Here is a 57,671-nt window from a genome sequence, read left to right on the forward strand (position 1 = left end):
ACGCGGCCGACCTGCGCGAGGAAGTGAAGGGCATCGCGTTGCCGGTGCTCGTCGTGACCGGCGCGAAGGACATGTCGACGCCGCCCGACCAGGGCCGCGCGCTTGCCGCCGCGATTCCCGGTGCGCTGCACGTCGAATTCGACGCCGCGCACATTTCGAACATCGAGTGCACCAGCGGTTTCAACCGCGCGTTGCTCGATTTCCTGACTGCGTGAGGCACCGGCGATGGACGACCAGGAACGTTATGAAGCAGGAATGAAGGTGCGCCGCGCGGTGCTCGGCGACGCGCACGTCGACCGTTCGATCGAGAACCGCACCGAGGTGACCGACGAATTCCAGAATCTGATCACGCGCTATGCATGGGGCGAGATCTGGACCCGCGACGGGCTGCCGCGTCATACGCGCAGCCTGCTGACCATCGCGATGATGGTGGCGCTGAACCGCGGCGAGGAATTGGCGCTGCACCTGCGCGCCGCGCGCAACAATGGCGTGACGCGCGACGAGATCAAGGAAGTGCTGCTGCAGACCGCAATCTATTGCGGCGTGCCGGCCGCGAATTCCGCGTTCCATCTCGCGGACAAGATCTTCAAGGAACAGGATGGCGCTGCTGGTTAAGCGCCGGCAGTGATCCGATCGCGCGGCCCGCTGATGCTGGCGAGCCGTGACGATCAGCGAGCGCACCGGCAGCGAATCGGTGTGTGAACGAAGGAAAGGCGCGGCCATGAGGCCGCGCTTCTTGCATATATCAATGTTGGATGCGACCGATCGAGCGCTGACGCGCCCACTTCGGCCGACAAGGAGACTAGCGATGAATCGCACACCCGTGGTCGATGTCCAGACCTTCATCAACGAGCAGCCGTTCGGCGGCTTTCAGTGGCTCGTGTTCCTCATGTGTTTCGTGATCGTGCTGCTCGACGGCTTCGATACGGCCGCGATCGGCTTCATCGCACCGTCGTTGCTGGGCGAATGGAACCTCACCAAGCCCGATCTCGCGCCCGTGTTGAGCGCCGCGCTGTTCGGCCTCGCGTGCGGCGCGCTCGTGTCGGGCCCGCTGTCCGACCGCCTCGGCCGCCGCTCGCTGCTGCTCGGCTCGGTGTTCCTGTTCGGCGTCGCGTGCCTGATGTCGGCGTTCTCGAACACGATCGGACACCTGACCATCCTGCGCTTCATCACGGGCGTCGGGCTCGGCGCGGCGATGCCGAACGCGGTCACGATGATGGGCGAATTCTGCCCGGACAAGCGTCGCGCGACCGTGATCAACCTGATGTTCTGCGGCTTCCCGCTGGGCGCCGCGTTCGGCGGTTTCCTCGCTGCGTGGATGATTCCGCATTTCGGCTGGCGCAGCGTGCTGATGCTGGGCGGCGTGACGCCGCTGCTGCTCGGCGTGTTGTTGCTGCTGAAGATGCCGGAATCGGTGCGCTTCATGGTCGCGAGCGGCCAGTCCATCGACAAGATCCGCGCCACGCTCGCGCGCATCTCGCGCGACGCGCTGAACGCCGGCTCGTTCGCATTGACCGAAGCCGCGCCGCAGACGGGCGGCAAGGGCCTCGGCGTCGTGCTGTCGCGTTCGTACATCGTCGGCTCGGTGATGCTGTGGCTCGCGTACTTCATGGGCCTCGTGATCTTCTACGCGTCGATCAACTGGATGCCGATTCTGCTGAAAGATGCGGGGCTGACGCCGAAGAGCGCGACGCTGATCTCCGCGCTGTTCCCGCTCGGCGGCGTGGGCGCCGTGCTGTGCGGCGTGCTGATGGACCGCTTCAACGCGAACCGCGTGATCGCCGTGTGCTATGCATTGACGGCGGTGAGCGTGTATGCGATCGGGCAGGCGGCCGGCAACGTCGGCTTGCTGGTGCTGGTCGTGTTCGTGGCCGGCGTGCTGATGAATACCGCGCAATCGTCGATGCCGGCGCTGGCCGCCGCGTTCTATCCGACCGAAGGGCGCGGCACGGGTGTCGCGTGGATGCTCGGCGTCGGCCGTTTCGGCGGGATCGCCGGGTCGTTCCTCGTCGCCGAACTGACGCGCCGGCACTTCTCGTTTGCGGGTGTGTTCGCGACGATTGCCGTCGCGGGCGTGCTCGCGTGTGTCGCGCTGTTGATCAAACAAATGGCGCGGCCGCATGGCGTGGCGCACCCGGCAGGCAAGATCGAGTCGCTCGGGCATTGAGCGACGGGCGGGCCGGTGCGTGGCGCCGGCCCTGTGCAGGATCGATTCAGGCCGGTCGCGAGCGGAGCGACCGGCGCACGACAGCAGACCGGGCCGCTTTCGCGGCCCGTCGACATTTCGGCCGTCGTACCGTTATTCCTCCGCGTCGTGTTCCTTGACGAAGTTGCGCAGATACGCGCGCAGCGCGGCTTCCCGGCCGCGATGATCGTCGTGGTTCGCGGCGCCCATGCCTTCCTCGTCGCCGAACAGCGTCGGCGGCGCGCAGTAAGTGCCGACTTCGATGTTCTCGCGCAGCACGCGGATATCGTGCGTGAGCGGGTGATATTCGGCGATCCAGTGCATGCCTTCGATGTGCTCGCCCGCTCTCAGCATTGGCTTCATCAGCAATCTCCATGCAGAGCAGCGGTGCAACCGCCGAAGCGGCTGCACGCGCCCGTATCGAAAGGGTACGCCTGCATCACGTGAAGCTCAACGGGCACTTGTGAGCGCTCACTGCGGCAGCAAATGGGCGACGAGCGGATACAGCGACAGGATCAGCAGCACGGCCATCGTCACGTTGAAGACGCGCAGCGCGCGGGGATTCGACAGGAAGCGGCGCAGGCCGAGGCCGAACGCGGCCCACAGGCAGATGCACGGGAAGCCGATCAGGACGAACACGACGGACATCCATGCGGCGTTCATCCCGTAATCGGCGGACAGCCGGATCGTCGTCGCGGCGGTCAACACCATCATCCACGCCTTCGGATTGACCCACTGAAACGCGGCGGCCTCGATGAACGTCATCGGCCGCGGCTTGGCGCCGTGCGCCTTCACTTCGCCCGACGTGCCGATGCGCCACGCGAGGTACAACAGGTACGCGACGCTCGCGGCTTCGAGGATCGTGTACAGCAGCGGCAGGCGCTTGAACGCTTCGCCGAGGCCGAAGCCGACGCACAGCATCAGGATCGCGACGCCGATGCTGATGCCGAACAGGTGCGGCATCGTGCGGCGGAAACCGAAGTTGACACCTGAGGCGAGCAACATCGTGTTGTTCGGGCCGGGCGTGATCGACGTGACGAGCGCGAACAGCATGCCGGCGGGCAGCGCGCTGAGGGTGAGGAATTCCATCGCGGATTCTCCATTCGGTTCGAGGCTGGGATGGAGATCAGTGTAGCGACGGTTTTCTGTACAGTACCGGTACAGTTGTGTTGTCGATTGCCGGTACGGGGATGTTGAATCCCTTTGTGTGTACGAAAGGGGGGCGCGCAGCAGGGATACTTCCTCTTCATTTGGGACGGACATCTCTACATTTTCGGCGCGTTGCGACACGCGTCCGGCCTATCCACGCACACCCGCATTCAGAAAGGTGGGCAATTTGCCTATCAAATTGTAAGAAATGATGCCCGGATGAGCTCGATATTGGGCTTATTCAAAGCCGCATCGACGAGGGGTATTTTCAAAATTTGGGAGAAGCTGAATATTCTATTTTCTAGGCGGGCGTTAAACCTGATGTTTTTACGAGGTGCGCAATTCCTTGAGTATCGAATGATGTCGATTGGTAATTGTAAAAATGCGAGCTGTATGTGCGTTTCCAAATTGAAAGCACGACAGAGGCGTCCGGCAAAGTAGACGTATGGGAAGGGACTGTTATGGATGGCTAGTGAAATTCTTCTTGCGCTACTTAAATTTGTTAACTTAGGATTGAGACTCGTCGAATCAGGAATGCTTATATCCAGAACGGGAAATCTTTCAAATTCCTTTGGCTTGGCCGCCGCGAGAAATGGTCTTGCACGGACGTAATAGCTCGCATGAATCACGATCGGACGGGGAGCGGGAACTGTCGTTTTCGCATGCTGAAGCGAAAGCCAATAAATTTCTGCGAAATATTTAATCGATGCCTCTCCATGTTCGTGAGTAGGCTGAGCAGAGTTGCGTCCATATTTCTTTGTTGGGCGGTACTGTGGCTTAGGCTTTCTGCATCGCGTAACTATATCGACGATATGGCTCGATGGGATATTTCAGATGTCAGTTTGTGTATGTCCCGTGATCGATGCTTTCATGGTTTGATGGATTTGCAGTTTGCAGTGTTGTATGGGCCGTATTCCGGTTGAGTGTAGTGTCGATGGTTTTCTATCCGGCGCTCGGATCATGGGTCGTGTTGAATTCATGAGCGTAACGATACGTTGATCGCATTTCGTTGGTCTAGAGAGGGCTGAATAAAATGTTGATTGGAAATTCTGATGGCAAAAAAAAATATTCGGACAACTATCGGATTTTTGATGTCGCGTCGGCCGAATGGCGCGACTGGCGCTGGCAGCAACGGAACACCATCCGGGAAGAAGCATCGCTACGCGAGGCCTGCGGGGGCTGGTCCGACGAACTGAGTTCGCACATTCAAAGCAATCTGAACGGCCGCAAGCTACAGATCACACCCTATTACCTCCGCTTGATTCGCGAATCGCAGGGCGACACCGACGCCGACATCGTCCGGAATCCGCTATGGCGTCAGGTCGTTCCGTTCTGGAGTGACGAAATCGTCGGAGGATACGATGGCGAATCGGAAAACTGGGAACTGGCGCATGAAATGAAGACGCCGATTTGTCAGCACAAGTACGACAATCGCGTCATTTTGCGCATGGTAAACACGTGCAATTCGTATTGCCAGTTCTGCTTCGAGGCGCTCCGCACGCTTGAAGTCAATAGCGAAAAGACCAACGCCAGCCGGGACACGTTCGGCGAAAGCGTGGCCTATATCAAGCAGAATCCGGCAATCGAGGAAGTTATTCTGAGCGGCGGCGACCCGTTGATGCTCTCCGACGCCAAGCTCGACGAGCATCTGTCCGCCCTGCGCGACGTCGGACGCGATCTCCTGATCCGAATTCACTCCAGATCGCTCACCTTCAATCCGTACAGGGTCACCGATCAGTTGGTCGCAATGCTCGATCGGCATCGGGTGAACGCATTCGGCGTTCACGTTTGCCATCCGGACGAACTCAGTCCGGCCTTCACGGACGCAGTGAAGCGGATTCGGTCGGCGGTGCCGATCGTATTTTCCAACATGCCATTCCTGCGCGGCATCAACGACGACGAGGAGACGCTGCATCGGCTCTTCATCGAACTGTATCGCCGCGGCGTCAAACCGTACTACCTGTATCACTTCATGCCGTTTTCGCCGGGCGCGTCGGTCTACAAGGCCTCGATCCGCGACGCCATCCGCATCATGAACCGACTGAAGCGGCGCGTTTCGAACGTTGCGATGCCCGAGTATGTGCTGCCTCATGCGAAAGGAAAGTTTACGGTGCCGCTGTTCGAAGGCCAGGGCGACATCCCGCAGTTTGTAGAAACCGGCGAACAACGCATCTACCGGTTCGTCAACTGGCAGGGCGAAACGTGCGACTGGATCGACAACTGAACGGGCGCTGAGCGGTGTGCGGACTGATTTCTCATCCAGGTGAAAACATGCGACAAGACGCGGTTTTGTTTGTGCAAATCGAGGGCTCCTTGCTGTCGTTGACCAGCTATCGTGATTATCACTTCGAGGTCGCTCGCAAGATGGGTCTCGCGTGCCTGACGGCCGTCGTGCGCCGGCACGTGCCGACGGACGGCGATGCACGCGCGGCGCGCGACGACACATGGTGGCTCGATTCGCTTTCCGTCGAGTCGCTGCTGAGATTGCTCGAGCGTCTGGACGCGCACTATGACGTGGAGGCCGTCTTTTGCTATGCGGGGCAGGCGTCGGCCTATGGGGAGGTGGGCGCGGTGGTTGCCGAGGTTTGCCGGATGACCGGCCGAGTCCATTCTCCGTCGGCGGCCGTCGCCGCCTGCAACAACAAATTCCTGATGCGTGCGGCGCTGGAGGAACGGGGAGTACGGTCGATTCGACACGCAATGTGCAGCGATGTCGACGCGTTGCGAGAAGCCGCCGACACTGTGGGCTATCCGCTGATCGCGAAACCGCCTTACGGCGCGGGCTCGGCCTTTACCGCCAAGTGTCGCGACTGGAACGAATTGCGCGATCACTATCAGCGATTCACCGCGCAACATGGTCAGGCAGTGGTTTCGGACTACTACGGCATGCCGCACGACGTCCACGCCCGTGACGGCGCCCCGGTTCACTATGAGCCGGGCAAGAGCATTCTGCTTGAACAGTACATCGACGGCGTCGAAGGCAGCGTCGAATGCGTGATCGTCGACGATCAGGTTTATCCGGTGCTGATCAACGAAAAGCTGATCCTGACGGAGAAGCGCGGCACGGTGCTGGAAAACCTGCTGATCTCGCCACCGGTGTCTTTTCCGGCGCCCGCGATTGTCGAGATCAATCGGTATGCGATCGATTGTCTCAAAGCGATCGGCCTGCGCAACGCGATCGTCCACCTCGAATTCCGTCTGTCGCAGACCGGCCCGATCGTCATCGAGATCAATCCTCGGCTCGGCGGCCTTTATGTGAACGCGGCGCTCAAGGACATCGCGGGCCTCGACCCGTACGAGCTCTATCTGCGGATGCTGACACGGGCTTCCGGGCTGCACGAACGCATGCGAAGCGCCTGTGAACGCGCGGCGGACGGGCGCCAGCATTACTCGATGTTCGCGTTGTTTCCAGAGGCGAGCGGAACATTCAACGGAATCCGCGGGCTCGATTCCGTCATCGGCGATCCGGCGATCATCGAATGCAAGGTCGCCTGCCCGGTCGGTAGCGAGGTCCGGGCGGACATCGAGGAAAATTATCTGCTGAAGGGCTGGGCGGCAGTGAATGGGCGCGATCATGCGATCGATCTCTATGACCGGATCGTTCGCGATCTCGAGCCGGAAATCGTTTCCTGAACGAATGGCCCGACTCACGGGAGACACGATGTCCATCGATACCGTCATTGACGAGTTGAATCGCAACGGCTATTGCCATGCACCACGCTTCCACGGCGTGATCCGCTGCGATGGCGACGAGGTCGTTGCGTTCAAGCGCCACTGGGAACGCCTTGTCGTCGACGAGAACTATAAGCGCTACACGCGACGCGAACGGCGCTTCCTGCTGTATCGCTTCAAGCCGGGCCAACCGTTGGAAATTGACCGGAACACGAATTTCGAGCCAACCGCGACCTACGATGTGGACTACGTGCCGGGCGTCAATCGCTTGACCTATGCCGAGGACTCCTTCATAGAAAGTGCGATTCTCCGCCAGTTGCTGGACGTCGACATCGCTATCCTGGGGGAGCGGCTGGTTGCGGGGTGGGAGTACAAGATCGATGTCCATCTGTTCCGGATCATTGCGGAACAAGGTGAGGTCAGTCCGACCACATCGGGGATTCACCAGGACGGGTTGGAATGGGTCTTCATGCATTTCATCGACAGTCGCAATATCCGGCCGGTCGTATCGGAGATCCACGCGTCGAAAGTTTCCACCGTTCCCTTGTTCGCACGGCCGCTGACGGATTTCCTCGATACCGTGATCGTGAACGATGCCGTGCTGTACCACAGTGCCAATGCCGTTCAGCAAGCCAACCCGGACGAACTCGCGTTCCGGGACATGTTGCTGATTTCCTTTTCCTCAGCGAGATGAGCTGCCATGAAATCCGAGCTGGTTCTAGAAAAACGCGCTTCGTCTTCGTTGGCGCAGTTGTACGTCTGGTTGTCGTTCAAGACGATCTCGGACATCAGTTCGACGATGATCAGCATCGTTCTGGCGACCTATGCGCTCGAGGTCACGGGCTCCGCCGCGCTGCTGGGCTTGACGATGGCGTCGCGCCTGCTGGGTGCGGTGGCGGGCGGCGCCGCGGTGCCGCGGCTGAGCCGGTTCTCCCGCCGTACCCTGATCTTCGCCGCGGAAGCGGGCAGTGCACTGGCGATCGGCGTGCTGGCCACGTCGTCGCGTGCCGCCGACGCGTCGCTCATCTATTTCGTGCCGTTCTTCATCGGCCTTTTCCAGGGGATCTACCGGGTGTCCATCATGTCCGAGGTGCCGGAAATGGTGGGGCAGGAGGGCCGGCATCGTTTCAATGCGGTCCTCAGTGCGACCGATGGGGTGTCGGTGGTCGGCGGTAGCCTGCTCGCATCTGTGATTACGCAGTACCTGGCCTACAAGAGCGTATTCCTGATCGATTCGATCACGTTCGCGATCTCCGCCATCGCATTTCTGATGCTGGTGGGCAACATGCCGCGCCGGCATCGACCGGCCGAGGAGACGCACGCTGCGGCCGAGGCCGGCGCACTGCCGCGCGGGGCGCGTTATCTGTCGGTCATCGTGATGCTGGTGATCTGCGCGCGCTTCGTCGAAGCGTTCGGCTCGGGTACGCACAATGTCGGCTTCCCGATCAGGTCGCAGCTGTTCGACCCGAATCAGCCCGCGTTTCTGTATGGCTGGCTGATGGCTGTGTGGGGCGTCGGACGGCTCGTTTCCGCGGCAGTGACGCCGCGCTTGCTGGAGCGTCTCGAATCGCGTCACCAGCCACTCGAGCCGTATTTCATCGCGTTGCTGATCCTGACCTTCGCGTGCTTCCTCGGCGTCTTCGAGGTGCGTGGCATGTCGGGGATGTTGGGCTTCGTCTTGCTGGCGGGCATTTTCGACGCCGCCACGGAGACGATCTACTATTCGCTCCTGCAGTCGACGCCGGCCGCGTCGCGCGATCGCGTGATCGGTATCTCGTACGTTGCCGAGCGCACCGGCCTCGGATTGGGCATGCTGGCGGTCGGGTTCGTGTTCTCCCGGCTCGGAACGGACGTGACGGCACTGCTGTTCTACGGTGGCTCCATCGCGCTGGCCGGCGTGGCGTTCGTGGGCGTCAAAAGACGGCTGGCGCAGGGGGCAGCGGTCGGGCAGGTCGACTGATTCCGGATGTGTTCCCTGGTTCGTCAAGGCGACCCGAGACATCTTCTCCGAGCGCCCGCAACGGGCGGACGAGCGTCAAACAATCAAAGAGGCTTCCGCCGCTGCCCTGCCGTCGGCGAGGTCATGAGCCTGCATGCCCCCGCGCTGCGCAGCCGGCACAGGGTGACGACGGCCGTCAGCGCTACGCAGGTACCCGGCAGGGTTCTACCTATCCCAGACGAACGATAGATCGCTAGCGCTCCGGCGACTCCTCGGGCGCAGACGTCACGGCGGGCGGCAACGGGCGATTCGCAATCTCTGTCGCTTCAGTTCGCGGCACACCCAGCGTCTGCAAAAGGGATGAAGCTGCCCGCTCGGCAAAGCCGTTCTGACTGTACCCGATCATGTTCAACATGTCGGTAACCGGCTTCTCGTCCGCATCGAATCGGAGCTCGATCGCAATGGCGGTCAGTACCGCGCCCCCGACCGTGATCACGCTCATCAGCGGGTCGCTTGCCGAGAATCTCCCCGCGAGGATGCCTTTCTGAATATCCCTCAACAACCGCGGTCCGAGGCCGCGGCTGAGCGCTCGCATGGACAACCCTTCGCGCAGGAGAAATTGTCCCCAGACCGGCTCGCTTCTGGCTCGCAGCAATGTATGGCGCAGCGACACGGAAATGATCTCGGCCGGGTCGGTGAGGCTGCCTGCGATACGGTCCAGGGTATCCGCGAACTCCTCGAACACGATTTCCAGAACCGCGGCATGAATCGCTTCTTTCGATTCGAAGTGGTTATAGAACGACCCGAAGCCCACGTCCGCGGCTTCCGTGATTTCATTGATCGCGACACCTTCCATCCCCTTTTGCGCCATGAGTACGAAGGCGGCGTCCAGCAGGCGCGCCCGCGTCTCGCGCTTTCGGCGCGCGCCTCGCGGCTCACGAACCTCGGGGCTCGACGGCGCTTGCCCGTTCGGGGCGGCCGGCGACGGTGTTCTGGTGCGACGGGAGGTAGTGTTGGGCATCGGCATGCGCATGGGTTCGATGTTCGAGTATACGTTCGAACGTCAAAATTGACAAAGTTATCAGTTATGACTCTAATGTCATCGAGACGGCCTGCAGCGGCCAGTCCGAAGAATTGGAGGCAGAACGGTGGTGGAGACAAAACTGACGTGCGAGCCGGGCGTCCATGAAGGCAACGACGACGCGAGCGCTTCCGGCGGCCGCGACTTGCCATCGGATGTAGACGTGCTTGTGGTGGGCTGCGGCCCCGTCGGCGCGGCGATCGGCGCGCTTCTTGGCCGGGATGGCGTGCGTGTGCTTGTCGTCGACCGGGCGGCGGAGATCTTCATGGCGCCGCGTGCGATCGCGCTCGACAACGACGCGCTTCGCATCCTGCAGTACATCGGGGTGAGCGAAGCCGACCTCGATACGGTGGCGATCCCGTACGTCCGGATGCGCTCTCCCTGGTTCGGCGAGTTCGGTCGCATCAATACGCTGGGGAGCGTGGATGGCCATCCGAAGCTCGTGACGTTCTATCAACCGGACCTGGAGCGATGCTTGCGTGCCCGACTGGCCGCGCACCGCACCGCCCGAATGGCGCTGGGTGTGACGCTCGTCTCGCTCGACGAGCACGCCGATCACCTCGCCGCCACGCTCGACGGCGGGCAGGGCGCGCGGCACGTCGTGCGCGCTCGCTACGTCGTCGGTGCCGATGGTGCCAGCTCGATCGTGCGCCAGTTGATCGGACAGGATTTCAAGGGCAAGACGTTCGCGGAAGACTGGTTGATCGTCGACGCGCGAAACGTGCGCCGACCCATCGACCATGTCGAGTTCATCTGTGACCACCGGCGGCCGACGCCTCATATGACCGCTCCCGGTGGGCGTGAGCGTTGGGAATTCATGCTCCATCCCGGCGAGACGCGAGAGGAAATGGAATCCGACGAACGCATCCGCGAACTGCTCGCGCCGTGGGGCGGCATCGAGGACATCGTGATCGAACGCAAGGCCGTGTACCGCTTTCATGCCCGAACCGTCAGGGCCTTCAGCAAAGGACGCGTTTTTCTTGCAGGCGACGCCGCCCATATCACTCCGCCGTTCGCTGGCCAGGGGCTCGTCGCCGGTCTGCGCGATGCCGCAAATCTCGGCTGGAAACTGGCGTGGGTCGTCAAAGGCCACGCAACCCAGAAAATTCTGGACTCCTACGATCGGGAACGCCGGCCGCACGCGAAGGCGATGATCGGCGTCGCGAAATTCATGGGCAAGCTCGTGATGCCGCGAAATGCCGGGATCGCGTTGTTCACGCATGGTCTGATGCGATTGACACGGCTCGTTCCGCCGCTGCGGAATCACTTCGACGAGCTCGGAATCAAGCCGAAGAATGCGTTCCGGAGCGGTCTGTTCGTCCCCGGCCATTCATCCACGCGGCTCGTACGCGGCGCGGCGCTGCCGCAGGGATGGCTGCGCAAGCACGATGGCGCGATCCGCCTGAGCGACGACGTGTTCGGTAGCGGTCTCGCGTTGATCGGATTCGGACGGGACCCAGGCGTCGAACTCGACGCCGGCGCGCGAGCCGCGTTCATTGCGGCGGGGGGCGTCGTGGTGCGGGTCGTGCACCGCGGGCAACGCCTTCATCGCATCGACAACGACGGATGGGAAGACCTGGACGGTACGTTCATGCCGGGTGTCGTGCGGTTTGGCTGGGCGGCCGTGATTCGGCCGGACAAAACGGTCCTGCACGAAGGCCCGGTAGCCGACTCGACCCGTCTCGTTCTCGAATCCCTGCGATTGCTTGGTGCGCGCACGTCGTTGTCGTCGCTGACTGATCACGTTGCCCAGCCGATTTCCTGAGGCCCCCATGAAGCTCACTACTGCACAACCCGCACGGAGCCCCAGCCGACGACGAAGGCCCGGGCGCTTTCCTATCTGATGTTCGAGCGTCCCGATCTCGAACGGGCCGAACGATTTCTCAACGATTTCGGCCTGCGGACGGTATCCCGTGACGGCGATCAACTGTTCCTTCGGGGCACGGCCGCCACACCGTTCTGCTACGTCGTCCGGCGGGCTGAAAAAAACCGCTTCGTCGGCTTCGGGCTCGAAGTCGACGGCATCGACGCACTGCGAAAGCTTGCCGACGTGCCGGGCGCGTCGGACGTGGAGCCGTCGCCGTGGCCCGGTGGCGGGCATCGCGTCACGCTCGTCGATCCGTCGGGTTTTCGTGTCGACGCAGTCGCGGGACAAGCGCGGGCCGGCGCCCTGCCGCACCGGTCGGCGTTACCGTTCAACTCGCCCGATTCCATCGTTCGCGTGAACGATACCCAGCGTCCGCCGCTGGAAGTGCCGGAAGTGATTCGCCTCGGTCATGTCGTGCTCGAACTCGCCGATTTCCAGGCGACCTGCGCGTGGTACACGTCTCACTTCGGCTTCATCCCGAGCGACGTTCAGGTGTTGCCGGATGGCTCGCCCGCCGTCGCGTTCCTGCGACTCGATCGCGGGGCGACACCCGCCGATCACCATACCCTGGCATTGGCACAGGGATTCGCAGCGCTGTACAGCCACTCGGCATTCGAGCTGGTTGACGCGGATGCCGTGGGGGTCGGGCAGCGTGTGCTGAGCGAAAGAGGATGGACGCACGCATGGGGAATGGGGCGCCACATTCTCGGAAGCCAGGTCTTCGACTATTGGCAGGACCCGTGGGGCGACAAGCACGAACACTATTGCGATGGGGACATGTTCACGGCGGACGTGGCGACGGGCATCCACGAAGTCAGCCGTGAAGCGATGTCGCAGTGGGGCCCGCGGATGCCGCGCAGCTTCACCAAACCGAAGATCACCGCGGCGAGCATCGCATCGCTCATCCGAAACCTCCGGACCAGTCCGGACGTCACGTTCGCGAAGCTGCGCACGCTCGCGAAGCTGTTTGCGTGACCTTCATCTTCACTCAGACCTGTTCGAGGCATCTTCATGGCATTGCACGTCTTGCACTACCGGCATCAGGGGCGCGCCCAATGGGGCGTGGTGAGGCATCACCGGATCACACCGATACCGGGCGACTACTCGACCACTGGCGAATTCGTGCGAGCCCATCGGATCGATGAACTCGCCGCGCTCGGTGGAGAAACGATTTCCGAGTCGGACGTCGAGTGGCTGTCGCCGGTCACGCGCAATCAACGGTTCGTTTGCCAGGGCGCGAACTATCGTCAGCACATGATCGAGTCCGGCATGAACCCGGATGCGAAGTCATTCAACATGATCTTCACGAAGGCGACGAGCTGCATCGTCGCCGCCGATTCCGACGTCATCCGGCCGCAACATGTGCGGTTTCTGGACTACGAGATCGAACTGGGGCTCGTGCTTCGCCGCGATATCACGTCCCGGCAAGCCATCACGGACAAGAACCTGCACGAGTACGTGGCCGGCCTCGTGATCGTCAACGACTATTCCGCACGCGATATCCAGATTCCCCAAATGCAGTTTTACAAGGGAAAAAGCTATCGGACGTTCGGGCCGGTCGGGCCGTATCTGTGCCTGCTGGAGGCCAGCGATATCGCGCGGCTGCGCGCGCTGACACTGACACTGACCGTGAACGGGGAAGTGAGGCAGAGCGATTCGACCGGGAACCTCGTATACGGTCCGGCCGAAACGCTCACGGAGCTTTCGGGTGTTCAGGATCTGAACGCCGGTGACTTGCTTGCAACGGGCACGCCGTCCGGATGCGCGCTCAGCATTCCGTCGCCGGCGAAGCAACGGATTGCCGCGTTGCTGCCGGAGCACATGAAGTGGCGGATGTTCACGAAGGTTCAGGCCGCTCGCCCGCAGTACCTGAAGGCCGGGGATCTGGTCGAAGCACGGATCCGGAGCAGGGACGGGGCGATCGACCTCGGTGTGCAACGCAACCGAATCGTGGACGAGCGCGCATGAACGCCATCGCAACCGAAGCGGACGTGCTTCGGATCGAAAACCAGGGGCCGCCCGACGACCTCCCGGCCAGCACTTACGAGATGATCGGCCGCGGTGCGGCGATCGACCCGAGCGCGCCGGCCTTGTCGTTTTTCCTGCGCGCGGACGATCATCGCAAGCCATTGCGCTGGACCTATTCGGCGCTTCTGCGGGATATCACCCGCGCCGCGAACCTGTTTTCGCGCCTGGGCATCGATCGCCACTCGGTGGTCGCCTACGTGCTGCCGAACTTGCCGGAGACGCATTTCGTCATCTGGGGCGGCGAAGCGGCCGGGATCGTATGCGCAATCAATCCGTTGCTGGAGGGACCGGCGATCGCATCGCTGCTCAAGGCCGCAAACGCAAAAGTGCTGGTGACGCTGGCACCCTTTCCGGGAACGGATATCTGGTCGAAGATCCATCCCGTCCTGAGCCAGGTGCCGTCGCTGCAAAGCCTCGTCCTGGTCGATCTGGCCGAGCGAGTGCAGGGGTGGCGCCGAATGGCCGCACGCGCGATGCAGCGTCGCGAATGCAAGCGGTTGCACGGGTGCGCGGGCGTGCGCGGCGCCGTTCCGCGCCACATCGAGATCCACGATTTCGACCGTGCGATGTCGCGTGAATCCGGCGATTCGCTGCTGATCCCCCGGCGTTTCGAAGCCGACGACATATCGTCCTACTTCTGCACGGGCGGCACGACGGGATTGCCGAAAATCGCGATTCGCCGGCACGGCAACGAGGTGGCCAATGCGTGGAGCGTCGGGCAGGTCGTCGGCGCCGGGATGGGCCCGGGGAAGACCGTTTTCTGCGGACTGCCGCTGTTCCATGTCAATGCCGTGCTGGCAACGGGCCTGGTGCCGTTCTCGCGTGGCGCACATGTGGTGCTGGGCACGCCACAGGGCTATCGCGGCGACGGCGTCGTCAAACGATTCTGGGAAATCGTCGAGCACCACAGGATCAACTTCTTCAGCGCGGTGCCGACCTTGTATTCGGCATTGCTCGACGTGCCCGTCGACGGTCGGAATATCGACTCGCTCGAGTATGGGCTCTGCGGCGCCGCGCCGATGCCCGTGGAAGTATTCCGCACGTTCCAGGATCGCACCGGGGTCCGGATTCTCGAAGGTTACGGGCTCACCGAGGGCGCATGCGTGAGCAGCGTCAATCCGCCAGGCGGCGAACGGCGTCTCGGTTCGATCGGTTTGCGCATCCCTGGCCAGATGATGAAGGCGGTGATGCTCGACGACGCCGGCCGCTACGTGCGCGATTGCGTCGAGAACGAAGTCGGTGTGCTGACGATTTCCGGGCCGAACGTGTTCGCGGGCTATCTTCAGGAAGATCAGAACAAGAGCCTGTGGCTCGATCTCGGCGACGGCCGGCAGTGGCTCAACACCGGGGATCTCGCGCGGCGCGATGCGCAGGGCTACTTCTGGCTCACGGGGCGCCGCAAGGAGCTCATCATCCGGGGCGGGCACAACATCGATCCGGCGACGATCGAAGAACCGCTGCACCGCCACCCGGCAGTGCAGATCGCCGCGGCAGTCGGACGTCCCGACGTGCATGCAGGCGAGCTGCCGGTCGCCTACGTGCAGTTGAAAGCCGGCGCAACGGCAACCGAGACGGAGCTCGACACGTTCATACGCAGCTCGATCGGCGAGCGTGCCGCGATTCCGAAGCGGATTCATATCGTCGATGCGATGCCGCTCACGGCGGTCGGCAAGATCTTCAAGCCCGAACTCAAACGATGGGAGACGTTCGACGCACTGATTTCCGCGCTGAAGGATGCCGGCGTCGAGGGTGCGCGGGTGAGCATGGTGGACGATCCGGCGCGCGGGCTCGCGTTGCATGTGGCGCTGAGCGATCGCGCGCAGATAGCGAAGACCAATACGGTGCTGGGGCGCTTCCCGTTTGCCTTTTCGACTTCTGTCGAACCCGAACATCACTGATTGTCGATGCTCGGAGCGTTTGGGGTTGAAGTAAGCAAGTAACTTTGGAATCCGAAGTGACTGAAAAATGGAATCTTGATTGACGAAGCAGCGCCCGATGCTTTTGGCGTCGCGCGTCATAAGCGCAGGACCGGCCCGCAAGTCATGCCCGGCGCACGGGAATGAAGACAGGTTTCACGATTCTTGAACACCAACACCAAAATCTGGAGACAATCATGAAGCGAATCAGCGCAGGAACCGTCGTACTGGTCGCGGCCATCTCTGGCGCGCATGCTCAATCAGCCGGTCAGTGGGTAGTCAATGCCGGCTGGTCCCATTTCGCGCCGCAGGGGTCGGCTGATCCGCTGACCGTCAATGCGCTCGGCCAGTCACAAGTGATGACCGGCAGCGGTGGGGAGATCGCAAGCGGCGATACGTTCGGACTGACCGCGACGTACTTCCTGACCGACCATATCGCGGCGACGACGGTCATGGGTTTTCCGCCGACATGGCACTTGAACGGCGCAGGTACGCTCAGCGGTTTCGGCGAGCTGGGGACCGCGCGGGCCTGGAGTCCGGCGATCATCTTCAACTACTACTTCGGCCAGCCGAATGCACGGTTCAGGCCGTATCTGGGCGCCGGCGTCACCTACACGTGGTTCAGCAACATCAAGCTCAGCAACCCCGTTTCCACCGGCCAGATCTATTTCTCGCCGACCGTCGGGACAGCGCTCGAGGGGCCGACATCCGTGTCACTCAGCAATTCCTTCGCGCCCGTCGTCAACGGCGGCCTGACGTACAACATCGATTCTCACTGGTCGATCAACGCGTCGGTGGCGTATTCGTGGGTATCGACGCGCGCCACGCTCACTACCCGGTCATCCGTCGGCACGGTCACGAGCACCAGCAAATTCCGCGTCAATCCGATCGTGACGTTCCTGTCGGTCGGATACCGCTTCTGAACCGCATCGGCCAGGACACGCCGCACGCGTGCTGCAGTCGCCGCCTTGCGCGGCGACGTGACGATCGCCGTCGAGTTTCAGCGGCGCATGGCCTGACCGCGGACGTCTCGTGATCGTTGCTCGCGAGATGCGTCGAGTGCGGCCGGAACATTGAGGAGGACTAACCCGAACGATGGATATGACCCACGTGGTGCCGATGATGAATGTGACACCGACGTTAGGAATGTTCGAGCACGCGCTCTATCGGCATAAGTGACAAAAATATCAGTATTGAGTTTAATGTCACCAAATGTTGTGGCCGGCCCCCACGGGGCGTGGTTACCGCTCTCGGCGACGACGGCGTTGGGGGTGACTTGATCCCAAGGGAGCGAACTCGCAGCGGGGGCGCCCCGAACCGTCTTACGCGGGTGTTACCCGGGGAGGGAGAGGTGAGGTCGATTAACTGTGTTTACGCCGCCGCGCTCATCGCGGGATGGGCAGCGCCCCATGCGCATGCCGAACTGGGCGGCGCACCGATATCGCTGTCCGCCGCCGATCATGCGGCGAAAGTGCGTGTGATGCGGCCTGCGAATCGGGCGGCCGATGGCCTGACGGCGAGTCCAGCCGTGTACATCGTCCGTGAATCCACGCTCGAATCTGGAACCGTGATCCGCGAATACACATCGGGCGACGGAATCGTCTTCGGCGTCGCGTGGCAAGGGCCGACGGTTCCCGATCTCGCGTCGGTGTTCGGCAATTATCTTCGCGATTACAGGGCGGGCGTGGAAGCCGCGCATGCAAGTCGTGGCTGGCGTACGCCGGTATCTGTTTCGACGCGCAATCTCGTGATCAAGACAGGAGGGCACATGGGCGCATTTTCCGGGCAAGCCTGGTTGCCGCCCGCGCTTCCGTCCGGCCTGACCGGTAACGATATCCTGTAACTCCGATGAAAATGATCATGAGCATTTTTCGTACGGTCGTCCGGTGGTTCGGCATATTCAGCTTGATGATCGTTTCGACAGCTTTCCTGGTCGCGTGCGGCGGCGGCGATTCCGGTTCCGGCGAAACGGGCGCCAGTAGTTCTGGCACATCGGACGGCAACACCGGGAATACCGCCATCATTACGGTTGCGCGAGGCGTTGCACGCGTCGTCAACATTCCGACCGTCAACATCAAGATTTGTGCGCCCGGAACGTCAAGTTGCCAGGTGGTGTCCAATGTGCTCGTCGACACGGCATCGTATGGCTTGCGGATCGTACGTGATGCCATTCCGAGCGTTATCGACAGTCTGCCTAAAACAACCACGAGCGACGGAGCGACGCTTTCCGAGTGCGGCAAGTTCGTTTCGAGTTATACGTGGGGCACGGTTCGAACGATCGACCTTGCCATTGGCGATGAACGTGCGCGTTCCTTGCCGGTGCAGATCATCGGCGATCTCGGAACGGATAACGTGCCAAGTTCCTGTACAAACGGGAATGAATCGGCGAACTCGGCCACGGCGCTTGGTGCAAACGGCATTCTTGGAATTGGCCCGGCGCCGTATGATTGCGGCGCACCCTGTGTGAAGGTCGCGTCGTTGAGCAACTACTACGCGTGCGCGGACGGAAACTCGAGTTGCGAACAAGTCACCGTGCCGCTATCGCAACAGATCAGCAATCCTGTCGGTCAATTTGCCGTAGACAACAACGGCGTGATTGTACAAATGCCGCAGATTTCAGAAGACGGTCGGGAAAGCGCGACGGGCTCGTTGATTTTTGGCATCGGCACGCAAAGCAACAATGCATTCGGTGCCACCACGAAGCTGATGTCGACGACGACGGGTGATGTGCCGGGAGCATTCCTTTCCAGAAAGGTCACCGCGTTCTTCGATACCGGATCAAATGCGAATTTCTTCGATGACTCGTCGCAGATTACGTGTACCAGAAACACGCGATTCTATTGCCCGTCAACGACGACCACTTATGCCGCGACCCTGGTTGGGCTCGACGGCACGGTGAGCATGATTTCCCTGTCCGTGGCAAACGCAGATACGTTGTTCTCGAGGAGTTCGACATATGCATTCAATGACGTCGCCGGTCACTTCGGATCGTCCTCCTGGCTAGATCTCGGGCTGCCCTATTTTTACGGTCGGACAATCTATTTTGGTCTGGATCGTTCGGCGGAAGGCGGGTCTGCGCCTTACGTCGCATACTGATGCCTCGAGCAGGGCCGGATACTTGTCATTGATCTTCAATCGGTCGGAAATTGCGTCACCGAAGGCGATGGGTATTGGATCGGGGTGAGACCGGCCCGTCCAGTCGGTCTGCTCAAGCGCTTATCGGCACGCGGCCATTCGCCCCTTCATGCACTTGAACCACAGCCTCACGGCCCCGACCCCGCCCGCCACCGGGATGCGCGGCAACAGAAACGGATCGTCGGTCGCACCGGCGCATCCGCGCCGGGTCGTCGTCGCGTTGCCGTAACCGGCAGCGATGACTTGATTGCGCACGCGCGCGTCGAGATCACCGTACGGATAGCAGAACGATTCGACGCATTGCCCGCTCAGCATTTCGAGTTGCCGCTTCGATTCGGTAAGCTGAAAGTCCGAAACAGGCGCCGGCACATACGACAGCGCGACGTGATCGAGCGTATGCGAGCCGATTTCATGGCCGTGATCGCGCCACGCTAGCATGTCCTCGCAGGTCATCAGCGGCGAGCGCGTGGTCGGCGCGCCAGCATCCCAGTCGTTCGCGCCGCCGAACCGTCCGGCGACGAAGTAGCAGGTCGCGGTGAATCCGAGTGCGTCCAGCACGGGCATCGCATGCGTCAGCACGTTGAGAAAGCCGTCGTCGAACGAAATACCGAAGACCTTGCCCTGCCGCTCCCCGCGCAGGTACGGCTGCAGTTCGCGCACGCTCACGCCGCGGTAGCCGAGCTGCCGGAACAGCGTCATCTGGCGGCGGAACGCGTTGGGGGCGACGCTCAGGCTGCGCAGCCGGTCGGTCGGCGGCGGCAGCGGGCGGATCTGGTGATACATCAGGATCGGATAGCGTGGAGTGCGCGCAAGCATCGGGCGGATCGCAGGAAAGCGGGATTACGCGGCCTTGCGGAAAATCCGCAGGGTCTTGAAGTCGCCGACCTCGGCGAAATCGGCACGAGCGGCCCATTGCGCGATGATCGGCTCGGCCTTCCGGTAGGCCGACGAGCCCTTGTAGAACAGTAGATGGCCATTGGGTGCGGTATGGCGCGCGAACAGGTCGAGTACCGCTTCGTCGGTCTTCGCGCCATAGCGGCTGTTCGCTTCGTCGCGGAATTCGCACAGATGAAACAGCGTGACGACGTCGAACGTCGGCAGCAGGTTCGAATGGCTCGTATAGATGTCGCCGAAATACGCGAGGTAGGTCTTGCTCACCTCGGGCTGCCGCGTGACGAGATCGACGTACGACTTGTATTCCTTCGGCGATGCCGTCACGCCGAAGACGGTGTTGTTCAGATGCGGCCGTGCGCATTCGACGCCGACATGGTGATGCCCGCCGGTACCGAAGTGATAGATGCGGATGCCCTTGAGGCGCACGGATTCCAGCCATTCGACGAAGTGCACGTCGCACGGACATTCCTGCGTGCGCAGGTCCCAGTACTTCTTCCAGATATTCATTGCCATTTCGTGGATCTCAAGGAGGTCACCCAGCGATAGGGGTTGTGTCGAATCGATTTGTGATAGACGGACAAGGTCGCGTCGACGAACGCGTCGAACGAGAATTCGCGCTTGCCTTTCAGCCGCGCGCTGCGCCCCATCGCACGGATGCAGCCGGGCTCCTGCACGATCGCGCGCAGGATCGCTTCGATTGCCGCGGGCTCGCGCGGCGGGACGACCCAGCCGTCCACGCCCGGTTCGACGTTTTCGGGCAGCCCGCCCACGCGCGTCACGATCGCGGGGCAGCCGAGCGACATCGCTTCGCGGCACGCATACGACAGGCTCTCGTGGTACGACAGCACGAACGACACGTCGATGATCGAGAACGGCGCCCGCACATCGTCGAGGCGCCCGGTGAACGCGGTGCGCGACGCCATGCCATGCCGCGCGAGTTGCGCGCGCTGCTCGCCGGACGGCTCCGCGCCGACCAGCAGCACGCGAAACCGCTCGCGCTCGGTTTCGGGCAGGCGGCCGAGCGCGGCGATCAGGTCCATCCAGCCTTTTTCGGGCGCGGTGCCGGCGCTGCTGCCCAGCACGATCGCATCCGCGCCGGACGTGCCGAACAGCGCGATCTTGCGGCGGCGGATCTCGTCGGCCGCGAGTCGTTCGGCAGCGGGCCGGCGCACGCCGTGCTTGACGACCGTGACGTTGCCGTACGGCGAGCGCAGCGCGAGCATGCTGGCGACGTAGTCGCTGACCGCGATCGTGTGGTCGGTGGCCAGCCGGGCGCGCAGCAGGTTGCCGAAGCTGTCGGCGCGATAGGTGTTGTGCTTGGTCAGCACGACCGCCGGCCGATACCGGCAGCCGAGCAGCGCCAGCATCACCTGCCGATGATCGGCGGACCCGTTCACGTGGATCACATCGAAGCGCTCGGCGGCGATCCGCTGGCGCAGCCTGAGAATCTCCCGGCACAGCTGGTTCCAGCGCGGCTTGAATTCCATGTCGAAGATCGCCACGCGGGGACTGTCCTTCAGCAGTCGCGACAGGCGGCTGCCTTCCGGCGACGCCACGGTCACGCGGTGATGGCGGCTCATCGCGACGGCGAGATCGCGGACGTAGGTGTCCTGGCCGCCGCCGTAATCGCCGTGGAAGTTGGTGTACAGAATGTTCATCACGATGCCGCTTTTTTATCGATCCGTCATTTAAGAGGAATACTGATGAAATGCCGGACTCGATCTGATGGAAGCCATGGCGCGAACGCGGTGCCGCGTTTCCGGCCCGGGATTGCGCGTTGACGTCGGCGCACGGCGTCAATGCGAATCATTTCCAAATATTACAGATCGTTTACGTGCCGTAGTGTCGAGGTCTGCGCATCTTTGTGAGAATGTGTCGCGATCGCTGAATCGTGTCGCCCCGGGCGTGACGATCTCTCGCGGGACCGCTACCTGCAACGGCGGCGCCGGATTTGATCCCGACAGGTACCTTCCCTATAATGCGACGATTTAGTCCGGTTATTTCGGGAAGCATGGCGCGCACACGAAACGAAAACCTTCACCAGCAACGCCGCGAGCAGATCCTCACCGCGGCCGCCCGGGTCTTCAAGGCCAAGGGGTTCCACGGCGCGCGTACGGAAGATATCTGTGCGGCGGCCGACATGAGCGCGGGCGCGGTGTTCCGGTATTTCGCCGACAAGCGCGAGATGATCGACGCGATCATCGCGGTCGAGGTCGAGCGTTATACGCAGGACTTCGATCGCATCCTCAGCAAGGACGGGTTGCGTTGGCTGGCCAACATCACGGCCGACGAACTGACCGGGATGCTGGCGCAGGGCGATGACGGCCTAGGTGTCGACAGCTGGCTCGAACTCGCGCGCGATGCCGAGCGCCGCCCCGATATCGTCGGGCTCGACCGGAAGATGCGCGCGGATCTCGCGGGCTTGCTGGCGAGCGGCCAGGCCGAAGGCTGGGTCCGGCCATCGCTGAATCCGGCAGGCACGACGAACATCGTCTTCGCGATGTTCAACGGCCTGTGGCTCGACCGCAGCCTCGGCACGTCCGTCGACATGGCACGGACGGCCGCCGCGCTCGGCGATTTCTTCCGCACCTACGTACTGGTTGCCTGACGCCCGACATGGCCGGCGCGCCGCGTTGACGCATTCGCCCGCCCGCCGTGCCTTTCCGGGCAAGCTGCGTCCTACCTGATCCGCTGACATTCCCCGGCATCCGGCCGCACCGGAAGCCGGCCGGACCGCGACACCGGCCGTTTCCCGACGACATCAGGACGCAAATCAACTCGCGGGGCTTTCAGATTTGAAAGCCGGTGCACCATTTGCGTTAGAATGCCCCCCCTTGTCCGTCCTGGCGACCGCCCGACGCGGACAGGTACCCGCATGGAGACACAGGTTTCGATTCGCAGCCGGACGCGAATGATCGACCCGCCGTCAGCAACATACGCCTTGTAATTTGGACCACTAATGAAGAAGAAGCACAACATTACCAAGTACATCGTTGTCGCGATGATGCTTGGTATCGCCGTGGGTTACGCCTGCCATAGCGCGTTTCCCGACCCGAAGATGGCGAAGGAAGTCGCCGGCTACGTGTCGTTGCTGTCCGATGTATTCCTGCGCTTGATCAAGATGATCATCGCGCCGCTGGTGTTCGCGACGCTGACCGTCGGCATCGCGCAGATGGGCGACGGCGGCGCGGTGGGCCGCGTGGGCGTCAAGGCGTTCGGCTGGTTCTTCATCGCGTCGTTCACGTCGCTGCTGCTCGGTCTGCTGACCGCGACGCTCCTGCAGCCTGGCAGCCACCTGAGCCTGCCGCTGCCGCCGTCCGATGCGGCGCTCAACCTGAAGACGGGCGCGTTCACGCTGAAGGATTTCGTGGTGCACCTGGTGCCGAAGTCGATCGCCGAGGCGATGGCGAACAACGAAATCCTGCAGATCGTCGTGTTCTCGATCTTCTTCGGCACCGCGCTGTCCGCGCTCGGCGAATCGGGCAAACGCCTGACCGGCGTGATCGACGATCTCGCGCAGGTGATGCTGAAGGTCACGGGGGCGGTGATGGGGTTCGCGCCGGTCGCGGTGTTCGCGGCACTCGCGTCGACGATCACGACCGAAGGGCTCGGCATCCTGCTCACGTTCGCGAAGTTCATGGCGAGCTTCTATCTGGCGCTCGCGCTGCTGTGGGCCGTGCTGACGCTGGCCGGCGTGACGTTCCTCGGCAAGCGCGCGTTCACGCTGATCCGGCTGATCCGCGAGCCGTTCCTGCTGTCGTTCGCGACGGCCAGCTCCGAGGCCGCGTATCCGAAGCTGCTGGACGCGCTCGATCGCTTCGGCGTGAACCGCAAGATCTCGAGCTTCGTGCTGCCGATCGGCTATTCGTTCAACCTCGACGGCTCGATGATGTACTGCACGTTCGCGGTGCTGTTCATCGCGCAGGTATACGGCATCCATCTGCCGCTCGGCACGCAGATCACGATGCTGCTGATGCTGATGGTGACGTCGAAGGGAATGGCCGGCGTGCCGCGCGCGTCGCTGGTCGTGATCGCGGCGACGCTCAACCAGTTCAACCTGCCCGAAGCCGGCTTGCTGCTGATCATGGGCGTCGACATGTTCCTCGACATGGGGCGCTCGGCCACCAATGCCGTCGGCAACTCGATCGCCGCGGCCGTGGTCGCGAAGTGGGAAGGGCAGCTCGACGCGCCGCGCGACGACGACGATTCGGACGGTGCGCGCGTCGCCGAGGTGAAGGTGCGGGAAACGTCGGCATGATGCGTGGCAAATGCGGCAGTGCAACGCCGCGTTGCCCGACCCGCGGCAAATGACATTCGCCGGCCTGGATTCGATACGGATTCAGGCCGGCGACGTGTTTTGGGGCAGTGGCTTTTCCCGATGTTTCCGAAATGGCATTCGCCGTTTCAATTGATCGCCGTCGAATCGGCGGCGATATTCCGGCAGGCGCTTGCCTGATTTTCCCGATTCCCGGTTCGGCGCGTAAGTGACCATTCACTGACGCGCGGCGGGCGCTCGCCAAAAGCGCGGGCGATTCGCAATTTTTTTCGATTTATATAACGCTATTCTCGCCCTGCGCATTATCGAATGCATGCCGTATGTCATACCGACTGCGCCGGATGATTCGGGGAAGAATTGACATCTCGCGGGCTTCAAGCCATCTGGCCGGCCGATCCCTCATGTGAATGACTACCCTGTTCAGGAGAGCATCCGTCATGGTCGCCAGAAAACGCATCCACGCCGCGCTCGTTGCCGCGGCGATCGCCGCATTTGCGCCCGCCACTCATTCAGCCAACACCACCGACTGGATCGCGAACACGTACGGCACGCTCGGCGCGCACGTCGGCAACGTCGCGCGCGCGATGTGGGTTGCGCCCGAAGGCGTGATCTACACGGCGTCGATGTGGGACGAGGATGAAGGCGGCGTCGCGATTTACCAGAACGGCAAGAGCATCGGCTCGATCGGCGCGCATTCGGAATTCCAGGGCAGCGCGATCACGGGCAACGCGACGTCGCTGTTCGTCGCGCTGCAGCCCGGCAAGACGTACGGCAGCGGCGCGGTGGGGCGCTACAACCGCGCGACAAAGGTTCGCGACCGCGTGATCCAGATCAGCGCGGCGACCAACCAGCCGCGCATCGACGTCGTCACCGGGCTCGCGACGGCCGGCTCGCTGCTCTATGCGAGCGACTTCTACGGCAATCGCGTGCGCGTGTTCACGACCGATGGCGTGTGGCAACGGGATATCGCCGTGTCGGCGCCGGGCGCACTCGCGGTGGACGGTGCGGGCAACGTGTGGGTCGCGCAGAAAAGCGCCGGCTCGATCGTCGGCTTCAACCCGGCCGGCGCGCTGCTCGATACGATCCGGATGCCGACCGGCTCGCATCCGTCGGCGCTGTATGTCGATGCGGCGGCCGGGCAACTACTGGTGGGCGACGAAGGGCCCGACCAGAACATCAAGCGCTATTCGATCTCGGGCCGGCCGGCACTGGCCGGCACGTTCGGCGTGCGCGGCGGTTATCTCGACACGACGACGGGCATCAAGGGGCAGGTCGGCCCGCAACGCTTCACGCGCATCGTCGGGATCGGCAAGGACAGCGGCGGCAATCTCTATGTGCTCAACAACCCGTGGGGCGGCAGCTGGGATCTCGGCCGCAACGGCGCGACCGACATTCATGCGTACGGCAGCAACGGCAACCTGCGCTGGACGCTGCAGTCACTGAACTTCGAGGGCATCGCCGCGCCGGACCCGGTCACGGACGGCGCGCTGTTCTATGGCGCCACGCATATCTACAGCGGCAGCGCGGGCGGCAAGTTCGTCGCGAACACCGTCGATCCGTTCACGTATCCGTCGGACCCGCGGATCAACATGAACGATACGCAGCGCGACGAACACTTCGGGCTGCTCACGTCGGTCGGCGCGAACCGGATTCTCGTCGCGGCCGGCCAGAACCCGCCGGTCTTCTACTTCTATCACTTCAACGCGGCGAACGGTTACGTCGCGATTCCGGACGGCTCGATTCCGGGCCCCGCGTTCAATACCACGCAGCGCGTGACGGGCGGCTTCAGCCTCGACAGCCAGGGCGGCGTATGGGCCGGGCTCGACAAGACGGGGGCGATCACGCATTACCCGCTGACCGGCTTCGACGCGAACGGCAAGCCGTCGTGGGGGCCGGGTGTCGCGACCCGCATTCCGGCCAGCGTCGTGCCGCTGACGCGCATCGTCTATCTCGCGGACAGCGACACGATGGTGCTCGCGCAGGGCGCGATCGGCAGCAACGACTGGACGTCGATCGGCACGCGCATCGAGGTATATCACGGCTGGCGCGCGGGCAATACGACGAAGCCGGACCCGGTGATCACGCTGCCGCACAGCGGCGCGAAATCGATCGACGCGGCGGGTAACCATCTGTTCGTCGGCTACTGGTTCAGCAGCAGCGGGCCGCTGTGGCCGAACGTCGACGCGTTCAACCTCACCACCGGCAATCTCGACACGACGCTGGTCAATGCGAGCCCCGCGACGGTCGACACCAGCAGCGCGATCGACGCGATGTACAGCATCCGCGCGTACCGCCGGTCGAACGGCGAGTACGTGGTGATGAAGAACAACGTGAAGGGGAACAGCATTACCGTGTACCGGTGGACGCCCTGACGGGCTGAAGGTGCCGAACGTGCGGCCGCGTCGGGCAGCGGCCGTACTCGCGAAGTCGTGAAAGCAATCGTGAGCATTTTCGCGGGATTGTTGCGCAATGCGCATGCAATGCACCGCGGGCACCCTGCGCGCCGCGCCGTGCCGGACCCGCTTCCCGAACCTCCCGACGTGGAAATGCGGTTCCGTGCACAATGGCGGCGGCTCCCGCAGACGTTGTGCGGGCGTGCACGATGAACGAGCGCGGCGGTCCCTGCCGCGTTTCTTATGCTTGAAGCGACCCAACGATGAAGAAGAAAACGATCCCGAATCGCCTGTTGACGATCGTCGCGCTGGCCGGCGCACTGAGCGGCCCGGTCCATGCGCAGACGGCGGAGACGGTCGCGACCGTCAACGGCACGCCGATCACGCAGGCCGACGTCGATACGCTGCTGCGCGCGTCCGGGCAGCCCGATTCGCCGCAGATCCGCCAGGCGATCAAGAACCAGCTGATCACGCGCGTGCTGGTTCAGCAGGCAGCCGAGAAGGCGAACTATGCGGACAAGCCCGAGGTCAAGGCGGCGATGCAGCAGGCGAAGGTGACGGCCGAGGTGCAACTGTACCTGCGCGACCACGTGAAGCCGGAGCCGGTGACCGACGAGCAGGTCAAGGCGCGCTACGACGAACTGGTCGCCGCGCTCGGCAAGAACGAATACAAGCCGCGCGTGATCGTCGTCAAGGACCCGGTCGCGGCGGCGACCGTGCTGAGCGAGCTGAAGGCGGGCAAGTCGTTCGACGGGCTGGCACGCCAGTACAGCCTGGCGCCGAGCCGCGATACCGGCGGCGAGCTGCCGTGGGTGAGCTTCAACACGCCGGCGGCGGAAGGCAAGACGGCCGGGTTGCCGCTGCCGGTTGCGCAGGCGCTCGAGAAGCTGACGGTCGGCGCGACGACGAAGGATTCGATTCCGGTCGATGGCGTGCGGGCGATCGTGAAGCTGGATGCGAAGCGGCCGACGCAGGTGCCGGGTTTCGAAACCGCGAAGCCGACGCTTCAGCAGCAACTGCAGGCGATCGCGGCCGAGAAGGCGAGCGCGCAGATGATCGGCAATCTGCTGAAGGACGCGAAGATCACGCAGTAAGGGCCACGCGATGGCGTCGACATGACGCGCGTCACGCGTGCCAGACCATGCTCGCGCTCGTGTCGGTTGCCGACGCGACGCGAAAGCCGAGCCGTTCGTAGAGCCGCCGCGCCGGGTTGCCGTGCAGCACGCTGAGCGACACGGGCACGCGCGCGTGCGCCGCATCGGTCAGCAATGCGTGCAGCACGGCTTCGCCGATTCCCTGGCCCTGGCGCGCGGGGAGAATCTGGATCTGATGGACGTGCCATTCGCTGGCGGCGCGTGTCACCTTCAGCAGGCCAATGGCATCGGCGCCTTCACAGACGATCATCGCGTCGTCGAAGTTCGCGCGGATGCGGCGGTCGTGCGCTTCATCGTCGGTCGGCGCGCCGACGCGCTGCAGATGCTCGGTCATCGTGAGTCGACGGAGCGTCAGCAGGAACGGGAGATCTTCCTGAGACGCAGCACGCAGATGGATCGCGGGTTTCATCAGTGATGAGAGGTTGCGTCGGGCGCGACGCTTCGGTGCGGATCACATGCCCGGCAACCGAATTTGCAGGCCGGCCGGGCGATGTTCGAGGACATCCGTGACCTCGTATTCGGTTTTTGCCCCGTCCGAAGTTTGCCACTGCTGCATACGGACATTGCACAAGAGCACGTCTCCCTTGCTGAAACTGATCTGGCTGTTGTTCACGCGCGACAGGAAGCCGGCATCGGTGATCGTCGCGTGAATCGTCGACGTGCCGTCGTACAGGCGCCACTTGTTGTCGTCCTTGAACGCGAGCGACACGATCGAGAACGCCATCTTGCGATGCTCGTCGAGCAGGAGCGAATCGGTTGGCTCCGGCGCGTGAAACCATGCGATCTCGTTGTGGGCGACCGTCTCGTATACCTCGGTATCGGTGCCGGCAGCGAAAATCTCGATGCCTTCGCGAGCGAGCGGCGCAAGCACTTGCGCGATGGCTTGGCGAACGCGGACGTCACTCAGCAGCGTGAGCACGGGCAGGTCGATTTCGAGTTCGTCACCGTCGACGTCCAGCACCGCGGTGTTGTTCTGCATCCGCACGTGCGTGATCTCGCGCCCACGCAGCCATTTGAGGACGGCGAAAAGCCCCTTCCTCGCCCTGGGTGCGGCGATGCCGAGCGCGGTCAGGATCGTCACCGCATTGGCGAGCGCCGTGCCTTCGCTGCCGCTCAGCATGTCGCGCATGCGGCCGAGCAGCGAGGTCGCGAGCGTGAAGTCGATGCCGAAGCTGCCGGTCTTGAAGCTGCCGCGCACGTTCACCTGCGGCCGGACCTGAGCGCCGCACAGTGCGCGCGTCGACGCGTCGAGCAAATCGCCGAATGCCAGCAGCGCGGGCGCGAGTTCGCGTACGTCCATCTCGGACGAATCGAGCGTGGGCCCGTCGTACGTGATGCGAAATCGGCTCATGGTGTCGAAGGGGCCGATATCGGCCGGGCCGGTACTGTTTTCATCGTGTGCGGTCATGTCGAGTGCTGGCAAGAGAGCTGGACGATACCCGAAACGAACGCTTTCGGATGCCTTTCATCGTAGGGCCGAATGACCGGCCGCAGGCGATTTTGGCCATCAGGACAAGACGACTTGCAGACATGTCCCGATAGCGCCCGGCAAGCAGCGAACTTTTCCGATACTTTCCCGGTCACAACCGCCAGCTTGCGGGGTCGCGCCGGTGCCCCGAACGGGCTGTCGCCTTCCGGTATTCCGCCGTTCCACCCGCCCGCCTATCATGCGCACATCGCTCGCACGCACGGCGCAATACACAGGGATTCTCGATGGACACCAAACGATCGCGGCCGGGGCTCGTCGCCGCGCTGCTCTGGGCGGCGCTGTATCTCGCGACCGGCTACATCTCGCACGAATTCAACGGCCCCGTCCGGCTGACGGGCTACATCTGGCTGCCAGCCGGTGTGACGGTCGGCGCATTCATGCTGCGGCCGATGCGCGAATGGCTGACGCTGGCCGGCGCATTCCTGGTCGGGCAGCTCGCGCTGTCCGGCATCGAGCACGGCAGCCTCGTCAACGCGGTGCTGTTCACGGTCGACGAGGTCGGCGCGGCCGCACTCGCGGTCTGGCTCGTGCAGCGCGTGCGCTTCTCGCTCGAAGGGCTATATTTCCTGCGCTCGGTGATTCTGGCCGGCTTGATCGCGGGCGTCGTCGGCGCGATCGGCGGCGCGGCGTGGTACACGACGCTCAAGGGTGCGCCGTTCTTCGACGTGTGGTCGGTGTGGGCCGCGTCCGATTTCGTCGGCGTGCTGCTGGTCACGCCGGTGCTCGCGTCGTGGTCGCGCTTTCGCGCGCATCGCTCGGGCGACCACGAGCGCTTCGACCTGGTGCTCGGCATCGTCGCGTTCGCGCTGCTCGCGGTCGTCGCGCTCGTGATCTTCGACGGCGATACGTCGCGGAAATTCGGCACGGGCGCCGGCTTCGCGCTCACCTATGTGCCGCTGTTCCTGACGGTCGCGGTGACGTTGCTGCTCGGCGGCCGTGCGGGCTCGTCGTCGGTGCTGGTGCTCGCGCTGATCGTGATCGAGCAGACCGCGCAGGGCGACGGCCCGTTCGCGTCGCTCCACGAGCATTACGGAAGCGCGCTGCTCGAAGCGCAGCTCTATCTGGCGGTCGCGTCGCTGCTGGTGCTGACGGTGAGCACGCTGAAGACGACGCGCGAGCGCGTCCACGAGCACGCGGCGGTGCTGCAGAACAACATGGAGCTCGCGCTCGCGAGCGCCGGCCAGATCGCGTACGTGCTCGATCCCGAGTCGGGCCGCATCGAGTGGAGCGGCGACGTCGAGCGTGTGTTCGGTGTCGGCGTCGATGCCGCGCAGATCGCGAGCGTGCCGCTCGTGCTCGAACGCGTGCAGCCGGGCGACCGCGACGCGTTGCGCGACTACTGGAATGCGGAGATCGCGGGCGAGGACCGCGCGTCGCTGTCGCTGCGCATCGTGCTGCGCGACGGCGGCACGCGGACGATCACCGACCACGGCGCGCCGCTGCTCGATTCGAACGTCGACGTGACGGTGGTGGCGGGCGTGTGGCAGATCGAACGCGTGTGGCCGGCGGACGAATGAGCGGGCACGCGTCATGACGGGCCGCACGGGCGTGCTGCTGATCCACGGGCTCGGCGGCACGCGATACGATCTCGGTTCGCTGCACAAGGCGATGCGGCGCGCGGGCGCCGACCCGCACATGATCACGCTGCCGGGGCACGGCACGCGCCCGGAGGATCTGGTCGGCGTGCGCGCGGAGGCGTGGCTCGACGCGGTGACCGAGCAGTACCGCGCGCTGGAACGCGAGTACGACACGCTGCACGTCGCGGGGATGTGCATGGGCGCGCTCGTCGCGCTGCTGCTGTGTCATCGTGTGCAGCATGCGCGCGGCCGGCTCGCGTTGCTGGCCGCGCCGGTATTCATCGATGGTTGGTCGACGCCGTGGTACCGGTCGCTGCGGCACGTGCTGTACCGCGTGCCGGGTGTGGCGGAGCGAATGCGCGTGGAAGAAGGCGATCCGTTCGGCATCAAGAACGCGACGATCCGCGCGATCGTGAAGAAGAAGTTCGAGCGGCAGGACAGTTTCCACTATGCGTGGGTGCCGCTCGCGTGCGTGCGGCAGGTGGACCGGATGCGCGACTGGGTACGCGATGCCGCGCCCGGCACGCCGTGCCCGACGCTCGTGCTGCATGCGCGCGAGGACGAGCTGACGAGCCTGCGCTCGGCCGATTTCCTGCTGGAGAAGCTGCCCGACGCGCGCGGGATCGTGCTAGAGAACAGCTATCACATGATCTGCGCGGACAACGATCGCGACGACGTCGCGCGGCACGTGCTCGAGTTCTTCGGCTTCGATCCCGTGCATGCGGTGAGTCCGGCGATGGCGCGGAGAATGGGGCGGCCGGCGCCGTGACGGCGGCTCACGCCGTCATCGGCCGCCGTGCAATCCGCTCGCGGACCTCAGGCGCCGCCAGGCACGTAGCCACGGCTTCATACCCCGGCGCGCCGGGGTAAGGCGCCACGCGCGCAGGCGGGCTGTGATTGGCCGGGCACAACAGGATGGTTTCGTCGGGACCGACCGCCGCGAGATCGAGGATCGCCGTCGAGCGCGTCAGCAGGAACAGCGACCGCATGCCGGCGGCCGCGCCTTCGCGCAGATGCGCGATCAATGCCAACTGCGTGGCCCGGTCGAGGCCCTGTTCGATCATGTCGACGACGCGCACGCGCGGGCCTTGCGCTTCGAGGCTGACGAGGAGGGCCGTCAGCGCCGGCGATGGCGTCGCGCCTTTGGCGGCGAGCAACGCCGACGTGCGATCGACGCGCGACTTCAATTCCGGATCGGCGCGCAGTGCGTCGGATGCCGCGGCACAATCGTCGTCCAGCCGATCGAGACCGACGAACACCGCGCCGGGCAGCGCTTCGGCCAGCCGAAGCGCGAGCCGCGTCTTGCCGCTCCCCAGCGAACCGATGATGTAGTTCAACGGCCGGATATCGCGACACTCGAACCATTCGCCATCCCACGGCCACGGCAGGCTGAACGCGACACCGGCGCTGCCTGGGTCGACCAGCCGCGCGAGTTCTCCGTCCGTCGGCATCCGCCCCCGTGCCAGCCCGGCACGCATCGCGCGCACGCTGTCGAGCTTGCCGACGAAATCCTGAATCCCGCGATCGAGCGCCGCTTCGTGAGCGGCCAGCGCTGCGTCGAGACCGCGCGCATCGCCGTCGAGCACGCCCGCGACCTGCGCGAGACCGAGGCCGAGCTTGCGCAGCGCCGCGATGTCGGCGGCGCGTGCGAGGTCGGCCGGGCCGTACGCGCGGTATCCGGCCGGCGTGCGTTCAGGCGTGACGAGGCCGTGCCGCTCGTACAGCCGCAGCGCCTTGATCGAGACGCCGAGCCGCGCGGCGGCGGCCGATGCGTTCAAACGGAGCGTGTCGGTACCCATCCGTCACCTCTTTGCTGTCGATTCGTTGCGGTCAGCATAAAGGCGATCCCAAGGGCCGGGTCAAGCGCGATCGCGCGGCCGTTCCCGTTCAGTCGGCCGCCGCGAACTCGTCCCGCAGCGCGCGATACAACCGTCGGTAGCGCGCGAGCCGCCCCGCCAGCAGATCGACCGACGCTGCATCGGGCGCGACCGTCTCCGTGACGGGCGGCGCGACGCAGACTTCCTCCAGCGTATCGTCCGTCGCCGCCAGCCGTGCGAGCCGCGCGGCGCCGAGTGCCGCGCCGACCGCGCCGTCCGCATGGCGCTGCATCGAGAGCCCGGTCGCATTCGCGCATAGCCTTGCCCAGAACGCGCTCTTCGAGCCGCCGCCGATGAACGACACCGCGTCGAGCGTCGTGCCGGCCGCGCGCAGCGCGTCGTAGCCGTCGGCCATCGCGAACGCGACGCCTTCCATCACCGCATACGCGAGATCGTCGGCGTCGTGTTGGTTCGACAACCCGAAGAACACGCCGCGTGCATGCGCGTCGTTGTGCGGCGTGCGCTCGCCGCCGAGATACGGCAGGAACAGCGGCGCGCGGGCCGGATCGGCGCGTTCGGCGCGCGGGGCGAGCGCGCCGGCGGTCGTGCCGTGCGCACGCGCGAGCCAGTCGAGGCTCGCCGCGGCCGACAGGATCACGCTCATCTGGTGCCAGCGCCCTTCGACGCAGTGGCAGAACGCGTGCACGGCGGCGTCCGGGTTCGGCGCGAAGCGGTCGTTGCCGGCGAACAGCACGCCCGACGTGCCGAGCGACAGGAAGCCGCTGCCGGCACCCGTGACGCCCATGCCGATCGCGGATGCCGCGTTGTCGCCGGCGCCGCCGGCGATCGTCACGGGCCCGTCGATGCCCCATTCGCGCCGCAGCGCGTCGCGCAATTGCGCGGCGGGCGCGTTGCCTTCGACGAGGCGCGGCATCTGCGCGCGCGACAGCTCGGTCGCGGCGAGCATCCGGTCGGACCAGTCGCGGCGCGCGCAGTCGAGCCACAACGTGCCCGACGCGTCGGACATGTCGGACACGAATTCGCCGGACAGGCGCCAGATCAGGTAGTCCTTCGGCAGCAGTACCTTGTGCACCGCGCGAAACACGGCGGGCTCGTATTTCGCGAGCCACAGCAGCTTCGGCGCGGTGAATCCGGGCATCGCCATGTTGCCGGTGATCGCGCGCGAATCCGGCACCAGCGCTTCCAGCTCGACGCATTCGGTGCCGGCGCGCGTGTCGTTCCACAGGATCGCGGGGCGCAGCACCTGGTCCGCGCGGTCGATCAGCGTCGCGCCGTGCATCTGGCCGGACAGCGCGATGCCGCGCAGCGCGGCGAAGCCGGCCGGGTGCGCGGCGCGCACCGACGCGATCGCGTCGAGCATCGCGTGCCACCACGCCTGCGGGCTTTGTTCGGACCAGTGCGGATGCGGCCGGCTGATCGACAGCGTGGCCGCGCCGGTCGCGAGGGGGACCGATCGGGAATCGGTGAGCAGAACCTTGACCTCGGACGTGCCGAGATCGATGCCGAGGAATGTCACGTGTGAAGCGTCCTGTCTGGGGTGCGCGGCAGCGGCGGCGCGCGTCGCGCGGGCGGTGCGTCGTCGCGGCCGTGCGGTTCGTTGAGCCGGTGCAGCGCGCGGAACTTCGACGGCGGCACCTGCTTCATCGCGAGAAACTGACGGTTGAAGTTCGACAGGTTGTTGAAGCCAACCCGGTAGCAGATCTCGGTCACCGTCAGGTCGGAAAACATCAGCAGCTCGCACGCCTCGTTGATGCGCAGCCGGTTCAGGTAGCGCACGAACGACGAGCCGGTATGGCGCCGGAAAAACCGCGTGAAGGTGCTGACGCTCATGCCGGCGAACGCGGCGACGTCGGTTTCGCGCAGCATGCCGGGCAGGTTCTGCTGGAGGTACGACAGCACCTGGTTGATGGTCGACGACATGTAGTGCTGCGCGTCGCTGCGGTAGCCGGGCCCCGCGAGCACGCGCCGCTCGCGGCACGACGACAGCCGGTCGAACAGCGACATCAGGATCTCGACGCGCCGGCAGCCGTGCGCGTTCGCGAGCTCGAGCATCAGCGGCGCGACCTCGACGCCCACGCGGTCGGGAAACTGCACGCCGCGCGCCGCGTCGTCGATCAGGTCGATCACCGGCTGCAGCTCGCTGAACGCGCCGACCATCTTCTCGATCGCATCGCGCGAGAATTGCAGCACGACGTCGCGCGACGGCACGCGTTCGCCGTCGGCCAGCTCGCTGACCCAGTTGTGCGGCAGGTTCGGCCCGGTGACGATCAGGTTGCCCGGGCCGAAATCGCCGATGTGGTCGCCGACGAACACCTTGCCGCGCGACGCCTGGATCAGGTGAATCTCGTACTCCGGATGGAAGTGCCACTTCGCGACCGAATGCGGATAGTCGTGGACCCACGCGCGAAACGATTCGTCGCGGTGAGTGGGAACGATCTCGAGATCCGGGTTCATCGTGTGCTCCGTCGGGGCGTGCCGGCGTGCTACGGACGGGACATCGACCAGCCCGTCGCGGCGGGCGGCGTGGCGCGCGTCGCGGCCGTCGGCGGCACCGCGTGCGCGATCGGGTTCGCATCCGGCAGCGTGACGTTGCGCTCGGTGCCGGCGTCGAACAGATGCAGGGCTTCTTCGTCGAAGCGAAACGCTACCACGGCGCCGGGCGCCGGGGCCATCGGGGCCGGCACGAGGGCCGCGCACGGCTGGCCGCGCCAGTCCAGCGTGACGAGGGCCTCGGCGCCGAGCAGCTCGACGAGCTCGACCGTGCCGGTCAGCGTGAGCACGGCCGGGGTCGGATCGCCTTCGGCGACGAGCCGCAGGTGGTTCGGGCGGATCGCCGCCTTCACCTGCTGACCGTCGTGCAGGCGCGCGAAGCGCGGTGACGCGAGCGGCCAGCGCGCGCCGTTGCAGTCGACCCACACGTTCGCGCCGACGCGCTCGATCGTCCCGTCCGCGAAGTTCATCGCGGGCGTGCCGACGAACCCGGCGGCGAACACCGTGTGCGGCTGGCCGTACAGCTCGGCGGGCGTGCCGATCTGCTCGATGTGGCCGCCGCGCATCAGCACGACGCGGTCGGCGAGCGTCATCGCCTCGAGCTGATCGTGCGTGACGTACAGCGTGGTGGTCTTCAGTTGCCGGTGCAGCCGCTTGATGTCGGCGCGCAACTGCGTGCGCAGCTTCGCGTCGAGGTTCGACAGCGGCTCGTCGAACAGGAACACGGCGGGCGTCTTGATCATCGCGCGCGCGATCGCCGCGCGCTGCTGCTGGCCGCCCGACATCGCGCGCGGGCGGCGGTCGAGCAGCGTGTCGAGGCTCAGGATGCGCGCGACGTCGCGCACGCGGCGCTCGATCTCGTCGGCCGGCACCTTCAGCCGCCGCAGGCCGAACGCGATGTTGTCGTACACCGTCATGTGCGGGTACAGCGCGTAGTTCTGGAACACCATCGCGACATTGCGCTCGCGCGACGGCAGGTCGTTGACGACCGCGTCGCCGATCACGAGCTCGCCGCCGGTGATCGCCTCGAGGCCCGCGATCATCCGCAGCATCGTCGACTTGCCGCAGCCGGACGGGCCGAGCAGCACGATGAATTCGCCGTCGGCGATCTCGAGGTCGAGCGGATGCAGCACGGCGGGGCCGCCGTCGTAGTGCTTCGACAAAGCCTTGCAGGTGATCTGGGCCATAACTCAATCCATTTCGATCTGAATCTTGACGTCGCGCGGGTGCCCGCTCGCCGCTTCCTCGAACGCGCGCACGCCTTCGGAAAACGGAAACGTGCGCGAGATGAACGGCTTCACGTCGATCGCGCCGGACGCGATCAGCGCGAGCGCGCGCGGGAAGATGTTCGCGTAGCGGAACACCGATTCGATGCGGCCTTCCTTCGCCTGCAGCGCGACGACGTCGAGCGGCACCGGCGCGACCGGCATCCCGATCAGCACCGTGCAGCCGCCCGGGCACATCAGGTCGACGAGGCCCGCATACGCGTTCGCGCTGCCGCTCGCCTCGAACACGACGTCCGCGCCCCAGCCGCCGGACGCCTCGGCCACCGCGTCGGCGAGCGGCCGCGTACGCACGTCGACGGTCGTGACGGCCGGGTTGCCGGCGAACAGCGCGAGCTTGTCCGGCACGACGTCGGCGAGGATCACGCGTGCGGCGCCGCCGGCGAGCGCGGCGAGCGCCGTCATCGCGCCGATCGTGCCGGCGCCGATCACGACGGCAAGGTCGCCCGGCTTCATCGCCGCCTTCTTCGCGGCCTGCAGGCCGATCGACAGCGGCTCGACGATCGCGCCTTCGGCGAACGACACGTTGTCGGGCAGCCGGTACGTGAACGCGGCCGGATGCACGACGAACGGCGTCAGGCAGCCGTGGATCGGCGGCGTCGCCCAGAAGCGCACGTCGGGATCGAGGTTGTAGAGGCCGCGCAGCGTCGCGGGCGAATCGAGGCGCGGCACGCCGGGCTCCATGCATACGCGGTCGCCGACGCGCAGGTGCGTGACGTCGGCGCCCGTCTCGACGACGGTGCCGGACGCTTCATGGCCGAGCACCATCGGCGCGTCGACGCGGAACGGGCCGATCCCGCCGTGCACGTAGTAATGCACGTCGCTGCCGCAGACGCCGACCGTATGCACCTTGATCCGGACGTCGCCGGGGCCGACCGCTTGCGGCAGGTCGATGTCGCGCAGCGCGAGCTCGCGCGTGCGTTCGAGTACGAGCGCTTTCAACGTGTTCTCCTTATTTTCCCTTGACCATCGAATTGAGCAGCCGGCTCAGCATGCCGACGAAAACGAGCGGCGGCAGCGCGAGCAGCACCGTCGACGCGTTGATCACGCCCCACGGCACTTCCTGGCCGAGCGACGTGAACGCGGACGCGACCACCGGCAGCGTCGCGCTGCGCGACGACGTGAGGGCGAGCGCGATCATCAGTTCGTTCCACACCAGCACGAAGCTGAACACGATGCCGCCGAGCAGCGTGCTCGCGCACACCGGCAGCGCGATATGCCAGAACACCGCGTACGGGCCGTAGCCGTCGAGCGCGGCGGCTTCCTCGATCTCGCGCGGCAGCCGGCGGAACACGGGGATCGACAGCCACGTGATGGTCGACAGCGTGACGAGCAGGTACGTGACGATCATCGACAGCTTCGTGTCGTACAGCCCGAGATCGACCCAGATCGCGATCAGCGGCAGCGCGACCGCGACGGGTGGCAGGAAGCGCAGCGACAGCAGGAAGAACTGGATGTCGCGCTTGCCGCGTATCGGGTAGCGCGCGATCGCATACGCGGCCGGCACGCCGAGCACGGCGCCGATCAGCACGGCCGCGCCGACGATCGCGATGCTGTTGCCGAGCCCGATCAGCACCTCGGGGCTCGACAGCACCTGTTCGTAGTTCGCGAGCGTCGGCGTGAAGAAGAAGCGCGGCGTCGGCGTGACGATGTCGAGCAGGTGCTTGAGCGAGTTGAGCACGGCCCAGAACAGCGGGAACGCGGCGACGAGCAGGATCGCACCGGCGATCGCGACAGTCGAAACGTTGGCGGCACCGCGGCGGGCCATCAGTCGTCCCATTTGTTGACCCTCTTCCAGATGAGCGTGAAGACGAGCGTGGTCGCGACCATCATCAGCACGGCCATGCCGGACGCATACGACACCTTGCCGGCGAGGCCGATGCCCTGCTGGTACGCGTAGAGATCGAGCGTCTCGGTCGCGATGCCGGGGCCGCCCTTGGTCATCACGTAGATCAGGTCGAACGAGCGTAGCGACTCGACCATCTTGATGAACACGAGGCTCACGAGCGGCGCCTTCAGCATCGGCAGCGCGATGTACGCATGTACCTGCCAGGTCGTCGCGTAGTCGAGCCGCGCGGCTTCGAGCGGCTCTGGCGGCAGCGTCTCCAGCAGCTTCAGGATCACGACCGCGAAGAACAGCCCCCACTGCCACACGTCGACGAGCGCGACCGCGTACAGCGCGAGATGCGGATCGGCGAGAAACGCGGTGTGCTCGACGCCGAGCGCGCCGAGCAGCCAGCTCAGGATGCCGGTGAGTGGCGCGTACATGAACTTCCAGATGAACGCGGCCGACACGCGCGGCAGCAGCACCGGCATGATCAGCACCAGCGACGCGAAGCGGCGCCAGCGGCCGTGCACGCGCTCGAACAGGAACACCGCGAGCGCGATCCCGACCAGCACCGCGCCCGCGACCGTGACGACTTCCCACAGCACCGATACCTCGATCGCGTTCAGGAAGCGCCGGTCCGACGCGAGCCGGACGAAGTTGCGCAGGCCGACGTATTCGCTGTCCGGGTAGCGCAGCACGCGGTTGCGCAGCGCGAGGTTGACCGCGGCGATCGTCGGGACGAGGCTCAGGACCGCGAGCAGCGCGAGCGTCGGCGCGAGGAACACCCACGGCAGGCTCGTGCGATCGCGGCGCGCGCGGCCGCGCCGGGCCGACGGTGCGGAAGGGGCCGGGCGGACGCCGAGCGCGCGTCCGCCGGCGCCGTCATTTGCGAGTGCCATGTTCGAGCGCGTCCTTCGCGTACTGGTCCGCTTCGTCGAGCGTGCCGCGGATGTCCGTCTGCGTGCCGGTGAACACCTGTTCGAGCGCGATGCCGAGGTTGTCGCCGATATCCGGCCACTGCGGCGTGCGCCAGATCGTCACCTGCGTGACGGGGTTCGTGTCGTTCAGGCCGGCCTGGATCTGCGGCGCGACGTGCTGCTTGAAGTACGGGCTGGCGATCGTGCTCGAGCGGTTGTAGTCGCTGAACACGCCGTTGCGCAGCCGCGCCTGCTCCTGGTCCTTGCTGGTCGCCCACGCGATGAAGCGGCCGGCGGCCATCCGCGTGCAGTCGTCCTTCGCGCCGACCGCCGAGATCGCGAAGCCGTGGCCGTACGCGGCCGACGGCAGCGGCGCGGGCGGGCGCGTGTAGCCGACCTTGCCGGCCACGCTCGACTTGCTCGCGTCTTCCATCCAGTCCGCGAACGGCGTCGATTCGATCATGAACGCGACCTTGCCCGAGCGGAACGCTTCGAGCGCGTTGCTCCAGTCGTAGGTCGCCGAGCCTGGCGGCGCGTACTTGAACAGGTCGCTGTAGAGCTGCGTGGCCTTCACCGCGGCCGGCGAGTCGAACGCGGGCTGGCCGCCCTTGTCGGTCCATGTGCCGCCCATGCCGAGCATGAACGGCGACCAGCGCCACACGTTCATCCCCGAGCCGCGCTGGCCGCGTGCGACCCAGCCGTACAGCTTCGGCGGCGCGTTGAGCTGCTTGATCGCGGCGACGAGCTGGTCGAGCGTCTTCGGCACCGGGATGTGCGCGGCGTCGAGCAGGTCGCGGCGGTAGAACAGGAAGTCTCCGCCGCCGATGAGCGGCGCGAAGTACGCGACGCCGTTGTAGCTCGCGACCGCGCGGCGGCCGGGCAGGAAGTCGTCGTAGTCGTATTCCTTCGGGTAGTACTTGAGGAGCGGCACGATCCAGTTGGCCGACGCGAATTCGGCGACGTTCGCCTCGTCGACGTAGTAGATCTGGTAGGAACCGGCGCCGGTCGACGCGTCGAGCCGCGATTTCGCGCGGCGGTCGTTCTCGCCGAAATAGCTGATCTCGACCTTCGTGCCGTTCTTCTTCTCGTAGTCGGCCAGCGATTTCTCCATCACCGACAGGCCGAGGCTCTTCTGCGCGAGCACGCGGAGGGTCGGCACCTTGCAGGTTTGCGCGGCCGCGACGCCCGGCAGACAGGCGCCGAGCAGCACGCCGGCTGCGACGATTCGCATCTTGTTCACCCGTGTCTCCTTGATTCTGCTTGTTCGAATGCCGCCGATGACGGCAGGGACAATGGTGTGACGCGGGCGATGCGATCACCACATCAAAAGAGTTCGTGAGCCGATACTTTTTGCTCACGGCGGGTCGTGCGGTGCACAAAATGTGGTGGTCGGGGTGCGAGGCGGGCGGCGACGGGTGCTTTCTCGCCGCGCCGTGTATCTGGGGGAGATGCACGGGCTCGGCCCGCCGCTCGACCAGGTCGGGCGCGAACCGCGTGCGTGAGGGCGTAGCGGCGTAACGGCGTCGGGTTACGCCGGGAACCGCTCGCTTTCGGGCGCCGGCACGAGATCGTCCGGCCACCGCACCTCGAACCGCGTGCCGCCGGCGCCGGTCGGCACGCACAGCGCTTCGCCGCGATGGGCATGCGCGATCGCCGCGACGACGGCGAGCCCGAGGCCCGTGCCGCCGGGTTGCGACTCGTCGACGCGCCGGAACGCCTGGAACACGTGCGGCGCGAACTCGGCCGGGATACCGGGGCCGTCGTCCTCGACGCGCAGCCGGCACATGCCGTCTTCGATGCGGGTCTGGATCCGGATCGCGCCGGGCACCGCGTGGCGGCGTGCGTTTTCCAGCAACGCGAGCAACGCCTGGCGGATGCGCACCGGGTCGCAGCACATGCGCCGCGGGTCGAGATCGAGCACCGGATGCTGGCCGGCGGCCTGCAGCGCGTGCGCGAACACGTCGACCACGGCGCGCACCTCGGCGGCCAGGTCGGTGTCGCGGATCTCGATGCTCAGATGGCCGCTGTCGGCGAGGCTGACCACGCGCAGATCCTCGATCAGCCGCGTCAGCCCTTCGACCTGCACGAGCAGGCTGCGGTACAGCGCATCGCTCGGCGTGAACACGCCTTCGGCGAGCCCCTGCAAGCGCCCGCGCAGCACGGTTACGGGCGTGCGCAGCTCGTGCGCGATCGCCGCATTCCAGAAGGTTTGCTCGTCGGTCACGCGCTGCAGCTCGCTCGCGAGCGCGTTGAAGTTGTCGGCGAGCAGCGCAGCTTCCTTCAACGAACGATCGCCGGCGACCGCGCGCGCCCCGAGATCGCCCCGCGCGACGCGGCGGATGCTGTCCGTCACCGAATTCAGCGGCACGAGGATGCGGCGCGACAGGTTGATCGCAACGACGACCGCGATCAGCAGGCCGACCAGTGTGGTCGAGATGATCCATACCCACTCTGGCCCGCTCGGGAGCCAGCTCTCCGGCTTGAACGACTGCGGCGAGTACTGGTACAGCAGGTAGTAGAACGCATAGGCCGTCACGACGATCAGCACCGTGATGCCGAAGGCGATCGCGCCCATCGTCAGCGCGATCTGGCGGCTCAGGCCGTCGAGTCTCACTCGCCGCTCCACAGTTTGTAGCCGACGCCGCGCACGCTGGCCGGCACGCCCGCGACGCCGAGATCGTCGAGTTTCTTGCGCAGCTTGCTGACGTGGCTGTCGACCGTGCGTTCCAGCGCGTCGCCTTCGGGCAGGCAGGTCGCCATCAGTTCGGCGCGGCTGAACACGCGGCGCGGCGCGCGTGCGAGCTGCGCGAGCAGCTTGAATTCGGTGAGGGTCAGCACGAGCGTGTGGCGCGCGCCGTCGACTTCGACCGTCGCTTCGTGGTGCTCGAGATCGATCTCGAACGGCGCGGCGCGCAGCACGCGCTGCTCTTCCTGGCGCGAGCCGGCCATCGACCGGCGCAGCACGGCCTGCGCCCGCGCGACGACTTCGGCCGGGTTGAACGGCTTGACCACGTAGTCGTCGGCGCCGATGCGCAGCCCGGTCAGCTTGTCGATGTCCTGATCGAGCGCGGTCAGCATGATGACCGGCGTGTCGCCGCGATGGCGAATCTCGGCGAGCACTTTCCAGCCGTCGACGTGCGGCATCTGCACGTCGAGCAGCACGAGGTCGGGCTTCAGCGACAGGTGGAGTTCGAGCGCGCGGCGGCCGTCGGCGGCGTGCACGGTGCGCAGGCCGTTGCGCGCGAAATAGGCGGTCAGGATCTCGGCGATCTCGGGTTCGTCCTCGGCGATGAGGACGAGCGCTTGCGCGCCTTGGCCGGCGCCGTGAGATGAAGAAAATTCGGGCATGGCCACTCGTTCGGATTCAGCGGGGTTCCATCGAATCGCCATACTACCGTACGGCTCTGGCGGTCGAATGGAGACGGGCGGCCACGCCCCGGCGAGACGCCGCGCCAGGGCGGCGCGTACCGTCAGTGCCCGACTTCCTTCAGCAGCGCGGCGGCCGCGAGCTTGCCGATGCCGTTCGACGCGAGCGGGCTGTCGCCCGTGATCAGTTTGCGGTCCTGATGGCAGCGGCCGGTCATGTCCTTGTTCAGCACGCGCGCGCCGAGCTTTTCGAGGCTCTGCGCGACGAGCCACGGCAGCGGGCCCGGCATGTAGCCGATGTCGAGATTCGGCCCCGTGTCGAGCGCATCCGGAAACACGCAGAGCTCGTAGTCCTTGAACGGGTAGTCCTCAGGATCTTCGTCGACGGCGGCCGACAGCAGGCATGCGGGCCCGTGACACAGCGTGATGATGTGCCGGTCCTGGTCGAGCGCCCAGCGCAGCGTGCGCTTGACGTCCTTGCTGTGCGGAATGCCGGCAAGCACGCCGTGGCCGCCGGGAATGAACACCGCGATATACGGCGAATCGGCGCCGGGATGCTGGTCGAGCACGTCGGACAGCTTGAGCGGCGTCTTCAGCTTCGGCAGGTACTTGCGGTAGGTGCTCTGCACGGCCTCGTCATCGCTCGGCATCGCCCAGAGTTCGAGCTTGGCCGGATTGCCCGACAGCGTCGCGATGTCGATCTCGAAGCCGGCCTTGTCCATGTGGTGCATCGGCAGCAGCATCTCGACCGGATGGTTGCCGGTCGAGAACATCTTGCCGTTCGTCATCAGGATGTAGCGCTCGTCGGTCGCGATCATCAGGACCTTCCACTTGCCGCCGGTGTACGGATTCGGGTAATCGGCGCCGTCGAAGTCGGTCTTCGACGACGTGTACTGCGACAGCGAATACGGCGACGGGAAATACGCGTTGTTCTCCGCCGGGTCGGCGGCGGGCGTGCGGTCCGTCTGCGTCGTGTCGGAAGTCATGGCTGCTCCTTGCTCGGGGGATGGGTTCGGATGGGGCGGGCGTGGCCGGTGGGCGCCTGCGTGAGTCGTCGCGGCGATTCCGCGGCGGCGACCTGGCGTTCCGGTCATGTCCCGGTCGTGCGGACGGGTATCTCGCAGGGACGATACGTGCTGAGATGAATCCTACAACGCCGTTCCGCGGCGAACGCCTCCCCGAACGGGTGGGTATCCCGTATCCATCGCCGTGATACGCGTCCGGACGGCTCGTCGCCGGTTTCGACGGGGGCTCGCTCCCCCCGGACAGGGGGGACGCGAAAGCCGGCCGGTCCGGTATCGTGGCCGCACGCTCGACGACCCGACCGGTCGCCCATGGAGACCTTCATGCATTCGTCATACCCGTACCCGCAAGACGAACCGGCGCCGTCCGGCCATGCGTATCCGCTGCTGATCAAGCAGTTGCTTCATGCGCCGCTGGCGACGCGGCCCGAGCAGGAAATCGTGTACGGCGACCGGGTTCGGCATGATTACTGGGCGTTCCGGCATCGCATCGGGCAACTCGCGAGCGGACTGTCGTCGATCGGTGTCGGCGCGGGCGACGTCGTCGCCGTGCTGGACTGGGACAGCCATCGCTACCTGGAGTGCTACCACGCGATCCCGATGATGGGCGCGGTGCTGATGACCGCCAATGTCCGGCTGTCGCCGGACCAGTTGCTGTATACGCTCAACCATTCGGGCGCATGCATCGTGCTGGTTCACCGCGACTTCCTGCCGTTGTGGGCGGGCATGCGCGACCGGCTCGACACCGTGCGGCACGTCGTGCTGATCGCCGACGGCGACGAAACCGGGTTGCCGGACGGTTTCACCGACGAATACGAGGCGCTCGTCGCGGCCGGTTCGCCCGATTTCGCGTTCCCCGATTTCGACGAGCAGACCCGCGCGACGACGTTCTACACGACCGGCACCACCGGCCTGCCGAAGGCGGTGGCGTTCACCCATCGGCAGCTCGTGCTGCACACGCTCGCGGGCATGGCGGCGTTGTCGAGCGCGCGCGATCGCGGCCGCGTGCATCGCGACGACGTCTACATGCCGATCACGCCGATGTTCCATGTGCACGCCTGGGGAATGCCGTACATCGCGACCGCGCTCGGGCTCAAGCAGGTCTATCCGGGCCGTTATTCGCCGGACGGATTGGTCGCGCTGATCGCGCGCGAAGCGGTGACGTTCTCGCATTGCGTGCCGACGCTGCTCGCGATGATTCTCGACAGCCCGGCGTCGGCGGCGGCCGACCTGTCGGCGTGGAAGGTGATCGTCGGCGGCTCGCCGCTGTCCGACGGGCTGGCGCGGGCGGCGCTCGCGCGCGGGATCGAGGTCTACACCGGGTACGGGATGTCGGAAACCTGCCCGCTGATGACCATCGCGCAGATCGACCCGCCGCGCGCGGCCGGCGGCGCATCGGCCGACGACGACATCGCGCGCCGGACCAAGGCGGGGCTGCCGTTGCCGCTCGTCGACCTGCGCATCGTCGATGCGCAGTTTCGCGACGTGCCGCACGACGGCCGCTCGGCGGGCGAGGTCGTCGTGCGGACGCCGTGGGCGACGCAAGGCTATCTGGGCGATGCGCCGGCGTCGGCCGCGCTGTGGGCCGGTGGCTATCTGCATACGAACGACATCGGCGTGATCGATCCCGACGGCCGGCTGCAGATCACCGACCGCATCAAGGACGTGATCAAGACGGGCGGGGAATGGGTCTCGTCGCTCGAACTGGAGAGCATCCTGTCGCGTCATCCGGCCGTGCGCGAATCGGCGGTGATCGGCGTGAAGGATGCGCGCTGGGGCGAGCGTCCGCTCGCGCTGGTCGTGCTGACCGACGAGCAGGTCGGTCGCGTCGAGCCGGAGGAATTGAAAGCGCATGTGAAGCAAGTGGCCGACCGCGGGCTGATCTCGCGCTATGCGGTGCCGGAGCGGCTGCTGATCGTCGACGCGATCGAGAAGACGAGCGTCGGGAAGATCAACAAGCGCGCGTTGCGCGAGCGCTACCAGCCCGACTGACGAGTGCCCGGCAGCCCAGACGCCGGCGGCCAGGGCCACGCGGCTCCCCGCCCGGGGTAACCCCCGAATGGGGGGCTGAACATCGCGCGCCGGTTCGAGAACAATGCGGGTCCCGTGTCGCGGACCGATACGCGCTGCGCGCGCCCACGCCGGTACGGACATCACCTACTTTTGACGGCCGGCGTCGAATCGTTATGCTGTTTTCGGCGCACGGCGAGACCGGGCCCGGCCGGCGGCTTCGCCGGCGGGCCGGCGGACACGCGATCAGCGCGAGGAGAACACGAACAGCATGGCGCCGATGGACAGCAGACAACCGGCTCGCCCGCCGGACACCGATGCGATCGAAGTGCTGGTGCGCACCAAGCTGGCGCCGGCGTCGGCCCGCGGCATCGTGGCGCGCATCGCGCGGCTCGGCCGGCTCAGGCGCGGCCTCGACCGTCGGCTGACGCTCGTGAGCGCGCCGGCCGGTTACGGCAAGACCACGCTGCTGGCCGAGTGGCGCCATGCGCTGGTGGCGTCGGGCGTGAAGGTCGCGTGGGTGAGTCTCGACCAGGACGACGACAACGCGTCGATCTTCGCGTCCTACGTGGTCGCCGCGATCGTCGACGCAACCGGCGGCGTCGGCGCCCGCGCGCAGCAGTTGTTGCGCGATCGCGCGCTGATTCCGCTGAAGACCGTCTTCGACGAACTGCTCAACGAACTGGACAGCGCGGGCGTCGACCTGTTCCTGATGCTCGACGACTTCGATCGCCTCGCGTCGCCGGTCATCCACGACGCGATGTTCGACCTGCTGCGCTACGCGCCGTCGAACCTGCACGTCGTGCTGGCGTGCCGCTCGGTACCCGCGTTGCCGCTCAGCTATTTCGAATCGCGCGACGAACTCGTGCGGGTGGACGAGCACGACCTGCGTTTCGACGACACGGAGACGCGTGCGTTCTTCGAGCGGGTGGCCGGCAAGCCGCTCAATGCGGACAACGTCGCGCGTCTGCGCGCGGCGACCGAAGGCTGGGTGTCGGGCCTGCAACTGGCGGCCCTGGCGCTGCACGACGACAGCGACGCGGCGCGCGTGGCCGAGCAGGTCAGCCACGCGCGTGCCGGCATCGCCGCGTACCTGAACGAGAACGTGATGACGCAGGTGCCGGACGCGATCCGCCACTTCCTGCTGCATACGGCGGTGCTGGACCGGATGACGCCGGCGCTGTGCGATGCGCTGACCGGCCGCGACGATGCGCTCGACTGCCTCGAATGGCTGAATGCGCACAACCTGTTCATCCGGTCGATCGACGGTGACCGCCGGCGCTACCGCTATCACGCGCTGTTCCTGCAATACCTGCGGGAGGAACTGGCGCTGCGCGAGCCCGGCGCGGTGGCCACGCTGCATCGTCGCGCGAGCGCCTGGTACGCGGCCGAGCGGCAATGGCCGGACGCCGTCAGGCACGCACTCGCGGCGGGCGACTTCGACGCGGCGGCCGGCTGGGTCGAGGCGTGCGCGATGAAGCTCATCGCGTCGAGCGACGTGCGCACGGTGCTCGACTGGGTGTCGCGCCTGCCCGCGCAGGCGCTGACGGGCCGCCTGCGGTTGCGGATCGCGCATACGTGGGCGCTCGCGCTGTCGATGCAGATCGTCGATGCGCGCCGTGCGCTGGAAGCGCTGGAAGCCGACATCGCGGCCGGGCGGCTCGATACCGATACGGTTACGGCGACGGAACTGCTGGCCGTGCGCTCGCTGATCGCCGGGCTGTCGGATCGCAGCATCGAATCGCTGCAGCTCGGCGAGCGCGTGCTGGCGGCCGCCCCGCCGGCCGGTTCGTGGGTCGAGCAGATCGGGCAGACGACGCTGATCTTCGGGCTCGGCTACGCGGGCCGCCTCGGCGACGTGCGGGATCTCGGCGCGCGCGCGGAACACGCGGCATCGGGGCACGAGCCGCTGTACGCGAACGTGTACCGCCAGAACATGTCGGGCCTGGCCGAGTTCGTCGCCGGACGGCTGCACGACGCGTCGAAGACGTTCGAGACGGCGTTGCGCGCCGCCGAACGCTCGGCGGGTCGCCTGTCGGCGGCGACGGCGCTGTCGGCCGGCTATCTGTCGGCGATCTACTACGAATGGAACGACTGGGCGAAGGTGCGCGACGCGCAGGCCGACCGCTTCGACATCGCGATGCAGGCCTGTTCGCTCGGGCCGTTGCTGAGGTTCATGCAGACCGCCGCCCTGCTGCAATTCCGGTCGGGGAACGACGCGCGGGCGCACGACATGCTCGACGAAGCCGATCGCATCGCGTGCAGCCGGCAATGGCTGCGGCTGCGCGCCGCGTGCATGGCGACCGGTATCCGGCTGCATCTGGACGCCGGCCAGCCGACGCAAGCCCACCGTGTGGGGCGCGCGCTGGCGTCGCTGGTGTCGCCCGTGCCGCCGGACGAAGCGTCGAGCCACGTCGAGACGTGGCAGATGGCGCAATCCGCGCAGGCAAGGCTGCTGCTCGCCGATGCACGCGCGAACGAAGCCGCGCAGCGCATGGCGACCGTGCACGTGGTGCTGGCCGCGCGCGGGTTCGACTGGTTCGCGGCGCAGGCCGCCGTGTTGCATGCGATCGCGCTCGACCACGCGGGCGACGAGAGCGCGGCGCTCGCGGCGTTCGCGCGTGCGCTCGAATACGGCCAGGGCAACGGACTCGTCCGCACCTTCGTCGACGAAGGGGCGGCGGCCGAGCGCCTGCTGGCGCGCATGCAGAAGCGTGCCGACCGCTTTCCGGCAGTCGGCGCATGGTATCTGCGCGACCTGGCCCGTGCGTTCGACGCGCAGCGGGCGTCGGGCGGGGCACCGGCCACGCGGCCGGGTGCGCCCGGCAACCTCAGCGCGCGGGAGCTCGAGATCCTCGACTACGTCGCGCGTGGCTTGTCGAACAAGGAAATCGCCCGCGCGCTGCGCGTCGCGCCGGAGACGATCAAGTGGCACCTGAAGAACATCTTCGAGAAGCTCAACGTGACGTCGCGCATCCAGGCGGTGCGCAGCGGGCTGGCGCTCGATCCGTCACGGGTGCGGCGCGACGACGAATGACCGGCTGACGCGCTGCCGCCCGCGTCAGCGGTGCGCGGCGAACGCGGCCACGATCTCGTCGATCGCCGCACGGATGCGCGCGGTGTGGCGCAGGTCGCGGTGCGTGACGAGCCAGACCTCGTACGGCGACGCCCGCATGCGATCCGGCCAGATCCGCGCGAGCCCGTCGCGCTCGCCCATGTGAACCGGAATCTCGCCGACGCCGAGGCCCGCACGCAGCGCCGCACGCAGCATCAGGTTCGAGTTCGTCCGTGTGACGATGCGGCCGCCGTCGATCGGTTCGCCGGCGAGGGTCGGCTTGCGGCTGGCGTCGATGTACGGCTGGTAGACGGCGAGGTCGTGGCCCGCGAACGCGCGGCCGCGCTCGGGCTCGCCGTGCCGGTGCAGATAGTCGGGCGACGCGAACAGGCCCATGTCCCAGCACGCGAGCCGGCGCGCGACCAGATCGGGGTTGTCGGGCCGCACGGTGCGGATGGCGATATCGGCTTCGCGTTTCGCGAGATTCAGGATGTGGGTCGACGTGTTCAGCGCGACGGAGACGTCGGGATGTTTCGCGTGCAGCCGCGCGATCGACGGCATCACGAACTCGATCGCGAGCGCGTCGGTCGTCGTGATCTTCACCTCCCCGGCGAGCCGCCGGTCGACCCCCTGCGTCAGCCGCACCAGCTCGTGCGCGTGCTGCTCCATCGCCTCCGCGGCGCGCAGCGCCAGTTCGCCGACCGGCGTGGGCAGATAGCCTTTCGACGAACGCAGGAACAGCGTCGCGCCGAGCATGTGCTCGAGCGTCGCGAGCCGCCGCCCGACCGTCGCCTGATCGACGCCGAGCGTCTGCGCCGCGCGGCGCAGCGTGCGCTCGCGATGGATCGCGAGAAAGACGCGCGCGTCGTCCCAGTTCATCGTGTGTCCCGACTGATGCATTTTTGCATTCCCCGACCGGTAATTCGCTGCGTGCCCGCCAGCGGCATCGCCCATAGACTGGCTTCACACACATGGCGATGCCGCGATTCGCGGATGGCCCGCGAATCGGCCGCGCATCGACGAACGTTGAGGATCATATCGTGATTGATGACGCGAACCCCCTGCCCACCCACATGACCGCGATCGAAATCGTGCGTCCCGGCGGCCCCGACGTGCTCGTGCCGGCGACCCGCGCTGTGCCGGTGCCGGGCCCCGGCGACGTGCTGATCCGGATTCACGCGGCCGGCGTCAACGGCCCGGACGTATTCCAGCGCAAGGGGCTGTACGATCCGCCGTCCGGCGCGTCCGACATTCCCGGCCTCGAGATCGCCGGCGAGGTCGTCGCGGTCGGCCGCGACGTCACGCGGTTCGCCGTCGGCGATCGCGTCTGCGCGCTGATTCCCGGCGGCGGCTATGCGGAATACGCGGTGGCGAACGAGAGCAACACGCTCGCGATTCCCGACGGCCTCGGGATGGCCGAGGCAGCGGCGCTGCCGGAGACCTTCATGACGGTCTGGCTGAACCTGTTCCAGCGCGGCCGGTTTTCCCCCGGTGAAAGCGTGCTGATCCACGGCGGCGCGTCGGGCATCGGTACGACGGCGACGATGCTCGCGAAGGCGTTCGGCGCGGCGACGATCATCACCACCGTCGGGTCGGACGCGCAGCGCGACGCGAGCATGCGGCTCGGCGCGGATCTCGCGATCGACTATCGCAGCGAGGATTTCGTCGAGGCGGTCGCGCGCTTCACGGGCGGCAAGGGCGTCGACGTGATCGTCGACATCATCGCGGGCGACTACGTCGCGCGCAATTTCGCGGCGGCCGCGATGAACGGGCGCATCGTGCAGATCGGCGTGATCAATGGCCCCGCGAAGGAGCTCGACCTGTTTCCGATGCTGACGAAGCGGCTCACGCACATCGGCTCGACGCTGCGCTCGCGCACTTACGCGGAGAAGGCGCAGATCATTCGCGAACTCGAGGAGGCCGTGTGGCCGCTGATCCGGCAAGGCACGGTCAGGCCGCAGGTCTATCGGCTGTTCGATTTGCGCGACGCGCGCGCGGCGCACGAGCTGATGGATTCGGGACGACATATCGGCAAGATCGTGCTGGCGACGCCGGCCGCGGATCGTGCGCTTCGGGCTGCCATCGACGCAAACGCCAAGCATTCCACATGATCGGCAGACGCTTCAGCCCCCCGGTCGGGGGGCTGAAGCCGCGGCGGGGATGGCCCGACAATCGGGGCACCGAATGCGTCGCCGCGCCCCGCCGGCGCGTCGCGTGGATGCAGCACCGCACTGGACGATGAGTCGAAATGGACATGCTCGAGAACATGCGGACGTTCGTTCGCGTCGTGCAGGCCGGCAGCTTCTCCGCCGTGGCGAAGCAGACCGATGTCGCGACCGCGCAGGTGTCGCGGGCCGTCGCGAGCCTGGAGGCGTATGCGCAGATTCGTCTGTTGAACCGGACCACCCGGAAAATCGCGCTGACCGACAGCGGGCGCCGCTATTTCGAGCGCCTGCAATCGATCCTCGGCGATGTCGACCAGGCGAATGCCGAGGCCCGGAACGCGCTGGTCCGCCCGTACGGACGCTTGCGCGTGCATACGATGCCGGGGCTTGGGCAGAGCCATGTGACCGCGTTGGCCGTCGCCTATCGGGCGCGCTTTCCCGAAGTCGCCATCGAGATGACTTATTCGCAACGGATGCCCAATCTCGTCGAGGAAGGCTACGACGTGTCGGTCGTCACGGCCGCGAGCCTGCCTGATTCCGCCTGCATCGCGCATTCATGCGGCACGTCGTTCAGCGTGCTGGTCGCGTCGCCGGCCTACCTGGCCCGCCACGGCGTGCCGTCCGCGCCCGCCGACCTGGCACGCCATACCTGCCTGCGCCTCGATACGCCGGCCGAAGCGAACGACGAATGGCTGCTGCACGGTCCCGGCGGCCAGACCGCGTCGCATGCGGTCACGGCCGCGCCGTTCCATGCGAATGCGCCGGAGGCGCTGTCGATCGCGCTGCGCGCGGGGCTGGGCATCGGCTCGCTGGCGATCTATTCGGCGATCGACGACCTGCGCAGCGGGCGGCTCGTGCGCGTGCTGCCGGACTACCGGTTGACGATGCTCGACGTGTACGCGATGTATGCGTCGCGTCGCTTCCTGGACGCGAAGGTCCGCACCTTCGTCGAGCATCTGCGCTTGGGGTTGTCGCCCGCGCTGAAAACCGACGCCCGCGCGCTCGACGCGCTCGACGCGCCGCGCGGCCGCGAGCGTGCCCGTGCGGTGGCCGGTGTCACGGCCTGACGGCCGGCCCATCCGTCGTACCCGTCGTACCCGTTCGTTCCTGTCGAGGAGAATCCGATGAAGTCCCGTTTTGCAATCGTCGTTGCAGGTTTCGTTGCGTTGTCGCCGCTGGCCGGTCACGCGCAGTCCGCCGCACCCACCGCGCCCGCCGAGCAGGCGGCAGCGGCGGCCGCGTCGCCGCGAGCGGCGAAGAAGGCCGAACGCGCGGCCGACCGCGCATTCGCGAAGAAGGTTCGGCAGGCCATCGTGAGGGCGCCCGGCGTGGGCAATGCGCAGGTCACCGTGTTCGCGAAGGCGAAGACGGGCGACGTGACACTGGCCGGGCAGATCGCCGACGAGTCGCAGGACCGGGCCGCGGTGGACGCGGCCCGCCAGGTACCGGGCGTGACGTCGGTGAAGAGCAAGCTCCAGTTACGCCTGGAGGGTGGCCAGTAACGGAAAGGGTTGACGGCATCGGGTGCATGTCTTTGCGGGTCTCGTCGTGTAAAGAATCCACGGCGAAGGCTCGGGAAGGTACGCACCCGTGCCGGCTGCGACGCGTCCCGCCGGTGGCAGGGGCGTCAGATGCGACCGAGCAGCACCAGTATCACGACAATGACGACGATCAGCCCGACGGTCCCCGACGGCCAGTAGCCCCAGCTTCGGCTATGCGGCCATGCAGGAAATGCTCCGATGAGCAGCAGAATCAGAACGATGATGAGGATCGTACCGAGCATCGCATCCCTCCTGGATTTATTCGACACGGTGTCGGCTGTCGCAATTCCCGTGCCGCGAGGCGACGATCGTTCCGTAGGGCGCCGCTGCCGCATCGGACGGTGCGCGGCGGGCGACCGGGATTACGCACCGGCCTCCGTGCCGGCGGTGTCCGGCCAGAGCAGGGCCTGGGCGACGACGACGTGGTCGCCGTTGAAGGTGGCGGCGGGCGAGCCGTACAGGCGATAGCCGAGCGCCAGCGCATCCGACACGCGGTGGCAAAACGTGGCGTCGTCCTTGCCCGTCAGCAAGCGATAGCGGGGCAGGTCGTTGGGTGGGGAAGACGACATGGGCGGGACTCCTGTGAAGGGGGCGGATCGGGCAGTATAAGTCGGACAAACCCACGCCATCTGCGAAGGCAGGGGCATTTGCATCATGAATGCTCGTTCATTCAACAAATAAATTTTAAAAATGGCCGCCCGCTCGCTATGCTGAATCCTTCACTCAGGCGGGCATGCAATGGCTGAACTCTTTCTGGTACGGCACGGGCAGGCGTCGTTCGGCACCGACGACTACGACCGGCTTTCCGCGGCGGGCGACCAGCAGGGCGTCTGGCTCGGCGAATATTTCGCGCGGCAGGGCCTGACGTTCGACCGCGTGATCTGCGGCACGATGAACCGCCATGCGCAGACGGTTGCCGCGATCCTGCGCGGGATGGGCCGCGAAGGCGTCGCGGTGGACCGCCATCCGGGCCTGAACGAATACGATTTCCACGGGTTGTTCGCGGCCGCCGCCAGCGACTACCCGGAGATCGCGCGGCTCGCGGCCGGCTCGATGAAGGACCATTTCCGCGCGCTGCGGCAGGTGCTGCAGCTGTGGACCGAGGATAAGCTCGTCGAGGCGGCTCCCGAAACCTGGGCCCATTTCCAGCAGCGCGTGGCCGACGCGCGCGCGGCGATCCGCGCAGGCGGCGGCCAGCGCGTACTGGCGGTGAGCTCCGGCGGCCCGATCGCGGTCACCGTGCAGCAGGTGCTCGCGGCCCCGCCGTCGAGCGCGATCGCGCTGAACCTGCAGATCCGCAACAGCAGTCTTTCGCAGTTTTTCTTCAACGCCGAGGCGTTTCACCTCGCGTCGTTCAACGGCATCCCGCATCTGGAGGACCCCGAACGACACGCGCTGCGCACCTACGGCTGACCCACGAACGATCGCGACGATGACGAATCCTTCCCAGCAACTCGACGTAGCCCGCCTTACGCGCTATCTGGAAACCCACGTGCCGGGCTTCGAAGGCCCGGTCGACACGGAGAAGTTTGCCGGCGGCCAGTCGAATCCGACTTTCCTGCTGAATGCGAAGAGCGGCCGCTACGTGCTGCGCCGCCAGCCGCCGGGCGAACTGCTGAAATCCGCGCACGCGGTCGACCGCGAATTCCGCGTGCTCACCGCGCTGTCGGGCACCGCGGTGCCGGTCGCGCACCCGTATCACCTGTGCGAAGACCGCGACGTGATCGGCAGCCTGTTCTACGTGATGAGTTTCGAGGATGGCCGGATCTTCTGGGACCCCGCGCTGCCGGAACTGCCGAAGGCCGAGCGCGCGACCTGCTACGACGCGCTGCTGCGGACGATGGCCGCACTGCACGACGTCGATGTCGACGCGGTGGGCCTTGCCGACTACGGCCGCCCGGGCAACTACTTCGAGCGCCAGATCGGCGTGTGGACGAAGCAGTATCGCGCGGCCGAAACCGGGCGCCTCGATGCGATGGAGACGCTGATCGACTGGCTGCCGAAGGCATGCCCCGAGGACACGGGCCGGCCCGCACTGGTGCACGGCGACTTCCGGATCGACAACCTGATGTTCGCGCGCGACGGCTATCGCGTGCAGGCCGTGCTCGACTGGGAACTGTCGACGCTCGGCAACCCGCTCGCCGATCTCGCGTACTTCTGCATGTGCCTGCGGCTGCCGTCCGGCGGCCAGGTGCGCGGGCTCGCGGGCCAGGATCGCGCGGCGCTCGGGATTCCCGACGAAGCGGCGATCGTCGCGCGCTACTGCGAACTGCGCGGCATCGCGCCGATCCGCGACTGGCATTTCTACCTCGCCTTCAGTTTCTTCCGGCTCGCGGCGATCGCGCAGGGCGTGAAGGCGCGCGCGTTGCAGGGCAACGCATCGAGCGAGCAGGCGCTGCGCGTCGGCGAAATGGCCGGCCGGCTGGCCGAACTGGCCGTCGGCGTGATCGACGCGCATCGCTGAACGCGACGCTGGCGCAGGCAGCGCCGCGCCGCGGCACGAACAACCACATCAATGGAGGAGCACAGCAACATGGCAACGAATCTGTTCGACCTGACGGGCAAGATCGCACTGGTGACAGGCGCGAGCCGCGGCATCGGCGAGGAAATCGCCAAGCTGCTCGCGGAGCAGGGCGCGCACGTGATCGTGTCGAGCCGCAAGCTCGACGACTGCCAGGCCGTGGCCGACGCGATCGTCGCGGCGGGCGGCCGCGCCGAGGCGCTGGCGTGCCACGTCGGGCGCCTGGAGGACATCGCCGCGACGTTCGAGCACATCCGCGGCAAGCACGGCCGCCTCGACATTCTCGTGAACAACGCTGCCGCGAACCCGTATTTCGGGCACATCCTCGATACCGATCTCGCCGCGTACGAGAAGACCGTCGACGTGAACATCCGCGGCTACTTCTTCATGTCGGTCGAAGCAGGCAAGCTGATGAAGACGCACGGCGGCGGCGCGATCGTCAACACGGCATCGGTGAATGCGCTGCAGCCGGGCGACCGGCAGGGCATCTACTCGATCACGAAGGCGGCCGTCGTCAACATGACGAAGGCGTTCGCGAAGGAATGCGGGCCGCTCGGCATCCGCGTGAACGCGCTGCTGCCGGGGTTGACGAAGACGAAGTTCGCGGGCGCGCTGTTCGCGGACAAGGACATCTACGAAACCTGGATGACGAAGATCCCGCTGCGCCGCCACGCGGAGCCGCGCGAAATGGCCGGCACCGTGCTGTATCTCGTGTCGGACGCGGCGAGCTACACGAACGGCGAATGCATCGTCGTCGACGGCGGCCTGACGATCTGAGCGCGCGATGAAACTGGACAGCTACGCCGGCCAGGCCGTGATGATCACCGGCGCCGCGAGCGGCTTCGGCGCGCTGCTCGCGAGCGAACTCGCCGCGATGGGTGCGCGGCTCGCGCTCGGCGACCTGAACGGCGATGCGCTCGAACGCGTGGCCGCGCCGCTGCGCGCGGCCGGCGCCGACGTGATCGCGCAGCGCTGCGACGTGCGCGTCGAAACGGAGGTCGCCGCGCTGGTGCAGGAAGCCGTCGCGCGCTTCGGGCGGCTCGACGTCGGCATCAACAACGCGGGCATCGCGCCGCCGATGAAGGCGCTGATCGACACCGACGAAGCCGATCTCGACCTGAACTTCGCGGTGAACGCCAAGGGCGTGTTTTTCGGGATGAAGCACCAGATCCGCCAGATGCTCGCGCAGCGCGAAGGCGTGATCCTGAACGTCGCGTCGATGGCCGGGCTCGGCGGCGCGCCGAAGCTGGCCGCGTATGCGGCATCGAAACATGCGGTGGTCGGGCTCACGAAGACGGCCGCGCTCGAATACGCGCGCCACGGCATCCGCGTGAATGCGGTGTGCCCGTTCTACAGCACGACACCGATGGTCACCGACAGCGAGATCGGCGAGCGCCAGGATTTTCTGGCGCAGGGCTCGCCGATGAAGCGGCTCGGCCGGCCCGACGAAATCGTCGCGACGATGCTGATGCTGTGCGCGAAGGACAACACGTATCTGACCGGACAGGCCGTCGCCGTCGACGGCGGCGTCTCGGCCTTCTGAACCGAACGAACGGAAACACGGAAATCTCGAGGAGTCGATCATGGACTTTGGCTACACCCCGAAAGTGGAAGCACTGCGCGAACGCGTGAGCGCATTCATGGACGCGCACATCGTGCCGCGCATCCGCCAGTGGAACGACGAAGTGCACACGGGCCAGTATCCGGTGTCGTTCATGGAGGAACTGAAGGAACGCGCGAAGGCGGAAGGGCTGTGGAACCTGTTCCTGCCGCACCTGAAGGACGACGAGCCGGGGATGGGCCTGACGAACCTCGAATACGCGCCGCTCGCCGAGATCATGGGGCGCGTGAGCTGGGCGTCGGAAGTGTTCAATTGCAATGCGCCGGACACCGGCAACATGGAGCTGCTGCACATGTTCGCGACGCCCGAGCAGCGCGAACAGTGGTTGTTGCCGCTCTTGCGCGGCGAAATCCGCTCGGCGTTCGCGATGACGGAGCCCGACGTCGCGTCGTCGGATGCGACCAACATCACGACGCGCATCGAGCGTATCGGCGACGAGTACGTGATCAACGGCCGCAAGTGGTTCATCACGAACGCCGCGCATCCGAACTGCAAGATCTTCATCGTGATGGGCAAGACCGATCCCGAGGCCGAGTCGCACCAGCAGCAGAGCATGATCCTCGTGCCGCGCGACACGCCGGGCGTGACGGTCGTGCGCAACATCACGGTGGTCAATCACCACGCGCCGGAAGGACACTGCGAGATCACGTTCGACAATGTGCGGGTGCCGGCGCGCAACCTGCTCGGCGAGGAAGGCAGCGGCTTCGCGCTCGCGCAGGCACGCCTCGGGCCGGGCCGCATCCACCACTGCATGCGCTCGATCGGCGCGGCCGAGCTGGCGCTGGAGCTGATGGTCGACCGCGCGCAGTCGCGCGTCGCGTTCGGCAAGCCGCTGAACCGGCACGGCACGGTCGGCGAATGGATCGCGCGCTCGCGTATCGAGATCGACCAGGCACGCCTCTTGGTGCTGAAGGCCGCGTGGATGATCGACAAGGTCGGCGCGAAGGTGGCGCGCAAGGAAATCTCGATGATCAAGGCGCTCGTGCCGACCGTCTATACGGACGTGTGCGACCGCGCGATGCAGGTATTCGGCGCGGCCGGCTTGAGCCCCGATACGCCGCTGGCCGACCTGTGGACCTGGGGCCGCGCGCTGCGCTTCGCCGACGGCCCGGACGAGGTGCACCTGCAGGCCATCGCGCGGATGGAGATCAAGGACGGCGAACCCGGCGCGACGGCGCCGTACCTGACGCCGCCGCCGCGCAGCTGAGCGCCGCGTCGCACGGGAGCGCGACGTGGGTGAACGGGAGGCGCACGCCGTA

General features: G+C 65.9%; 51 protein-coding genes and 1 pseudogene (1 of these 52 running past the window's edge). 30 read left to right on the top strand and 22 right to left on the bottom strand.

From position 1 onward, the window contains the following. From pcaD to SY91_RS26750, 3 genes are all read left to right on the top strand, one after another. On the top strand, window positions 1–215 hold the end of the coding sequence (pcaD, locus tag SY91_RS26740; protein ID WP_011548708.1) for a 3-oxoadipate enol-lactonase. Its footprint begins 571 nt before the window's first position; only the last 215 of its 786 coding nucleotides appear in the window; its start codon lies off the left edge, out of view; its stop codon occupies window positions 213–215. A gap of 10 nt (window positions 216–225) precedes the next feature. Further along, window positions 226–615, top strand: a complete 390-nt coding sequence (gene pcaC, locus SY91_RS26745; protein WP_011356714.1) for a 4-carboxymuconolactone decarboxylase — start codon at window positions 226–228, stop codon at window positions 613–615. A 193-nt stretch (window positions 616–808) separates the two neighbouring features. Continuing rightward, window positions 809–2,167: an MFS transporter gene (locus SY91_RS26750; RefSeq protein ID WP_023474922.1), complete on the top strand. Its 1,359-nt coding sequence runs from the start codon at window positions 809–811 to the stop codon at window positions 2,165–2,167. Between the two features lie 132 nt (window positions 2,168–2,299). Here the strand turns inward: SY91_RS26750 and SY91_RS26755 are convergent, their stop codons facing one another. Further along, complete coding sequence (locus tag SY91_RS26755; RefSeq protein WP_011548706.1) at window positions 2,300–2,548, bottom strand: hypothetical protein; 249 nt, start codon at window positions 2,546–2,548, stop codon at window positions 2,300–2,302. 108 nt (window positions 2,549–2,656) lie between these two features. Further along, a complete protein-coding gene (locus tag SY91_RS26760; protein WP_023474920.1) occupies window positions 2,657–3,274 on the bottom strand; it encodes a LysE family translocator in 618 nt (205 codons plus the stop codon). A 1,093-nt stretch (window positions 3,275–4,367) separates the two neighbouring features. Between SY91_RS26760 and SY91_RS26765 the strand changes: the two genes are divergently transcribed. From SY91_RS26765 to SY91_RS26780, 4 genes are read left to right on the top strand one after another with little or no spacing between them, the layout of a single operon-like run. Further along, complete coding sequence (locus tag SY91_RS26765) at window positions 4,368–5,558, top strand: KamA family radical SAM protein (protein WP_023474919.1); 1,191 nt, start codon at window positions 4,368–4,370, stop codon at window positions 5,556–5,558. A 47-nt stretch (window positions 5,559–5,605) separates the two neighbouring features. After that, window positions 5,606–6,967 (top strand): acetyl-CoA carboxylase biotin carboxylase subunit family protein, encoded by a 1,362-nt coding sequence (locus SY91_RS26770; RefSeq protein ID WP_043886558.1) that lies wholly within the window; start codon window positions 5,606–5,608, stop codon window positions 6,965–6,967. A 28-nt stretch (window positions 6,968–6,995) separates the two neighbouring features. After that, on the top strand, window positions 6,996–7,700 hold the full coding sequence (locus tag SY91_RS26775) for a 2OG-Fe dioxygenase family protein (protein ID WP_023474917.1): 705 nt from the start codon (window positions 6,996–6,998) through the stop codon (window positions 7,698–7,700). 6 nt (window positions 7,701–7,706) lie between these two features. Continuing rightward, on the top strand, window positions 7,707–8,966 hold the full coding sequence (locus tag SY91_RS26780; protein WP_023474916.1) for an MFS transporter: 1,260 nt from the start codon (window positions 7,707–7,709) through the stop codon (window positions 8,964–8,966). Window positions 8,967–9,198: 232 nt separating this feature from the next. Here the strand turns inward: SY91_RS26780 and SY91_RS26785 are convergent, their stop codons facing one another. Next, entirely contained in the window at window positions 9,199–9,978 is a 780-nt protein-coding gene (locus SY91_RS26785) for a TetR/AcrR family transcriptional regulator (protein ID WP_043886556.1), read from the bottom strand. A gap of 118 nt (window positions 9,979–10,096) precedes the next feature. On the opposite strand from SY91_RS26785, the gene SY91_RS26790 reads away from it, so the two are divergent. From SY91_RS26790 to SY91_RS26820, 7 genes and pseudogenes are all read left to right on the top strand, one after another. Then, window positions 10,097–11,791 carry a bifunctional 3-(3-hydroxy-phenyl)propionate/3-hydroxycinnamic acid hydroxylase gene (locus tag SY91_RS26790; RefSeq protein ID WP_023474914.1) on the top strand — a complete coding sequence of 565 codons (1,695 nt, stop codon included), beginning with the start codon at window positions 10,097–10,099 and terminating at the stop codon, window positions 11,789–11,791. A gap of 7 nt (window positions 11,792–11,798) precedes the next feature. Continuing rightward, window positions 11,799–12,868 (top strand): annotated as a pseudogene (locus tag SY91_RS26795) (VOC family protein). Window positions 12,869–12,904: 36 nt separating this feature from the next. Beyond that, window positions 12,905–13,861: a fumarylacetoacetate hydrolase family protein gene (locus SY91_RS26800; RefSeq protein ID WP_043886550.1), complete on the top strand. Its 957-nt coding sequence runs from the start codon at window positions 12,905–12,907 to the stop codon at window positions 13,859–13,861. Next, the gene (locus SY91_RS26805) at window positions 13,858–15,819 is read left to right on the top strand and encodes an acyl-CoA synthetase (RefSeq protein ID WP_023474911.1); all 1,962 of its coding nucleotides are present in this window, start codon (window positions 13,858–13,860) and stop codon (window positions 15,817–15,819) included. The genes SY91_RS26800 and SY91_RS26805 overlap by 4 nt, the downstream gene beginning before the upstream one ends. 215 nt (window positions 15,820–16,034) lie before the next feature. Further along, window positions 16,035–16,760: an OmpW/AlkL family protein gene (locus tag SY91_RS26810; RefSeq protein ID WP_006480084.1), complete on the top strand. Its 726-nt coding sequence runs from the start codon at window positions 16,035–16,037 to the stop codon at window positions 16,758–16,760. 428 nt (window positions 16,761–17,188) lie between these two features. Continuing rightward, complete coding sequence (locus tag SY91_RS26815) at window positions 17,189–17,680, top strand: DUF2844 domain-containing protein (protein ID WP_043886548.1); 492 nt, start codon at window positions 17,189–17,191, stop codon at window positions 17,678–17,680. 17 nt (window positions 17,681–17,697) lie between these two features. Beyond that, window positions 17,698–18,933, top strand: a complete 1,236-nt coding sequence (locus SY91_RS26820) for a DUF3443 domain-containing protein (RefSeq protein ID WP_043886605.1) — start codon at window positions 17,698–17,700, stop codon at window positions 18,931–18,933. A 120-nt stretch (window positions 18,934–19,053) separates the two neighbouring features. On the opposite strand, the gene SY91_RS26825 is transcribed toward SY91_RS26820, so the two are convergent. Genes SY91_RS26825 through SY91_RS26835 form a run of 3 tightly spaced genes read right to left on the bottom strand, consistent with a single transcriptional unit; the run spans window position 19,054 to window position 21,524 of the window. Beyond that, window positions 19,054–19,788 carry a polysaccharide deacetylase family protein gene (locus SY91_RS26825; RefSeq protein WP_023474907.1) on the bottom strand — a complete coding sequence of 245 codons (735 nt, stop codon included), beginning with the start codon at window positions 19,786–19,788 and terminating at the stop codon, window positions 19,054–19,056. Between the two features lie 24 nt (window positions 19,789–19,812). After that, entirely contained in the window at window positions 19,813–20,373 is a 561-nt protein-coding gene (locus tag SY91_RS26830) for a hypothetical protein (RefSeq protein WP_023474906.1), read from the bottom strand. After that, window positions 20,370–21,524 (bottom strand): glycosyltransferase, encoded by a 1,155-nt coding sequence (locus SY91_RS26835; protein ID WP_023474905.1) that lies wholly within the window; start codon window positions 21,522–21,524, stop codon window positions 20,370–20,372. The genes SY91_RS26830 and SY91_RS26835 overlap by 4 nt, the downstream gene beginning before the upstream one ends. Window positions 21,525–21,817: 293 nt before the next feature. Here SY91_RS26835 and SY91_RS26840 point away from each other — a divergent pair, with 293 nt between their 5' ends. The 4 genes from SY91_RS26840 to SY91_RS26855 all read left to right on the top strand — a co-directional run bounded on the left by SY91_RS26840 (window position 21,818) and on the right by SY91_RS26855 (window position 27,629). Beyond that, window positions 21,818–22,474 (top strand): TetR/AcrR family transcriptional regulator, encoded by a 657-nt coding sequence (locus SY91_RS26840; protein ID WP_260632451.1) that lies wholly within the window; start codon window positions 21,818–21,820, stop codon window positions 22,472–22,474. Between the two features lie 351 nt (window positions 22,475–22,825). Then, complete coding sequence (locus tag SY91_RS26845; protein ID WP_023474903.1) at window positions 22,826–24,124, top strand: dicarboxylate/amino acid:cation symporter; 1,299 nt, start codon at window positions 22,826–22,828, stop codon at window positions 24,122–24,124. Window positions 24,125–24,579: 455 nt separating this feature from the next. Continuing rightward, window positions 24,580–26,514, top strand: coding sequence for an SMP-30/gluconolactonase/LRE family protein (locus tag SY91_RS26850; RefSeq protein WP_023474901.1), 1,935 nt, complete (start codon window positions 24,580–24,582; stop codon window positions 26,512–26,514). Between the two features lie 284 nt (window positions 26,515–26,798). Then, window positions 26,799–27,629 (top strand): peptidyl-prolyl cis-trans isomerase, encoded by an 831-nt coding sequence (locus tag SY91_RS26855; protein WP_011548674.1) that lies wholly within the window; start codon window positions 26,799–26,801, stop codon window positions 27,627–27,629. A 31-nt stretch (window positions 27,630–27,660) separates the two neighbouring features. Here the strand turns inward: SY91_RS26855 and SY91_RS26860 are convergent, their stop codons facing one another. After that, a complete protein-coding gene (locus tag SY91_RS26860; protein ID WP_023474900.1) occupies window positions 27,661–28,098 on the bottom strand; it encodes a GNAT family N-acetyltransferase in 438 nt (145 codons plus the stop codon). 42 nt (window positions 28,099–28,140) lie between these two features. Then, window positions 28,141–29,097, bottom strand: a complete 957-nt coding sequence (locus SY91_RS26865) for a hypothetical protein (RefSeq protein WP_023474899.1) — start codon at window positions 29,095–29,097, stop codon at window positions 28,141–28,143. 305 nt (window positions 29,098–29,402) lie between these two features. Between SY91_RS26865 and SY91_RS26870 the strand changes: the two genes are divergently transcribed. Then, window positions 29,403–30,695, top strand: coding sequence for an MASE1 domain-containing protein (locus SY91_RS26870; RefSeq protein WP_023474898.1), 1,293 nt, complete (start codon window positions 29,403–29,405; stop codon window positions 30,693–30,695). 13 nt (window positions 30,696–30,708) lie between these two features. Further along, complete coding sequence (locus SY91_RS26875; protein ID WP_023474897.1) at window positions 30,709–31,524, top strand: alpha/beta hydrolase; 816 nt, start codon at window positions 30,709–30,711, stop codon at window positions 31,522–31,524. A gap of 7 nt (window positions 31,525–31,531) precedes the next feature. On the opposite strand, the gene SY91_RS26880 is transcribed toward SY91_RS26875, so the two are convergent. The 11 genes from SY91_RS26880 to hchA all read right to left on the bottom strand — a co-directional run bounded on the left by SY91_RS26880 (window position 31,532) and on the right by hchA (window position 43,463). Continuing rightward, window positions 31,532–32,554 carry a MerR family transcriptional regulator gene (locus tag SY91_RS26880; RefSeq protein ID WP_023474896.1) on the bottom strand — a complete coding sequence of 341 codons (1,023 nt, stop codon included), beginning with the start codon at window positions 32,552–32,554 and terminating at the stop codon, window positions 31,532–31,534. 88 nt (window positions 32,555–32,642) lie between these two features. Further along, window positions 32,643–34,109, bottom strand: coding sequence for a xylulokinase (xylB, locus tag SY91_RS26885; RefSeq protein ID WP_023474895.1), 1,467 nt, complete (start codon window positions 34,107–34,109; stop codon window positions 32,643–32,645). After that, window positions 34,106–35,047: an AraC family transcriptional regulator gene (locus SY91_RS26890; RefSeq protein ID WP_023474894.1), complete on the bottom strand. Its 942-nt coding sequence runs from the start codon at window positions 35,045–35,047 to the stop codon at window positions 34,106–34,108. Before SY91_RS26890 ends, xylB begins: the two co-directional genes overlap by 4 nt. Before the next feature lie 29 nt (window positions 35,048–35,076). Further along, window positions 35,077–36,270, bottom strand: coding sequence for an ABC transporter ATP-binding protein (locus SY91_RS26895; protein ID WP_023474893.1), 1,194 nt, complete (start codon window positions 36,268–36,270; stop codon window positions 35,077–35,079). A gap of 3 nt (window positions 36,271–36,273) precedes the next feature. Then, on the bottom strand, window positions 36,274–37,308 hold the full coding sequence (locus tag SY91_RS26900; protein WP_023474892.1) for an NAD(P)-dependent alcohol dehydrogenase: 1,035 nt from the start codon (window positions 37,306–37,308) through the stop codon (window positions 36,274–36,276). Between the two features lie 10 nt (window positions 37,309–37,318). Continuing rightward, complete coding sequence (locus tag SY91_RS26905) at window positions 37,319–38,146, bottom strand: carbohydrate ABC transporter permease (RefSeq protein ID WP_023474891.1); 828 nt, start codon at window positions 38,144–38,146, stop codon at window positions 37,319–37,321. Then, the gene (locus SY91_RS26910) at window positions 38,134–39,093 is read right to left on the bottom strand and encodes a carbohydrate ABC transporter permease (RefSeq protein ID WP_023474890.1); all 960 of its coding nucleotides are present in this window, start codon (window positions 39,091–39,093) and stop codon (window positions 38,134–38,136) included. Before SY91_RS26910 ends, SY91_RS26905 begins: the two co-directional genes overlap by 13 nt. Next, window positions 39,077–40,342, bottom strand: a complete 1,266-nt coding sequence (locus SY91_RS26915; protein ID WP_237666506.1) for an ABC transporter substrate-binding protein — start codon at window positions 40,340–40,342, stop codon at window positions 39,077–39,079. Before SY91_RS26915 ends, SY91_RS26910 begins: the two co-directional genes overlap by 17 nt. Window positions 40,343–40,639: 297 nt before the next feature. Then, complete coding sequence (locus SY91_RS26920) at window positions 40,640–41,725, bottom strand: ATP-binding protein (RefSeq protein ID WP_023474888.1); 1,086 nt, start codon at window positions 41,723–41,725, stop codon at window positions 40,640–40,642. Further along, window positions 41,722–42,459 (bottom strand): response regulator, encoded by a 738-nt coding sequence (locus tag SY91_RS26925; protein WP_023474887.1) that lies wholly within the window; start codon window positions 42,457–42,459, stop codon window positions 41,722–41,724. The genes SY91_RS26920 and SY91_RS26925 overlap by 4 nt, the downstream gene beginning before the upstream one ends. A 122-nt stretch (window positions 42,460–42,581) precedes the next feature. Further along, a complete protein-coding gene (hchA, locus tag SY91_RS26930) occupies window positions 42,582–43,463 on the bottom strand; it encodes a glyoxalase III HchA (RefSeq protein ID WP_011548634.1) in 882 nt (293 codons plus the stop codon). A 360-nt stretch (window positions 43,464–43,823) separates the two neighbouring features. Between hchA and SY91_RS26935 the strand changes: the two genes are divergently transcribed. Together SY91_RS26935 and SY91_RS26940 are read left to right on the top strand one after the other, a co-directional pair. Beyond that, entirely contained in the window at window positions 43,824–45,491 is a 1,668-nt protein-coding gene (locus SY91_RS26935; protein ID WP_023474886.1) for a fatty acid--CoA ligase, read from the top strand. A gap of 289 nt (window positions 45,492–45,780) precedes the next feature. Next, complete coding sequence (locus tag SY91_RS26940) at window positions 45,781–48,546, top strand: LuxR C-terminal-related transcriptional regulator (protein ID WP_023474884.1); 2,766 nt, start codon at window positions 45,781–45,783, stop codon at window positions 48,544–48,546. 24 nt (window positions 48,547–48,570) lie between these two features. On the opposite strand, the gene SY91_RS26945 is transcribed toward SY91_RS26940, so the two are convergent. Further along, window positions 48,571–49,443: a LysR family transcriptional regulator gene (locus tag SY91_RS26945; protein ID WP_043886601.1), complete on the bottom strand. Its 873-nt coding sequence runs from the start codon at window positions 49,441–49,443 to the stop codon at window positions 48,571–48,573. Window positions 49,444–49,637: 194 nt separating this feature from the next. On the opposite strand from SY91_RS26945, the gene SY91_RS26950 reads away from it, so the two are divergent. The 3 genes from SY91_RS26950 (at window position 49,638) to SY91_RS26960 (ending at window position 52,231) form a co-directional block, all read left to right on the top strand. Then, window positions 49,638–50,675, top strand: coding sequence for an NAD(P)H-quinone oxidoreductase (locus SY91_RS26950; protein WP_043886599.1), 1,038 nt, complete (start codon window positions 49,638–49,640; stop codon window positions 50,673–50,675). A gap of 137 nt (window positions 50,676–50,812) precedes the next feature. Beyond that, window positions 50,813–51,796, top strand: coding sequence for a LysR family transcriptional regulator (locus tag SY91_RS26955; RefSeq protein WP_023474881.1), 984 nt, complete (start codon window positions 50,813–50,815; stop codon window positions 51,794–51,796). Window positions 51,797–51,853: 57 nt separating this feature from the next. Continuing rightward, window positions 51,854–52,231, top strand: coding sequence for a BON domain-containing protein (locus SY91_RS26960; protein ID WP_023474880.1), 378 nt, complete (start codon window positions 51,854–51,856; stop codon window positions 52,229–52,231). A 125-nt stretch (window positions 52,232–52,356) separates the two neighbouring features. On the opposite strand, the gene SY91_RS26965 is transcribed toward SY91_RS26960, so the two are convergent. After that, window positions 52,357–52,512 (bottom strand): DUF3309 family protein, encoded by a 156-nt coding sequence (locus SY91_RS26965; RefSeq protein ID WP_006483086.1) that lies wholly within the window; start codon window positions 52,510–52,512, stop codon window positions 52,357–52,359. A gap of 120 nt (window positions 52,513–52,632) precedes the next feature. Then, a complete protein-coding gene (locus SY91_RS26970) occupies window positions 52,633–52,839 on the bottom strand; it encodes a DUF1737 domain-containing protein (protein WP_023474879.1) in 207 nt (68 codons plus the stop codon). A gap of 169 nt (window positions 52,840–53,008) precedes the next feature. Between SY91_RS26970 and SY91_RS26975 the strand changes: the two genes are divergently transcribed. The 5 genes from SY91_RS26975 (at window position 53,009) to SY91_RS26995 (ending at window position 57,619) form a co-directional block, all read left to right on the top strand. After that, window positions 53,009–53,683 carry a histidine phosphatase family protein gene (locus tag SY91_RS26975; protein WP_023474878.1) on the top strand — a complete coding sequence of 225 codons (675 nt, stop codon included), beginning with the start codon at window positions 53,009–53,011 and terminating at the stop codon, window positions 53,681–53,683. A gap of 19 nt (window positions 53,684–53,702) precedes the next feature. Then, window positions 53,703–54,734, top strand: a complete 1,032-nt coding sequence (locus SY91_RS26980) for a phosphotransferase (RefSeq protein WP_006480030.1) — start codon at window positions 53,703–53,705, stop codon at window positions 54,732–54,734. 69 nt (window positions 54,735–54,803) lie between these two features. After that, entirely contained in the window at window positions 54,804–55,568 is a 765-nt protein-coding gene (locus SY91_RS26985; protein WP_043886545.1) for an SDR family oxidoreductase, read from the top strand. Between the two features lie 7 nt (window positions 55,569–55,575). Beyond that, complete coding sequence (locus SY91_RS26990) at window positions 55,576–56,334, top strand: SDR family NAD(P)-dependent oxidoreductase (protein ID WP_011548627.1); 759 nt, start codon at window positions 55,576–55,578, stop codon at window positions 56,332–56,334. A gap of 40 nt (window positions 56,335–56,374) precedes the next feature. Continuing rightward, window positions 56,375–57,619, top strand: coding sequence for an acyl-CoA dehydrogenase family protein (locus tag SY91_RS26995; RefSeq protein WP_023474876.1), 1,245 nt, complete (start codon window positions 56,375–56,377; stop codon window positions 57,617–57,619). The last annotated feature ends 52 nt before the right edge of the window (window positions 57,620–57,671 follow it).

It is taken from the genome of Burkholderia cenocepacia (assembly GCF_014211915.1).
In the GTDB taxonomy this organism is placed as follows: domain Bacteria; phylum Pseudomonadota; class Gammaproteobacteria; order Burkholderiales; family Burkholderiaceae; genus Burkholderia; species Burkholderia orbicola.

Bases quoted from the DNA above. Each gene is read 5' to 3' on its own strand.
- pcaC (WP_011356714.1), top strand. From the start codon at position 226: ATGGACGACCAGGAACGTTATGAAGCAGGAATGAAGGTGCGCCGCGCG.
- SY91_RS26750 (WP_023474922.1), top strand. From the start codon at position 809: ATGAATCGCACACCCGTGGTCGATGTCCAGACCTTCATCAACGAGCAG.
- SY91_RS26755 (WP_011548706.1), bottom strand. From the start codon at position 2,548: ATGAAGCCAATGCTGAGAGCGGGCGAGCACATCGAAGGCATGCACTGG.
- SY91_RS26760 (WP_023474920.1), bottom strand. From the start codon at position 3,274: ATGGAATTCCTCACCCTCAGCGCGCTGCCCGCCGGCATGCTGTTCGCG.
- SY91_RS26765 (WP_023474919.1), top strand. From the start codon at position 4,368: ATGTTGATTGGAAATTCTGATGGCAAAAAAAAATATTCGGACAACTAT.
- SY91_RS26770 (WP_043886558.1), top strand. From the start codon at position 5,606: ATGCGACAAGACGCGGTTTTGTTTGTGCAAATCGAGGGCTCCTTGCTG.
- SY91_RS26775 (WP_023474917.1), top strand. From the start codon at position 6,996: ATGTCCATCGATACCGTCATTGACGAGTTGAATCGCAACGGCTATTGC.
- SY91_RS26780 (WP_023474916.1), top strand. From the start codon at position 7,707: ATGAAATCCGAGCTGGTTCTAGAAAAACGCGCTTCGTCTTCGTTGGCG.
- SY91_RS26785 (WP_043886556.1), bottom strand. From the start codon at position 9,978: ATGCGCATGCCGATGCCCAACACTACCTCCCGTCGCACCAGAACACCG.
- SY91_RS26800 (WP_043886550.1), top strand. From the start codon at position 12,905: ATGGCATTGCACGTCTTGCACTACCGGCATCAGGGGCGCGCCCAATGG.
- SY91_RS26805 (WP_023474911.1), top strand. From the start codon at position 13,858: ATGAACGCCATCGCAACCGAAGCGGACGTGCTTCGGATCGAAAACCAG.
- SY91_RS26810 (WP_006480084.1), top strand. From the start codon at position 16,035: ATGAAGCGAATCAGCGCAGGAACCGTCGTACTGGTCGCGGCCATCTCT.
- SY91_RS26820 (WP_043886605.1), top strand. From the start codon at position 17,698: ATGAGCATTTTTCGTACGGTCGTCCGGTGGTTCGGCATATTCAGCTTG.
- SY91_RS26825 (WP_023474907.1), bottom strand. From the start codon at position 19,788: ATGCTTGCGCGCACTCCACGCTATCCGATCCTGATGTATCACCAGATC.
- SY91_RS26830 (WP_023474906.1), bottom strand. From the start codon at position 20,373: ATGAATATCTGGAAGAAGTACTGGGACCTGCGCACGCAGGAATGTCCG.
- SY91_RS26835 (WP_023474905.1), bottom strand. From the start codon at position 21,524: ATGAACATTCTGTACACCAACTTCCACGGCGATTACGGCGGCGGCCAG.
- SY91_RS26845 (WP_023474903.1), top strand. From the start codon at position 22,826: ATGAAGAAGAAGCACAACATTACCAAGTACATCGTTGTCGCGATGATG.
- SY91_RS26850 (WP_023474901.1), top strand. From the start codon at position 24,580: ATGGTCGCCAGAAAACGCATCCACGCCGCGCTCGTTGCCGCGGCGATC.
- SY91_RS26855 (WP_011548674.1), top strand. From the start codon at position 26,799: ATGAAGAAGAAAACGATCCCGAATCGCCTGTTGACGATCGTCGCGCTG.
- SY91_RS26860 (WP_023474900.1), bottom strand. From the start codon at position 28,098: ATGAAACCCGCGATCCATCTGCGTGCTGCGTCTCAGGAAGATCTCCCG.
- SY91_RS26865 (WP_023474899.1), bottom strand. From the start codon at position 29,097: ATGACCGCACACGATGAAAACAGTACCGGCCCGGCCGATATCGGCCCC.
- SY91_RS26870 (WP_023474898.1), top strand. From the start codon at position 29,403: ATGGACACCAAACGATCGCGGCCGGGGCTCGTCGCCGCGCTGCTCTGG.
- SY91_RS26875 (WP_023474897.1), top strand. From the start codon at position 30,709: ATGACGGGCCGCACGGGCGTGCTGCTGATCCACGGGCTCGGCGGCACG.
- SY91_RS26880 (WP_023474896.1), bottom strand. From the start codon at position 32,554: ATGGGTACCGACACGCTCCGTTTGAACGCATCGGCCGCCGCCGCGCGG.
- SY91_RS26890 (WP_023474894.1), bottom strand. From the start codon at position 35,047: ATGAACCCGGATCTCGAGATCGTTCCCACTCACCGCGACGAATCGTTT.
- SY91_RS26895 (WP_023474893.1), bottom strand. From the start codon at position 36,270: ATGGCCCAGATCACCTGCAAGGCTTTGTCGAAGCACTACGACGGCGGC.
- SY91_RS26905 (WP_023474891.1), bottom strand. From the start codon at position 38,146: ATGGGACGACTGATGGCCCGCCGCGGTGCCGCCAACGTTTCGACTGTC.
- SY91_RS26910 (WP_023474890.1), bottom strand. From the start codon at position 39,093: ATGGCACTCGCAAATGACGGCGCCGGCGGACGCGCGCTCGGCGTCCGC.
- SY91_RS26915 (WP_237666506.1), bottom strand. From the start codon at position 40,342: ATGCGAATCGTCGCAGCCGGCGTGCTGCTCGGCGCCTGTCTGCCGGGC.
- SY91_RS26925 (WP_023474887.1), bottom strand. From the start codon at position 42,459: ATGCCCGAATTTTCTTCATCTCACGGCGCCGGCCAAGGCGCGCAAGCG.
- hchA (WP_011548634.1), bottom strand. From the start codon at position 43,463: ATGACTTCCGACACGACGCAGACGGACCGCACGCCCGCCGCCGACCCG.
- SY91_RS26935 (WP_023474886.1), top strand. From the start codon at position 43,824: ATGCATTCGTCATACCCGTACCCGCAAGACGAACCGGCGCCGTCCGGC.
- SY91_RS26940 (WP_023474884.1), top strand. From the start codon at position 45,781: ATGGCGCCGATGGACAGCAGACAACCGGCTCGCCCGCCGGACACCGAT.
- SY91_RS26945 (WP_043886601.1), bottom strand. From the start codon at position 49,443: ATGAACTGGGACGACGCGCGCGTCTTTCTCGCGATCCATCGCGAGCGC.
- SY91_RS26950 (WP_043886599.1), top strand. From the start codon at position 49,638: ATGACCGCGATCGAAATCGTGCGTCCCGGCGGCCCCGACGTGCTCGTG.
- SY91_RS26955 (WP_023474881.1), top strand. From the start codon at position 50,813: ATGGACATGCTCGAGAACATGCGGACGTTCGTTCGCGTCGTGCAGGCC.
- SY91_RS26960 (WP_023474880.1), top strand. From the start codon at position 51,854: ATGAAGTCCCGTTTTGCAATCGTCGTTGCAGGTTTCGTTGCGTTGTCG.
- SY91_RS26965 (WP_006483086.1), bottom strand. From the start codon at position 52,512: ATGCTCGGTACGATCCTCATCATCGTTCTGATTCTGCTGCTCATCGGA.
- SY91_RS26970 (WP_023474879.1), bottom strand. From the start codon at position 52,839: ATGTCGTCTTCCCCACCCAACGACCTGCCCCGCTATCGCTTGCTGACG.
- SY91_RS26975 (WP_023474878.1), top strand. From the start codon at position 53,009: ATGGCTGAACTCTTTCTGGTACGGCACGGGCAGGCGTCGTTCGGCACC.
- SY91_RS26980 (WP_006480030.1), top strand. From the start codon at position 53,703: ATGACGAATCCTTCCCAGCAACTCGACGTAGCCCGCCTTACGCGCTAT.
- SY91_RS26985 (WP_043886545.1), top strand. From the start codon at position 54,804: ATGGCAACGAATCTGTTCGACCTGACGGGCAAGATCGCACTGGTGACA.
- SY91_RS26990 (WP_011548627.1), top strand. From the start codon at position 55,576: ATGAAACTGGACAGCTACGCCGGCCAGGCCGTGATGATCACCGGCGCC.
- SY91_RS26995 (WP_023474876.1), top strand. From the start codon at position 56,375: ATGGACTTTGGCTACACCCCGAAAGTGGAAGCACTGCGCGAACGCGTG.